The sequence below is a fragment of the Catellatospora methionotrophica genome, from assembly GCF_011297335.1.
Taxonomy (GTDB): domain Bacteria; phylum Actinomycetota; class Actinomycetes; order Mycobacteriales; family Micromonosporaceae; genus Catellatospora; species Catellatospora methionotrophica.
Window position 1 is genome coordinate 1 of sequence record NZ_JAAOTJ010000027.1, and the last position, 57,452, is coordinate 57,452.

At 71.3% G+C, this 57,452-nt stretch carries 52 protein-coding genes (1 of these 52 running past the window's edge); 21 read left to right on the forward strand and 31 right to left on the reverse strand.

All coding sequences use genetic code 11. The features are described from left to right. The coding region (locus tag HAV40_RS34130) for an elongation factor 1-alpha C-terminal domain-related protein (RefSeq protein ID WP_420837241.1) at positions 1 to 431 on the forward strand (431 nt) is incomplete at its 5' end. Between the two features lie 162 nt (positions 432 to 593). On the opposite strand, the gene HAV40_RS34135 is transcribed toward HAV40_RS34130, so the two are convergent. The 7 genes from HAV40_RS34135 to HAV40_RS34165 all read right to left on the reverse strand — a co-directional run bounded on the left by HAV40_RS34135 (position 594) and on the right by HAV40_RS34165 (position 9,487). Then, positions 594 to 1,517 (reverse strand): glycoside hydrolase family 26 protein, encoded by a 924-nt coding sequence (locus tag HAV40_RS34135; RefSeq protein ID WP_166388427.1) that lies wholly within the window; start codon positions 1,515 to 1,517, stop codon positions 594 to 596. Between the two features lie 92 nt (positions 1,518 to 1,609). Further along, positions 1,610 to 3,202: a lipopolysaccharide biosynthesis protein gene (locus HAV40_RS34140; RefSeq protein WP_166388428.1), complete on the reverse strand. Its 1,593-nt coding sequence runs from the start codon at positions 3,200 to 3,202 to the stop codon at positions 1,610 to 1,612. Continuing rightward, positions 3,199 to 4,068: a sulfotransferase family protein gene (locus tag HAV40_RS34145; protein ID WP_203671243.1), complete on the reverse strand. Its 870-nt coding sequence runs from the start codon at positions 4,066 to 4,068 to the stop codon at positions 3,199 to 3,201. Before HAV40_RS34145 ends, HAV40_RS34140 begins: the two co-directional genes overlap by 4 nt. After that, positions 4,068 to 5,288, reverse strand: coding sequence for a protein kinase family protein (locus tag HAV40_RS34150; protein WP_166388430.1), 1,221 nt, complete (start codon positions 5,286 to 5,288; stop codon positions 4,068 to 4,070). Before HAV40_RS34150 ends, HAV40_RS34145 begins: the two co-directional genes overlap by 1 nt. Before the next feature lie 43 nt (positions 5,289 to 5,331). Next, on the reverse strand, positions 5,332 to 6,777 hold the full coding sequence (locus HAV40_RS34155; RefSeq protein WP_166388431.1) for an O-antigen ligase family protein: 1,446 nt from the start codon (positions 6,775 to 6,777) through the stop codon (positions 5,332 to 5,334). Further along, positions 6,774 to 7,772, reverse strand: a complete 999-nt coding sequence (locus tag HAV40_RS34160; RefSeq protein ID WP_166388432.1) for a DUF3048 domain-containing protein — start codon at positions 7,770 to 7,772, stop codon at positions 6,774 to 6,776. Before HAV40_RS34160 ends, HAV40_RS34155 begins: the two co-directional genes overlap by 4 nt. Next, on the reverse strand, positions 7,769 to 9,487 hold the full coding sequence (locus HAV40_RS34165; RefSeq protein ID WP_166388433.1) for a Wzz/FepE/Etk N-terminal domain-containing protein: 1,719 nt from the start codon (positions 9,485 to 9,487) through the stop codon (positions 7,769 to 7,771). Before HAV40_RS34165 ends, HAV40_RS34160 begins: the two co-directional genes overlap by 4 nt. 335 nt (positions 9,488 to 9,822) lie before the next feature. Between HAV40_RS34165 and HAV40_RS34170 the strand changes: the two genes are divergently transcribed. Genes HAV40_RS34170 through HAV40_RS34185 form a run of 3 tightly spaced genes read left to right on the forward strand, consistent with a single transcriptional unit; the run spans position 9,823 to position 12,712 of the window. After that, complete coding sequence (locus HAV40_RS34170; RefSeq protein WP_239086184.1) at positions 9,823 to 10,263, forward strand: glycosyltransferase family protein; 441 nt, start codon at positions 9,823 to 9,825, stop codon at positions 10,261 to 10,263. Continuing rightward, entirely contained in the window at positions 10,260 to 11,804 is a 1,545-nt protein-coding gene (locus HAV40_RS38750; RefSeq protein ID WP_239086174.1) for a glycosyltransferase, read from the forward strand. The genes HAV40_RS34170 and HAV40_RS38750 overlap by 4 nt, the downstream gene beginning before the upstream one ends. Further along, positions 11,801 to 12,712 (forward strand): glycosyltransferase family 2 protein, encoded by a 912-nt coding sequence (locus HAV40_RS34185; protein WP_166388435.1) that lies wholly within the window; start codon positions 11,801 to 11,803, stop codon positions 12,710 to 12,712. The genes HAV40_RS38750 and HAV40_RS34185 overlap by 4 nt, the downstream gene beginning before the upstream one ends. Before the next feature lie 66 nt (positions 12,713 to 12,778). On the opposite strand, the gene HAV40_RS34190 is transcribed toward HAV40_RS34185, so the two are convergent. From HAV40_RS34190 to HAV40_RS34210, 5 genes are all read right to left on the reverse strand, one after another. Next, positions 12,779 to 14,302 (reverse strand): CBM96 family carbohydrate-binding protein, encoded by a 1,524-nt coding sequence (locus tag HAV40_RS34190; protein ID WP_239086182.1) that lies wholly within the window; start codon positions 14,300 to 14,302, stop codon positions 12,779 to 12,781. A gap of 268 nt (positions 14,303 to 14,570) precedes the next feature. Further along, positions 14,571 to 15,851 carry a hypothetical protein gene (locus HAV40_RS34195; protein WP_239086173.1) on the reverse strand — a complete coding sequence of 427 codons (1,281 nt, stop codon included), beginning with the start codon at positions 15,849 to 15,851 and terminating at the stop codon, positions 14,571 to 14,573. Between the two features lie 284 nt (positions 15,852 to 16,135). Next, positions 16,136 to 18,601 carry a malectin domain-containing carbohydrate-binding protein gene (locus tag HAV40_RS34200; RefSeq protein WP_166388437.1) on the reverse strand — a complete coding sequence of 822 codons (2,466 nt, stop codon included), beginning with the start codon at positions 18,599 to 18,601 and terminating at the stop codon, positions 16,136 to 16,138. Between the two features lie 486 nt (positions 18,602 to 19,087). Further along, on the reverse strand, positions 19,088 to 19,789 hold the full coding sequence (ispD, locus tag HAV40_RS34205) for a 2-C-methyl-D-erythritol 4-phosphate cytidylyltransferase (protein WP_275413471.1): 702 nt from the start codon (positions 19,787 to 19,789) through the stop codon (positions 19,088 to 19,090). A 26-nt stretch (positions 19,790 to 19,815) separates the two neighbouring features. Then, positions 19,816 to 20,301 (reverse strand): CarD family transcriptional regulator, encoded by a 486-nt coding sequence (locus HAV40_RS34210; protein ID WP_120317389.1) that lies wholly within the window; start codon positions 20,299 to 20,301, stop codon positions 19,816 to 19,818. Positions 20,302 to 20,599: 298 nt separating this feature from the next. Between HAV40_RS34210 and HAV40_RS34215 the strand changes: the two genes are divergently transcribed. The 5 genes from HAV40_RS34215 to disA are packed head-to-tail and all read left to right on the forward strand — an operon-like array spanning position 20,600 to position 25,246. Beyond that, positions 20,600 to 21,046 carry a hypothetical protein gene (locus HAV40_RS34215; RefSeq protein ID WP_166388439.1) on the forward strand — a complete coding sequence of 149 codons (447 nt, stop codon included), beginning with the start codon at positions 20,600 to 20,602 and terminating at the stop codon, positions 21,044 to 21,046. A gap of 4 nt (positions 21,047 to 21,050) precedes the next feature. Beyond that, on the forward strand, positions 21,051 to 21,851 hold the full coding sequence (locus tag HAV40_RS34220; RefSeq protein ID WP_166388440.1) for a UbiA family prenyltransferase: 801 nt from the start codon (positions 21,051 to 21,053) through the stop codon (positions 21,849 to 21,851). Between the two features lie 52 nt (positions 21,852 to 21,903). Then, complete coding sequence (locus HAV40_RS34225; RefSeq protein ID WP_166388441.1) at positions 21,904 to 22,641, forward strand: copper chaperone PCu(A)C; 738 nt, start codon at positions 21,904 to 21,906, stop codon at positions 22,639 to 22,641. 25 nt (positions 22,642 to 22,666) lie between these two features. After that, positions 22,667 to 24,085: a DNA repair protein RadA gene (radA, locus tag HAV40_RS34230; RefSeq protein WP_166388442.1), complete on the forward strand. Its 1,419-nt coding sequence runs from the start codon at positions 22,667 to 22,669 to the stop codon at positions 24,083 to 24,085. Between the two features lie 54 nt (positions 24,086 to 24,139). Then, positions 24,140 to 25,246, forward strand: a complete 1,107-nt coding sequence (disA, locus tag HAV40_RS34235; RefSeq protein WP_409364965.1) for a DNA integrity scanning diadenylate cyclase DisA — start codon at positions 24,140 to 24,142, stop codon at positions 25,244 to 25,246. A gap of 495 nt (positions 25,247 to 25,741) precedes the next feature. On the opposite strand, the gene HAV40_RS34240 is transcribed toward disA, so the two are convergent. The 3 genes from HAV40_RS34240 to HAV40_RS34250 all read right to left on the reverse strand — a co-directional run bounded on the left by HAV40_RS34240 (position 25,742) and on the right by HAV40_RS34250 (position 27,626). Beyond that, entirely contained in the window at positions 25,742 to 26,452 is a 711-nt protein-coding gene (locus tag HAV40_RS34240) for a hypothetical protein (RefSeq protein WP_166388444.1), read from the reverse strand. A gap of 69 nt (positions 26,453 to 26,521) precedes the next feature. Beyond that, a complete protein-coding gene (gene def, locus HAV40_RS34245; RefSeq protein WP_166388445.1) occupies positions 26,522 to 27,064 on the reverse strand; it encodes a peptide deformylase in 543 nt (180 codons plus the stop codon). A gap of 31 nt (positions 27,065 to 27,095) precedes the next feature. After that, complete coding sequence (locus HAV40_RS34250; RefSeq protein ID WP_166388446.1) at positions 27,096 to 27,626, reverse strand: glycine cleavage system transcriptional repressor; 531 nt, start codon at positions 27,624 to 27,626, stop codon at positions 27,096 to 27,098. 77 nt (positions 27,627 to 27,703) lie between these two features. Here HAV40_RS34250 and HAV40_RS34255 point away from each other — a divergent pair, with 77 nt between their 5' ends. After that, the gene (locus tag HAV40_RS34255) at positions 27,704 to 28,588 is read left to right on the forward strand and encodes an A/G-specific adenine glycosylase (protein ID WP_166388447.1); all 885 of its coding nucleotides are present in this window, start codon (positions 27,704 to 27,706) and stop codon (positions 28,586 to 28,588) included. Between the two features lie 58 nt (positions 28,589 to 28,646). Next, positions 28,647 to 29,495 (forward strand): polysaccharide deacetylase family protein, encoded by an 849-nt coding sequence (locus tag HAV40_RS34260; RefSeq protein ID WP_166388448.1) that lies wholly within the window; start codon positions 28,647 to 28,649, stop codon positions 29,493 to 29,495. 55 nt (positions 29,496 to 29,550) lie between these two features. On the opposite strand, the gene HAV40_RS34265 is transcribed toward HAV40_RS34260, so the two are convergent. After that, positions 29,551 to 32,085 carry an ATP-dependent Clp protease ATP-binding subunit gene (locus tag HAV40_RS34265; RefSeq protein WP_166388449.1) on the reverse strand — a complete coding sequence of 845 codons (2,535 nt, stop codon included), beginning with the start codon at positions 32,083 to 32,085 and terminating at the stop codon, positions 29,551 to 29,553. A 401-nt stretch (positions 32,086 to 32,486) separates the two neighbouring features. Then, a complete protein-coding gene (locus HAV40_RS34270; RefSeq protein WP_166388450.1) occupies positions 32,487 to 32,837 on the reverse strand; it encodes a histone-like nucleoid-structuring protein Lsr2 in 351 nt (116 codons plus the stop codon). Positions 32,838 to 33,433: 596 nt separating this feature from the next. Here HAV40_RS34270 and HAV40_RS34275 point away from each other — a divergent pair. Continuing rightward, positions 33,434 to 34,162, forward strand: a complete 729-nt coding sequence (locus HAV40_RS34275) for a class I SAM-dependent methyltransferase (RefSeq protein ID WP_166388451.1) — start codon at positions 33,434 to 33,436, stop codon at positions 34,160 to 34,162. Here HAV40_RS34275 and HAV40_RS34280 read toward each other — a convergent pair. The 10 genes from HAV40_RS34280 to HAV40_RS39015 form a co-directional block, all read right to left on the reverse strand. Continuing rightward, the gene (locus HAV40_RS34280; RefSeq protein ID WP_166388452.1) at positions 34,152 to 34,916 is read right to left on the reverse strand and encodes a type III pantothenate kinase; all 765 of its coding nucleotides are present in this window, start codon (positions 34,914 to 34,916) and stop codon (positions 34,152 to 34,154) included. The two genes, HAV40_RS34275 and HAV40_RS34280, sit on opposite strands and share 11 nt — an antisense overlap. A 7-nt stretch (positions 34,917 to 34,923) precedes the next feature. Next, complete coding sequence (gene nadC / locus HAV40_RS34285; RefSeq protein WP_166388453.1) at positions 34,924 to 35,805, reverse strand: carboxylating nicotinate-nucleotide diphosphorylase; 882 nt, start codon at positions 35,803 to 35,805, stop codon at positions 34,924 to 34,926. Continuing rightward, on the reverse strand, positions 35,802 to 37,502 hold the full coding sequence (locus HAV40_RS34290; RefSeq protein WP_166388475.1) for an L-aspartate oxidase: 1,701 nt from the start codon (positions 37,500 to 37,502) through the stop codon (positions 35,802 to 35,804). The genes nadC and HAV40_RS34290 overlap by 4 nt, the downstream gene beginning before the upstream one ends. Before the next feature lie 111 nt (positions 37,503 to 37,613). Further along, a complete protein-coding gene (locus HAV40_RS34295; protein WP_166388454.1) occupies positions 37,614 to 38,498 on the reverse strand; it encodes a septum formation family protein in 885 nt (294 codons plus the stop codon). A gap of 83 nt (positions 38,499 to 38,581) precedes the next feature. Further along, positions 38,582 to 39,475: a septum formation family protein gene (locus HAV40_RS34300; protein WP_166388455.1), complete on the reverse strand. Its 894-nt coding sequence runs from the start codon at positions 39,473 to 39,475 to the stop codon at positions 38,582 to 38,584. Between the two features lie 74 nt (positions 39,476 to 39,549). After that, entirely contained in the window at positions 39,550 to 40,431 is an 882-nt protein-coding gene (locus HAV40_RS34305; RefSeq protein ID WP_166388456.1) for a septum formation family protein, read from the reverse strand. Positions 40,432 to 40,586: 155 nt separating this feature from the next. Next, the gene (panD, locus tag HAV40_RS34310) at positions 40,587 to 41,015 is read right to left on the reverse strand and encodes an aspartate 1-decarboxylase (protein ID WP_166388457.1); all 429 of its coding nucleotides are present in this window, start codon (positions 41,013 to 41,015) and stop codon (positions 40,587 to 40,589) included. Then, positions 41,015 to 41,854: a pantoate--beta-alanine ligase gene (gene panC, locus HAV40_RS34315; protein ID WP_166388458.1), complete on the reverse strand. Its 840-nt coding sequence runs from the start codon at positions 41,852 to 41,854 to the stop codon at positions 41,015 to 41,017. Before panC ends, panD begins: the two co-directional genes overlap by 1 nt. Next, the gene (locus HAV40_RS34320) at positions 41,851 to 42,765 is read right to left on the reverse strand and encodes a Rossmann-like and DUF2520 domain-containing protein (protein ID WP_166388459.1); all 915 of its coding nucleotides are present in this window, start codon (positions 42,763 to 42,765) and stop codon (positions 41,851 to 41,853) included. The genes panC and HAV40_RS34320 overlap by 4 nt, the downstream gene beginning before the upstream one ends. Positions 42,766 to 42,942: 177 nt before the next feature. After that, positions 42,943 to 43,065: a hypothetical protein gene (locus HAV40_RS39015; protein ID WP_275413470.1), complete on the reverse strand. Its 123-nt coding sequence runs from the start codon at positions 43,063 to 43,065 to the stop codon at positions 42,943 to 42,945. 76 nt (positions 43,066 to 43,141) lie between these two features. Here HAV40_RS39015 and HAV40_RS34325 point away from each other — a divergent pair, with 76 nt between their 5' ends. Both HAV40_RS34325 and HAV40_RS34330 read left to right on the forward strand, forming a co-directional pair. Then, positions 43,142 to 44,101, forward strand: coding sequence for an SAM-dependent methyltransferase (locus tag HAV40_RS34325; protein WP_239086171.1), 960 nt, complete (start codon positions 43,142 to 43,144; stop codon positions 44,099 to 44,101). Positions 44,102 to 44,150: 49 nt separating this feature from the next. After that, a complete protein-coding gene (locus tag HAV40_RS34330; protein ID WP_166388461.1) occupies positions 44,151 to 45,308 on the forward strand; it encodes an NADH-quinone oxidoreductase subunit D in 1,158 nt (385 codons plus the stop codon). 63 nt (positions 45,309 to 45,371) lie between these two features. Here HAV40_RS34330 and HAV40_RS34335 read toward each other — a convergent pair whose 3' ends face one another. The 4 genes from HAV40_RS34335 to folK form a co-directional block, all read right to left on the reverse strand. Beyond that, positions 45,372 to 46,631: a cation:proton antiporter gene (locus HAV40_RS34335; protein WP_166388462.1), complete on the reverse strand. Its 1,260-nt coding sequence runs from the start codon at positions 46,629 to 46,631 to the stop codon at positions 45,372 to 45,374. Between the two features lie 338 nt (positions 46,632 to 46,969). Further along, positions 46,970 to 48,244, reverse strand: coding sequence for an ABC transporter permease (locus HAV40_RS34340; protein WP_239086169.1), 1,275 nt, complete (start codon positions 48,242 to 48,244; stop codon positions 46,970 to 46,972). A gap of 157 nt (positions 48,245 to 48,401) precedes the next feature. Next, the gene (locus HAV40_RS34345; RefSeq protein ID WP_166388477.1) at positions 48,402 to 48,905 is read right to left on the reverse strand and encodes a DUF3180 domain-containing protein; all 504 of its coding nucleotides are present in this window, start codon (positions 48,903 to 48,905) and stop codon (positions 48,402 to 48,404) included. A gap of 49 nt (positions 48,906 to 48,954) precedes the next feature. Further along, positions 48,955 to 49,482, reverse strand: coding sequence for a 2-amino-4-hydroxy-6-hydroxymethyldihydropteridine diphosphokinase (gene folK, locus HAV40_RS34350; RefSeq protein ID WP_166388463.1), 528 nt, complete (start codon positions 49,480 to 49,482; stop codon positions 48,955 to 48,957). Between the two features lie 33 nt (positions 49,483 to 49,515). Between folK and folP the strand changes: the two genes are divergently transcribed. The 7 genes from folP to HAV40_RS34385 form a co-directional block, all read left to right on the forward strand. After that, on the forward strand, positions 49,516 to 50,337 hold the full coding sequence (folP, locus tag HAV40_RS34355; RefSeq protein WP_239086176.1) for a dihydropteroate synthase: 822 nt from the start codon (positions 49,516 to 49,518) through the stop codon (positions 50,335 to 50,337). 2 nt (positions 50,338 to 50,339) lie between these two features. Then, complete coding sequence (gene folB, locus HAV40_RS34360) at positions 50,340 to 50,696, forward strand: dihydroneopterin aldolase (RefSeq protein ID WP_166388464.1); 357 nt, start codon at positions 50,340 to 50,342, stop codon at positions 50,694 to 50,696. Positions 50,697 to 50,930: 234 nt separating this feature from the next. Then, a complete protein-coding gene (locus HAV40_RS34365; protein ID WP_166388465.1) occupies positions 50,931 to 51,251 on the forward strand; it encodes a molybdopterin-binding domain-containing protein in 321 nt (106 codons plus the stop codon). A 9-nt stretch (positions 51,252 to 51,260) separates the two neighbouring features. Continuing rightward, the gene (locus tag HAV40_RS34370; protein WP_166388466.1) at positions 51,261 to 51,623 is read left to right on the forward strand and encodes a hypothetical protein; all 363 of its coding nucleotides are present in this window, start codon (positions 51,261 to 51,263) and stop codon (positions 51,621 to 51,623) included. Continuing rightward, positions 51,620 to 55,210, forward strand: a complete 3,591-nt coding sequence (locus HAV40_RS34375; RefSeq protein ID WP_239086168.1) for an ATP-binding protein — start codon at positions 51,620 to 51,622, stop codon at positions 55,208 to 55,210. Before HAV40_RS34370 ends, HAV40_RS34375 begins: the two co-directional genes overlap by 4 nt. Positions 55,211 to 55,239: 29 nt before the next feature. Next, on the forward strand, positions 55,240 to 57,072 hold the full coding sequence (locus HAV40_RS34380; RefSeq protein ID WP_239086175.1) for a DMT family transporter: 1,833 nt from the start codon (positions 55,240 to 55,242) through the stop codon (positions 57,070 to 57,072). A gap of 2 nt (positions 57,073 to 57,074) precedes the next feature. After that, positions 57,075 to 57,452, forward strand: partial view of a hypothetical protein gene (locus HAV40_RS34385; protein WP_166388467.1) — the 5' portion only. 150 nt of this gene lie beyond the right edge of the window; the window shows 378 of its 528 coding nt (coding positions 1-378); it begins with the start codon at positions 57,075 to 57,077; its stop codon lies beyond the right edge, outside the window.

Here is a 57,452-nt window from a genome sequence, read left to right on the forward strand (position 1 = left end):
CCGTCACCGAAGCATTCCCACCCATGTCAGTGACCGTCCGACTCGAAGACGAGATCGACATCTCCCGCGGCGACATGATCTGCCGCCCGCACAACACCCCGGCGGCCGCGCAGGACATCGAAGCCCTGGTCTGCTGGATGGACGAGACCCGGCCGTTGACCGTCGGCGCGAAGTACGCCATCAAGCACACCACCCGCACCGCGCGTGCGATCGTCAAGGGCCTGCAGTACCGGCTCGACGTCAACACCCTGCACCGCGACGAGACCGCCACGCAGCTAGGGCTGAACGACATCGGCCGCATCCGCCTGCGCACCACCGTCCCGCTGATGGCCGACGAATACCGCCGCAACCGCACCACCGGCGGCTTCATCATCATCGACGAGGCCACCAACCGCACCGTCGCCGCAGGCATGATCATCGAAGCCGCCTGACCTGCTCCAACGCCGAAGCCGCACCCTCCCCGTCGGGAGGGTGCGGCTTTTGGCTTACCGGAGATCGCTGTTTCGTGTCAGAAACTGCGGCCCCACCTCACGATGTGACACGAAACAGCGATCATCGTGTGGGACAGGGCGGTTGAGGTCGACGGATCCGGGTCAGTGGCCGGGTTGGCGGGTGAGCCAGGGGTCTTTGGCCAGGAGGGTGAGGGCTTTGACGGCGTCGGGTTCCTTGTCGACCGTGGTGGCGTAGCGCGGGCGGGAGTCCTGCTCGCTGCTGAAGTAGAGGATGCCCTTGATCTGCGGCTGCTGGGGTAGGGCCAGGCGCATCTCGTGCAGCCAGGCGGCTCGCTGGCCGGGGTTGCCCTGCACGACGCCGAACTCGCCGATGAGCAGCGGGCGGGGACGGTGCCGGGCCCACTCCAGCACGGGTGCCATCAGCTGGGTGAAGGTGTACATCTCAGGGCCGGAGTACACGTCGGCGCACAGCCAGTCGACCTGGTCGTCGCCCGGATAGTAGGGCTGGGCGCGGCCGTCCATGAAACCGTCGGCGTGCGGGCACCACACCCAGGCGGCGTTGTCCGCGCCGACCTCGGTGAAGATGGCGCGTACGTGCTTCCACGCGGCCACGTAGTCCTCCGGGGAGTGGACCACGTTGAACAGGTTCGGCCGGTCCATCTCCCAGCGGTAGCGCAGCAGGATCGGGGTGCGGAAGTTGCGTACGGCCTCGGCGCGCCGCCGGATCTCCTCGTCGTAGACCCCGGTCACGATCGAGCGGGTGTCGGTGCCCGCCCAGGAGATCATCAGCAGCTTGCCGCGGTGCACCAGTTCGTAGTCGTAGGTCGACGGGAAGTCGTCCTGCCACGGGTGGAACGAGTGGGCCAGCGCGAGCGGCCGGTCGACCATCTCCTCGAAGCTGTCGATCGCGTCGAGCTGGTCGCCGGTACGCCGGTTCTGCGCGTTGACGAAGGCGCCGAACCACGCGCCCGTATCGGGTACCGCGGGCCCGCGCCCGGTGGTCGTGAACGGACCGGACGCGGCCAGGGGGAGCTGCTCCAGGGTGGGGCTGGGACGAACCGCCATAGGCGGCTCCTCCTCCGGGACGACGGTCGTGCAGCCGGCAGCCGCCACTGCCAGAAGCACCATCACCAGCCCCGCAGCCGGTAATGCTCTTCTCATGGGACGAGGGTCTCCACTGGGGGTGAGGTCTGTGCCGGGGTCTTGCCACGACGCCGGAGCGCGCGCAGGCCGGCCAGTTGCAGAACGTGTCTGCAGCGCCACACTACCGCCAGATAGGCGACGGTCGCGACGAGCACCGAGGCGACCCCGACGAGCGGGTGGTCGCCGAAAAGGGCACGGGCCAGCAGGGGCAGGGCGGCGTAGCAGGCCACGGCGGCTGCCATCGCGACGAACCCGCCCCGGCAGAGGGGGGACAGTCCGTGCCGTCGCTGCAGCTGTACCAGCGGCAGCAGGTTCTTGATGAGCAGCGCCGTCGACCAGGCGATCGCGGCGCCGACGATCCCGTAGGACGGGATCAGCACGATGTTGAGGACCACGTTCACGACCAGCGCCAGCATGGTCTGGAAGAACGCGACGCCGGTATGCCCGGCCATCTCCTGGACCGTGGAGACCATGCCGCACGCGGTCGCGACGAGCATGGTCAGCGACAGCACGATCCCGACGACGCCCGCGTCGCCGCCCGCCGTGTAGCCCTGGCCGAACACCGTCATCAGCTGGCCGCCGAAGATGGCCCAGGTCAGGTAGAACGGCCAGATCAGCGCGATCAGCCAGGTGGTGGTCATCTGGTAGAGCCGGTTGGCCTCGTCGTGCTGGTTCTGCGCGAGCAGTCCGGAGAAGCGGTGCTGCACGGTCTGCCCGAGTGCCTGCCCGCCGAGCTGGCCGATGACCAGGAAGCGGGTGGCGGCGGTGTAGAGCGCGGCGTCGACCGGGCCGCGCAGCGCGGCCATCAGCACCACGTCGAGGCGCTGCAGGGCCAGCTGCGCCAGTCCGGTGCCCGCCCGGGGCGAGGCGTACCGCCAGAACCGTCCCCAGTCCTCGCGGGTCGGCGCCTCGACGGGCTGCTTGCCGGAGCGTTCGGCCTTGCGGCGCAGTTTCGCCGACCAGAGCACCGCGACGACCAGGCCCAGCGCGTACGGCAGGGACCAGGCCAGGGCCAGTGCGACGGAGCTGGTCCAGCCCGCGATCAGCACGGCGACGACGCCGAGCAGTTGCAGGCCGGGCCGCAGCACCCGCATGACCATGACGTTGGGCCGGGTGGTGCCCAGTCCACGGCCCACGGCCAGGTGTACGCCGGTGATGGTGGAGGTGGGCAGGAAGACGCCGAACACCCGGATCGCGGCGACGGTGCCCGCCGGGGCGTCCGGCAGCATGATGTCGACCAGCCACGGCGCGGCGAACCACAGCCCGACCGCGAGCACGATGCTGGCGACCACGACCGGGATCGTCGCGATCCGTACCGTGGCGCGGATCTTTCCGGTCTCCTCGCGCACCCGCTGCTGGGCGAGCAGGTAGACCACGCCGGTCTCCGCGCCGAGCAGCGCCGCCGCGGACAGGATCAGGAACACCGAGGTGAGCGTGAACAGCACCCCGGCGACGCTGGCGTCGAAGCCACGGGTGACGACCACGGTCAGCGCCAGGCCGGCGAGCGCGGAGACGCCCGCGCCGACGAGGTTGAACAGGCTGCTGCGCATGACGCGCCCGCGGTCGGCCCCGTAGGCCCCGGCGTGCGCCGGTGCGGTGACGCTCATCGCCGCCAGCTCGGCTGATGGCCGAGCCAGTCGGCCAGGCGCTGGTCGTACGGCGCGAAGTGGTCCTCCAGGCGGGCCCGCAGCTCGTCCGACATCGGCGAGCGGGGCCGGGCGTTGTGCTGGTCGTGCACGATGCCCGGCGCGTCCGGGATGCCCAGGAACTCGCACACGCCGGTGAACACGCGCGCCGGGTCGGCGAAGTAGTCGTGGCTGTCGACGACGTGCAGCCGCTCGCGGCCGACCAGCGACTCCAGGTGCAGCAGCTGGTCGATGTACTCGCCGCGGCCGAGGTGGGCGAGGTGGCGTACGGCGTGGCTGTGGTAGTTCGGGTCGGCGGCCATCTTCTCGCGCTCGCCGGCCATGCGCCCGGCTTCGAGCGCGACGGCCTGCTCGAACTTCTCGGTCTCGAAGCCGCGGGCGTACTCGTGGGCGTGGCCCGAGTAGGCGCGCTCGACCGGGTCGCGCAGCAGCACGATGAGCTTCACACCGGGCAGGTCCCGGGCGATGCGCTCGGGGGCCAGCGGGTGCCACATGTAGTACGGGCTGGCCTCGCCGGTGACCACGGGCGTGCCGAGGGCCTGCGAGGTGCGCTCGGCCTTGCTGCGGCTGACGAAGTGGCCCATGAACCAGGCGTGGCCGCGGTGGTAGTCCATGTCGAAGTAGTGCACGCCCTTGCGGAAGCGCGGCGGCAGGTAGGACGGGTGCTGCGCGAGCGCCTTGTGCAGCGACGTGGTGCCGCCGCGCTGCGTGCCGACGATCAGGAACGACGGCACCATGCGCCGGTCCGCGGTCAGCTGTCCCGCGGTCCGGGCCAGCGCGCCCGCCTTGCGCCAGACGAACTTCCGTACGCGGCTCTTGACTGCCATCAGTTCTCTCCCACCAGAGAAGCCCATCGCCCGCCGAGTCCGGCGAACGCCCCGATGATCCACTCGTCGACGCGGCCCATCGGCCGGCCGAGGTTGTCCAGACCGTCGCCGAGGTACCGGCTGCCGATCTCGACGAAGTACAGGGCGGCGACCTCGTTCGCGACCGCCGCGTCGACCCCGAGCGGGGCGAGCAGTTCCGCGGCCCGCCCGGCCACCGCCCGTGCGGCGGTCACGGGGTCGGTATGCCGTACGGCGACGGCCTCGTGCAGCTCGAAGTGCAGCGGGTCGTAGCCGACCGGCACGTCCGGCGTGAAGCGTTCGAAGTCCCACAGCAGCAGCTCGCCGTCGCGGACGGACATGTTGCCGCCGTTCCAGTCGCCGTGCCAGCAGCCGAAGCCGAGCTCGGCGTCCGCGCACGCGGCGAGCGCGCGCCGCATCAGACCCGCGGTGGGCCGCTCGCCCAGCGCGTCGACCTGCGCGGCCAGCCGGGCGGCGTACGAGCTCCCCGCGTACGTGCTCCGGGTGACGCCCTGCACCTGGGCGATCGAGCGCATCGCGGCGAGGCTCAGCGGGGTCAGCCCGTCCGGCGGGGCGTCCTGGCTGACCGGCAGCGCGCCGACCACGAGCAGGGACGCACCGGCCCAGGTGCCGAAGTGCAGCACCTCGGGGACGCGCGCGGGGGCCAGGTCACGGCCGGACAGCAGGCTCAGCGCCCGGTGCTCGGCGTCGACCAGGGTCGTGGTCAGGTCGTTGACGGCCATCTTCGCGTACGCCACGGTGTGCGCCCGGTCGTCGATGAGCTGGAGCACCGGCTTGCGGTTGGCCCGGGGCGGCCCGAAGCGCACGCTGAGCCGCACCCGCTGCCCGAGCAGGCCGCTGAGGTGCTCGGCCAGCGTCGGCTGCGCCTGCACCGCGAGCCGGTCACGGAAGACCAGGTCGCCGAGGGTGCGGCTGCCGAGCCCGGTGGAGAAGACCCCGGCGAGCACCCGCTGGCGCAGCCGGTCCTTCGCGGACCGGGGGGCGCTGGTGTGCCGGATGGCCGCACCGGCCGCGCGCCGGTCGCCGTGCGGGACGAGCAGCCGTGCCTTGCCGATGGCGGGCACGACGGTGTAGACCTCGCCGGCCGCTCCCGCGCCCCGGCCCAGGAAGACCCCGTCGGTGGCGGCGTCGACGTCATCGCCCAGGAGCCGGCCGAGCTCGGTGAGGAACTCCCCGCTCACTTCGCCGCCTCGCGGCCGGTCGTGGTCAGGGTCCGCGCGCGGCTCATGTGTACACCCGGTTCGTCTCGTTGCGCCAGAGCAGGGCCAGCGGAACCATCATGATCACCAGCGTCATGCCGGTGGAGTTGTAGATCGTGGCGAACCAGATCGCCAGCGGGGCGGTGACCCCGGCGGCGATGCCGAGCCACGAATGGTCGCGACGGAACCGCCAGCCATACCAGGCGAAGAACAGCAGGTAGAGACCCGCGCCGACGAAGCCCTGCGTGATCAGCAGCATCCAGAGCTGGCCGTCGCTGCCGATGTCGCGGTTGCCGCACTGCTCGCAGGACGGGCTCTGGCCGATCGCGATGGACCGCTCGCTGCCGATCGTCTCCGACTGGCCGCCGAACCCGATGATCGGCGACGCCTTCGCGGCCTCCACCGCGGCGGCGTTGAGCGACGCCCGGCCCTCGTTGGAGTGCGGGTTGTCCATGCGCGCCGTGATCGTGCTGCCCAGCGGGGTTGCCAGCACCAGCAGCCCGGCCAGGGCCACGGCGACGAGCACCCCGGCCACCGGCATGATGCTGCCGCGGATCGCCATCCGGACGACCAGGTAGGCCAGGATGATGCCCAGGCCCGCCCAGGTGCCGCGGTTCAGCGAGTACACGATCGGGACCATCGCGGCGGCCAGCACGAGCGCGGGCCAGATCTTGCTCCACAGGGTCTTCGCATCGTGGTACGTGGCCAGGATGAACCAGGGCAGCAGCACCGCGATGCACTGGCCCCAGGCGTTGGTGTACTGGAACGGCGCGGCCGGGCGGGGCGACGGCGACTCGCCGACGATGCTCTGCCACTGCGCGAACTCGATGCGCACCGACGAGCGGACCCAGCCGTTGGCCATCAGCGACTTCGGCATCACCTCGGCCAGCGGCGTCGTCACCGCGATGCGCGGCAGCAGCACACCCGCGATGCCGCCGACGACGAGCACCACGAAGAAGTAGGCCAGGAACTTGACGACACGCTTGGTCGGCAGCTCCTTCTCGGAGAGGTTGCCGACGTAGAGCAGCACCACGATCGCGGCGGCCATGTCCATCAGGCGGCGTACGAACGCCAGGATGCGCCCGAGGCCCATCTCCACCGGCAGCGCGTTCGGCACGGTGGCGTCCAGCATGACGACGCCGACCAGGCCCAGGAAGCACAGCAGCAGCCAGGCGAAGACCGGGGAGGGCATCCGCACCCGGCGACGCCGGAGCAGCTCCAGCGCCATCGGGATCGCCAGCAGCGGCACCCAGGCCAGGGTCAGGCCGAGCAGCCAGCCGACCGGGTACAGCACGATCATCGCGAACAGCGCCCACTCACGGACCGGGATCGGCTCGTGCGCGCCCCGGCGGTGCAGCACCGCCGCCAGCGGCGGCAGCGCCCTGGCGTGCTCGGGGACGGCCACCACCGCGCGGACGCCCGCGCCCGTGGCGGCGGCCTCCCCCGGCGTGCGGCGGGCGGGGGTGGTCACGAGACGGTCACCTTCGCGGTGGAGGGCAGCAGCAGGATCCAGCTCGGGCCCGGCGACAGCCGCACCACGGACTGCTCGGGACCGAGCAGGTTGAGCGCGGAGAAGAAGCCCTCCTTGGCCCACGTCGCCTTGGCGCCCTGGCCCGCTCCGAAGACCTGGGCCGCGCCCTTGCCGACCGGGTCGGCCATCAGCACCTCACGGTCCAGCGCCTTGACGTCCTTCTTGTTGAAGGGCGTGGTCAGCAGGATCAGGTTGGCCGCGGCGACGGGCACCCCGCCGAGCGTGGTCTGCCAGCGCCGGGTGGTCGCGTCGAACTTCCAGGTGACCGCCGTGTGTCCGGCGGCCGCGACGACGATCGTGGTGGCCGGGGTGCTGCCCGTGGCGACGGGCTCGGCGGGCTGGCCGAACTGGAACAGCGAAGCCAGCAGCTTCTGCTGCGCGGGAGCGGTCGCCTGCAGCGTGCCCGTGTTGACGTAGACGCGCCCGGAGACGGTGGTGAACCCGGTCTTCTTGGCCGGGGTGACCGCCGCCAGCTTCGACAGCGTGAGCAGGTCGAGCCAGCCCTTCGGGGTGCCGTTGTGCACCATGTACGGCTGGAGCTGGTTGAGCAGCTTGATCTCGGCGGGGCGTACGGCCGCCACCGGGCCGACCTTGTCCGCGGGGGTGGACTGGTACACCGCAGCCACCCGCAGCAGCTTGCCCTCGGCGAACTCCAGCTCGACGACGTCGGCCTTGTCCAGCCCGACCGGCGCCGCCGCGCCCGTGCCGATCTCGATGGGCACGATGACGGCGCGCTTGGCCTTGGTCGCCTCCTCGGTCTCCAGCCCGGTCAGCGGCGCGCGTGGGCGCACCGCGTCCGGCGACGGCAGCGTGAACGGCGACTGCTCGACGGGAGCCACCGGCGGCGGCTTGGTGGCGGGGCCGACCCCGCAGCCGGAGGTGAACGCGGCGGCGGCCAGCACGGCCGCCGCACCCAGGCGAAGTGACCGGCTCATCGCAGATCGGCGGAGGTGGTCTGGTCGGAGGAGGAGTTGCGCTTGCTGTTGGCCTTCTTGGCCACGGTGTCGGAGCCCGGGGCCCAGAACTCGATCCGGTCGCCGTCCTCGCCGACCCGCGGGATGACCATCGTCTGGTCGAAGTCGCGGCCGGCTCGCGGCAGCTCCGACACCGGCACCGTCGGGGCTTCGGCGACGGGGACCGCGGCGACCTTGCGCTTGAAGTTGCGGGCGACCCGCGGGCTGCGGACGACCAGCAGGCCGGCCAGCGGGCCCTGGACGCGGGCGACCTGCTCGACCGACTCCTCGACGTCGTCGGCACGGGCGACCCGGGTCTCGACGACCAGCAGGACGGACGCGGCGATCTCGCTGAGCGCCTGGGCGTCGACGGCCCGGCTCGGCGGCGCGGTGGCCAGCAGCACCCGGTCGGCCTGCTGCTGCAGCTGCGCCAGCAGGTCGGAGACGGTGGCGACCGGCAGCTCGACCCGCGGGTCGAGGCGGCCCGCGCCCAGCAGCGAGACGCCGCGGATCGCGGGCACCGCGTAGAGCGCGTTGTCGAGGGTGACGTCACCGGCGATGACGTCGCCGAGCCCGCGCGACGGGCTCACGCCCAGCAGGTCGGGCAGGTGCGAGGTGGAGTCGGTGCACACGATAACGACGCGCTCGCCGGAGCGGGCGAACGCCGCGGCGAGGTTGGCGACCACGAACTCCACCGCCGGGCCGGGTGCCGCGCCGCAGATCAGCAGCGCGTCGGTGGCCGAGGGGCGACCGCCCCGGGCCGCCCCGGCAGCGACCCGCAGCACGTTGCGCAAGAGGCTGAACTCGCGGCCCAGCGCACTGGCCGCGTCGGCGACCGCCGCTCCGCGGCCCCGCTGCACCTCCATGAGCACCGGCACGTCGTTGCGGTACGGGATCTGACGGCTGTGGTAGATCCGGGAGTCCATCCGGTCCAGCACCAGCGCGCCCGCCAGGCCCAGCAGCAGGCCGATGGCCACGCCGCTGACCAGGTAGAGCATCATGTCGGGCTTGGCCGGGGAGGTGGGCTTGGTCGCCGCGGACAGGATGTTGCCCGGCTTGACGGTGGTCGCCAGCAGCGGGATCAGGCGCGAGTTCAGGGTGTTGATCTGCGCGGTGAGGATCTGCTGCTTCTGTACGGCCTTCTGCCGGTCCGCCGAATTGGCGGCCAGGCCGACCAGCTGCGCGGCGACCTCGTCGAGCTGCTTGGTGAGCCCGGCGATCTCGTCGCGCATGGCGGCGCCCTGCACGTCGACGTTCTTCTGCGCCTCGGCGGCGCGCTGGTCCAGGTAGGCCTGGGCGAAGGCCTGCGAGCCGCGCTGCGCCTCGGCCACCGTGGGCGCGTCGAAGGTGATCGACAGCACCGACGTGTTCGCGGGCACGGTCACGGTGACCCGGGAGACCAGCTCCTCGACCGGAGTGTCCGTGTTGATGAGGTTCTTGGCCGCGCTGCCGACCGTCGTGGAGCGCACCACCTGCGACTCGGTGTCGAGGTTCACCTTGACCGTGGTGTCCTGGCCGACCTGCATCACGAGAACCTTGGTCTCGGACACGTAGACCTTGGGCTGGGTCGCCGCGACCCCGAGCCCGCCGATCGCACCGATCGCCACCGCGAGCGCCACCAGCCACCAGCGGCGGGCCAGCCAGCCGACGTAATCGCCTACGCTCGCCGTCGGCACCGAGGCCGCATTCGTAGCCATTGATTCCCCTTGTTTACAAACCCATGAACACAGGACCGACGACCGGCGCGGCGCAGGTGAAGACGCCCTGGGTAGACGGTCCTCACCCTAGCCATCGCCGCCTGGCACGCGTTCAGCCAAACGGCCACTTCTGTGTCAGACCGGAGTTATTGGACGCCACGATCGCATCGGCGGGCTCAAGAGTATGACGCCCAGACCTGCCGTTCGGTCAGATCACATGCACTGTCAGGCTACCGACAATCGTCCGCGCGGAAATGTTAAATCGTGTCGCTAGGCTGCGGGTCGTCGACAGGAGAGGAACCGAGGTGGGCGAACCGAATCGTGCACGTCATGTCATGCTGGTCGGCTCGTCGGGCGGACATCTCGCCCAATTGTACGCGCTGCGTCCATGGTGGACAGATCGTTTCCGCACCTGGGTGACGTTCCCCACGCAGGACGCGCACAGCCTGCTCGACGGGGAGAACGTGGTCTACGCGCACTACCCGACCACCCGAAACATCCCGAATCTGCTACGTAACGCACTGCTCGCGGTGAAGATGCTGCGCAGCACGCGGCCCGACGTGGTGATCTCGACCGGGGCCGGTGTCGCGCTGCCGTTCTTCGTGGTCGCCCGGCTGCTGCGGATACCCACTGTTTACGTGGAGGTCTACGACCGGCTGGAGACGCGCACCCTGACGGCGCGGCTGTGCGCGCCGTTCACCTCGCGCATGCTGGTGCAGTTCGAGGAGCAGCTCCGGCTGTACAAGGGCGCGAAGCTGGTAGGGCCGCTGCTGTGACGACCACCTCCCCCGGCGCACCGATCCAGCGCACCGCGCTGTCCGTGCCCTCACCTCGCCGCCCCGAACGCGACGCCGTCCTGGTCGTGGTCGGCACCGACGTGCACTCCTTCGACCGGCTGCTGGACTGGGCCGACCGCTGGTCCACCGCGACCGGCGTGCCCTGCGTCATGCAGTACGGCTCGTCGACGCCGCGCGAACTGCCCGGTTCGGCCGCGTTCTTCGACCACGAGACCCTCAACGAGCGGCTGCGCCAGGCCGCGGTCGTCGTCTGCCACGGCGGCCCGGCCACCATCACCGAGGCCCGCCGGGCCGGGCACAAGCCGATCGTGGTGCCCCGCGATCCGGCGCTGCACGAGCACGTCGACGACCACCAGCAGCGCTTCGCCGCCCGGATGGGCAGCCTGGGAATGGTCGAGCTGTGCCGCACCGAGGCGGAGTTCCGCGCCGCGCTCGACGCCGCGCTGGCCGAGCCCACCCTGCTGCGCATCTCCGGCAGCGAGGCGGGCGCCGCGGCGACCGCCGCCGCACTGCGGGTGGGCGAGATCGCCGACGGCCTGGTCGTGCGCACTCCGCGCCCGACACCGTCCGATGAGGTCACCGTGCTGTTCATCGGTGGCTGGGGCCGCAGCGGCTCCACGCTGACCGACCGCATCCTGGGCCAGGCCGGCGACGTGTGCGCGGTCGGTGAGGTGACTCACATCTGGGAGCGCGCGCTGCGCGACAACGAGCGCTGCGGGTGCGGCAGCGCCTTCGCCGACTGCCCGTTCTGGGCGAAGGTGGGCGATCTGGCGTTCGGCGGATGGGACAAACTGGACCTGAATGCCGCGATGGCGCTCAAGCACCGGGTCGACCGGATGCGGTTCGTGCTGAGGATGGGCCTGCCGTTCTTCCTCAACCGCCGCAAGAGGGACCTGCGGGCGTACGGCGAGCTGCACCGCAGGATCTACCGGGCGGTGGCCGACGTCTCCGGCGCGAGCGTCGTCGTCGACTCCAGCAAGCACGCCTCGCTGGCCTTCGCGCTGCGCCACGCCCGCGGCATCGACCTGCGGGTGCTGCACCTGGTGCGGGACGGCCGCGCGGTGGCGTACTCGTGGAGCCGTGAGGTGCGCCGGCCGGAGATCGTGGGTGCCGAGGTGCTCATGCCGCAGTACTCGGCGGTGAAGTCGGGCGTGCTGTGGTCGGCGCACAACGCGCTGTTCCACCTGCTCGACTGGGTGCGCACGCCGACCCTGCGGCTGCGCTACGAGGACGTGGTGGCCCGGCCCGCCGACGGCCTGCGCCGTATCCGCGCGTTCGCGGGGCTCGGTCCCGGCGGCGGCGAGTGCCTGACGCAGCCCGCGGCCGGGCTGCCAGTGGCCCGGCTGGAGACGACCCACACCGTCGCGGGCAACCCGATGCGCTTCACCAACGGCGAGCTGGAACTGCGGCTCGACGCCGCCTGGCGCGGCAAGCTCGCGCCCCGCAAGCGCCGCATCCTCAGCGTGATGACGTGGTTCGGCCGCGCACGCTACGGCTACCTGGACTGGAGAAGGAAATGACCGCGAGCGTCTCGGTGGTCGTGCCCACCCGCAACCGCCCGGAGCTGCTGCGCAAGGCGATCGACGCGATCCTGGGCCAGGACTATCCGGGCCCGGTCGAGGTCGTCGTCGTGTACGACCAGAGCGAGCCCGACTTCTCCCTGTGCGCCGACGACCCGCGCCGCCGCGTGCGGGTCATCACCAACGAGCGCACCCAGGGCCTCGCGGGCGGCCGCAACACCGGCATCCTGGCCACGGCGGCCGACCTGGTGGCGTTCTGTGACGACGACGACGAGTGGCTGCCCGGCAAGCTGGCGGCCCAGGTCGCCATGCTCGACGCCCACCCGGCGTCCGAGCTGTGCTCCATCGGCGTCGTCATCGACTACGACGGCAAGGACGTGGACCGCACGCTGGACCGTCCCCTGGTGACGCTGCCCGAGCTGCTGCGCTCGCGGCTGACCGAGCTGCACCCGTCGACGTTCCTGTTCCGCCGCCCGGCACTGGTCGACGGGATCGGCCTGGTCGACGAGAACATCCCCGGCAGTTACGCCGAGGACTACGAGCTGCTGCTGCGGGTGGCCCGGCGGGCGCCGATCGCCAACGCGCCCGGCGTGGGCGTACGGGTGCGCTGGCACCGGCAATCGTACTTCACCGCGCGCTGGGGCACCATCGCCGAGGCGCTGGAGTGGCTGCTGGAGCGCTACCCGGAGTTCGAGGGCGCGCCGCGCGGGCACGCCCGGATCACCGGGCAGATCGCGTTCGCGCAGGCCGCGGGCGGGCACCGCAAGGACGCGATGCGCTGGGTGAAGAAGACCATCCGGCACAGCCCGCGCGAGGCGCGCTCGTACCTGGCGCTGGCGGTGGCCACCCGGCTGGTGTCGGCCGACACCGTGCTGCGCCGCCTGCACCAGCGCGGCCGCGGCATCTGACACGCACCGCTCGAACACGCGGAAGGGGCGGGATCCGCGGATCCCGCCCCTTCTCCATGCGCTATCTCACGCGTCGCAGAACGACCGCCACGCCTTCTGGCTGGGCCCGTCCAGCAGCCGCCAGTCGGCCCGGGTGAAGTCGACGTCGAAGTACGTCACCCACAGCGCACCACCCCTGATGGAGGCGTTGGCCGCGTCGGTCAGCCAGGCGGCCCGGCCGTTGCCGGAGCTGTCCCCGGGCAGGATGGCCGTGCCGAGCTCGGCGATGCCCCACGGCTTGCCCTCGGCCTTGGAGATGTTGGCCACCCGGTTCACCATGGTCGCGGCGTCGGGATACTTCGGGTTGGTGAAGTTGAAGTTGTAGACGTCCCAGCCGAGCACGTCGATGACGTCGCTGCCCGCGTAGTAGTCCTTCCACTTGCGCCCGGACTGCGGGAACACGCTCCAGTCCATCAGCACCAGCGTCGCGTGCAGCTTCGGGTTGCCGGCCGCGTCGGCCAGCCCGGCGATCCTGCGCCAGGCCGCCCGGTAGTCGGCCGCGGTGAACACGCCGGACTCGATGTTGTCCTCGGGCTCGTGGTAGTAGACCCAGTAGACGTCCCGGTCGCGGGGCGCCTGGGCGAACCAGTTGCGCAGGTACGCGTCGCGGGACCCGCTGAGGATCTCCTTGGGGTTGTACTTGAAGGAGACCACGACCGTCCGGCCCACCTTGCCGGCGTTGCCCGGCCAGGCCGAGGGAGCGCCCGTGTAGAACGTCCGGAACGCCTCCAGGCCGCCGTACAGCCCGTCGACCCGGCCGATGCCCTGGGTGTACGACTCGCCGCTCTTGGGGATGAAGCCGACGCCGCACAGCGTGCGCCCGGCCGGGATGTTGCCCGGCGGGTTGGGCTGGCCGGGGGTGACCGAAGCCGAGGGGTCCACCGACGGCGAGGCCGACGCACCCGGCGAGACGGTGCCGGACGGGTGTGGCTTGCCACTGCCGTCGCCGCGCTGGTGGCCGTCCAGCGTCTCGGTGTCCTGGATCTCGATGAACGTCACCGCCAGCGCCGGCGCGCCAGCGCCGTGCTCGCCCGCGAACAGCGTCAGCGTCTCGCTGTCGCTGGCGTTGGTCACCGCGAACGAGTAGAGGGCAGGTCCGTTGCCCGTTGTGGGAGTCGCGGCGCTGACGTCGAAGCTGACCAGGTTGGTCGCCGAGACCGTCGGCTCGCCGCCGAGCACCTCGCCGAGGCCGGGCCGGGTGGCGTACGACAGTTCCTTCTCCGACCAGTCGCTGGTGAGCACCGAGCGGACCTGCAGCGACGCCGGGGGTTTGGCGTCGGCCTGCAGTTGCAGCGACATGGACTGGACCCGGAAACCGGACGGTGCCGTGACCTGGAACTTCAGGTACGTCACCGCGTAATAGTCCGGGCGGGCCACGGACACCAGGGTGTCCCGGCCACCGAACACCGTGTCCGGCTCCTCGCGCACGACGTAACCGTCCTCACCCACGGGGATGCGCTGGGAGGTGGTCTCGGGCGGGCCGTCCTTGGCGAACACGATCGCCACACCGATCAGTGCCACACCGAGGCAGGCGGCGACGACCGCGGCCACGATCAAACGGCCACGGGACGGCGGCCAGAAGCCGCGTCGTCGTAATCGAGGGTCCAAACGTTCTGGCGGTGCGAAGCGGGTGCTCCGCGCGGGGTAGGCCACAGTCAGACTCCGAGCAGGTTCACGCGGCCCATGCCGCGATCTCTGTATTGGCTCATGGCAGCCGTATGCGGCGCCGTCGCGAACAAGCATTGTCCGCTACGACGCCGCACATCTCACTGCCGATCCTGATCACATTTCTCGTGATCGGCGATCGGAGGTATCCCGATCACTTTGCCGGCAATGGAAAGAATGCGATCCTTCCATGGAACTCGCCATGAACTGTATCCGTATCGCTGGCAATCCACAGTCCTGCGGTGGTGGGGTAGATGTCCTCGGTGCCGACGCCTCGATCTTTTCCAGGGTTCCAGGTGAAGGCTTTGCCGGTCACCGGATTGATCGCGCCGAGGCCCTCGGCGGGCACGGCGCCGGGACCGGCGCTGTCCGAGCCGTTCGGGTTGTCCAGCCAGCGCTGGTGACCGCCGACGTAGACGGCCGCTCCGGCCACCGCGACCGACAGCAGGGTGTCGCCGCCGGTGTAGTTGGCCCACACCGGCTGCTTGTTGGCGACCTGGCTGACCAGGTCCCAGCGGGCGGCGGTGTCGCACAGCGAGCCGGTGCGCTTGGCGCCGGTGGTGACGGCGACGAACCAGGTCCCGTCGGCGGAGATCTCGACGGCGCGCATGTACGTCGGGAACGAGTTCGAGCACTGCTGCTGGTAGCGGGTCGTCGTCCAAGCCGTCAGCGTGGCCGGGGACGTGGCCAGGCTGACCACCGCGATCTGGTGCCGGGTCTGGCCCGCGACGCTGCTGAAGTTGCCCATGATGACCAGCTTCGAACCGTCGGGGGTGACGTCCATGCCGGTCACCTTCACCGCCGAGGTGGCCCCGGAAGCGGTGGTGCGCGCGCCGTCCAGGTTCAGGTTGACCGAGGCGTCGGCCGCTCCGGTGGCCGCGTTCACCGCGGCCAGGCCGCGCCGGCTCGCCCCGCCGACGGTCTGGAAGCGGCCGCCGAGCAGCAGCCGGTTGCCGGTGAGCTTCAGCTCGTCGACGCCGCCGTTGATCTCCGGCACGGTGAAGCCGGACACCGAGGCGCCGGTCGTGGCGCTGATCCGCTCGACGCCGCGGGAGCGTACGCCGTTGACGTTGGTGAAGTCGCCGCCGATGTAGAGCGACTGGCCGTCGGGTGCCGCGACCAGGGTGCGGACCGTGCCGTCGACCACCGGCTTGAACGTGGTGTCGATGGCGCCGGTGGTGGCGTTGAAGGCGAACAGGCGGCGCTGCGTGGTCACGGTCGACGAGTTCGACGGCCGGATCTGGGTGAACGAGCCGCCGACGTAGATCCGGCTGCCGATGGCCAGGATCTTGAAGGCCGTGCCGTCGAGCGCGTGCGGCGTCCAGTTCACCGGATCCTGCCCGACCAGCCCCGCGTGCTGCACCGATACGGCCGAGGCGGAGGCGCCGATGGCGACGGCGGCAGCGGTGGCCGCCGTGGTCAGCGCAACGAGCACCGAGCGCCGCCTACTGCGACGCGCGATCGAGAACCCATACATACGTCCGGATGCTGCCACGAATCGGCGGGAAAGCCTGTCGGGCAGATGACCACGGGAATGCCGGTTTATCGCTTGCGTGAATACCACTTCACGTACTATTACGGGTCTATTGTCGACAATTAGGCCGAAGTATTCGGCACACTTTAGCCGTTCAGCCCGTATCCGGCAACGCCCTGTCCCGCAAAGCACGACGGACCGGTCACCCGAAGGTGACCGGTCCGCCTTTCCTACTCGGGTCGATCTCAGCCGCGGAGGAACGCGCCCGGGGTCACCCAGCTCACCGAGTCGATCGCCGGACCGCTGACCGCGGTCGCGGCACCGACGAAGTAGGTGCCGTCGAACTGCCGCTTGACCAGCCGGCCGTCCGTGCGGGACCAGTACACGTAGCCACCGGACAGGAACAGCGTGCCGGAGTTCGCGGCCAGCCACTCCAGCGAGGTGCTGGTGCCGGTGCCGTTCTGCTGCCAGCGCTGCGCGCCGATGACGCCGCTGTCCGGGCTGAAGTAGCGCCAGAACAGCGTGTTGTACCCGGTCATCACGTAGTAGAGCCGACCGTTGCTGTAGAACATGCTCCGGATGTTCGGCAGCTCCGTGTAGAACGCGGTCTTCTTGCCGTTGTACGTCATGACCGTGCCCTGGCGCTCATCCACCAGCACACCGTCCCAGCGCGGGTCGGAGTGCGGGTTGTGCAGGATGGCCGGACCGAAGTTGACGCCGTCGAAGGACCGCTTGTACATGTTGCTGTCCGACATGCCGTAGTACAGCGTGTTGTCGACCAGGAACGCGCCGCGCAGGTTGGCCCACACGGTGCCGTCCACGCCGCCGACAGCGGTGAGGGCGCCGGCCGCGGTGCCGTTGAACGAGCGCTTGGCGACACCGGAGCCGGTGCCGGCGCTGGTGCGCACGATCTCGATCGCGTCCACCGCGGGGTTGAGCAGCCCGTGGATGAACTCGATGTTGACCGTCCCGTCACTGGTGACCGGGAACTTCAGGGTGTGCGCGACCTTGTACCCGACCTGGGCGACCGTGTCGTAGTTGTCGGCACGGAGCACACCGTCGATCTTGATGTCGAACACGCGCTGACCCGCCGCGCTGTAGTTCCAGTCCCGCGACACGAAGGAGAGGCGGACCTCCACCTGGGTGCCCGCCGCGACCGGGAAGTTCCACATCATCTCCGGCGCGGCCGACGGGTCGAACCGCCGGTCGTCGAAGACGGCGAGCGGAGTCGTCGCCGGAACCGACGCGTGCGTGGTGAACGTGTTCGACACGATGGTGTTGGGGTTGCTGCCCGAGTTGCGGTACACGCTGGTCGCCGCGGTGTCCGCCGCCCACACGAGGTCGCCGTCGGTCGCCGCCAGCTCCGGGCCGCCCGCGTTGACGCGGTACAGCACGTCGTTGGCCGGCACCGAGACGCTGTTGTTCGGGAAGAACACCTCGGTGGGCAGGTCGCCGACGACCCCGGCCGGCGGCGTGGTGCCGCCCGCGAGCGGGAAGTAGGCGATCTTGCCGCGCATGTGCTCATAGTTGCCGATGTAGTCGGTGTCCGAGCCCACGTAGAGGCCGTCCTCGGTGGCGTACAGCGCCGAGGTGCCGACACCACGCGGGTTGCGGCCCGGGTTCCACGACATCGGGATGCCGTTGCGCGGCTCCAGCGCCGCCAGCCCCGGCCGGGTGACCGCGCCCTGGCCGGCCGCGTCCTTGACGTCGGGGTTGTTCATCCAACGCTGGTGACCGCCGACGTACACGGCCGTACCGGTGACGGCCACCGACAGCAGCGTGTCGCCGCCGGTGGAGGCGACCCAGGTCGGCTGCAGGCTCGTGCCGGTGGCGCTGAACTCCCACCGGGAGGCCGCGTCACACAGCGAGCCGGCGACGAATCCGCCGGTGCTGACGACCACGAAGTAGCTGCCGTCCGGCGCGATGTCCACGTCGCGGACCCACTTGTCGAAGACGCCGTAGGAGCAGGCATCGTCGAACCGGTTGGTGTGCCAGTTGCGGATCGCCGCCGCGGCACCGGTCAGGTCCAGCGTCACGACCTGGTCGTAGTCGCCGCCGTTGGCCTGCTTGAAGTTGCCGAGCACGACGGCCTTCGTGCCGTCCGGCGTGATGTCGAGCTCGGTCGCACCGACCGCCGAGGAGGCGCCGGTGCCGCTGCCGGGGTAGTTGTGGTGCCCGGTCAGCGAGATGTTCACGAACGGGTCGAACGCTCCTGTGGTCGCGTTCACCGTCGCCAGGCCGTTGCGGACGTTGCCGGCGGCCGTGGTGAAGAAGCCGCCGACCAGGACCCGGTCACCGAACTGCTTGATCGAGTTCACCGCGCCGTTGAAGGCCGCCGCCTTGAACGACTGCACCACCGAGCCGTCGGTGGTGTCGAGCAGGACAAGCCTGCTCCAGCCGCCCGCCAGCACCCCGGTGAAGCGGCCGCCGACGAAGATCGTGCCGGGCTGGCTGCCCGGCTGCAGCGACAGCACCTCGTCGTTGATGTTCGGCGCGAACGTCGGGTCGACCAGACCCGTCGTCGCGTCGAACGCGAACAGGAACGGCTTGTTGTGCACCGTTCCCGTGCCTCGGTCGGTGACCCCGGTGAAGGTGCCGCCGACGAAGACCTTGTTGTCGACCTTGACGATCGCGTTGACCGTCCCGTCGTTGATGTTCGGCGTCGCGGTCGACGGGACCGCGGACACCACCCGGTCGTGCGGCGGTTGCACCGCCGACGCCGGACCGACGCCCAAGAGCAGAGCGGCGCAGACAGCCGCCGTCCCTGCCACCGTGGTGCGACCTAGCCTTCGCACAGTTGTTTTCTCCCGCCCAACCAAAGGAAGTCGGGCCCGGTAGACACCGGTGCCCGAACGCGATAAGCCGCAGCTGACGCTAACCCTGAAGCTTCGGCGAGTCTCCTGCTCACGGCAAGAGGAAGCCAGGCAATGTGGCTGATCGGACAATCAATCAACACCCAAGTCGAGTGGATGTTGTATCTTCCGCGTCCGCAGCTCGGCTGGCCGTGACACCGGCGAGGCGGATCAGCCGCTCTTCGTGTCGACAGTGCGACATCGGCGCCCGAGGGTCGTCGATCCGATCACGACCATGATGTCGATGACTCCCGCGAAGTCTAATTCGGACTTGGCATCCCGCCAAGTCGTCACCTTCTGGCTGGTCAGAGCACTGACCGCGGAACACCGGAGGGCCCAGGCCGCTCAGAGTGGATGCGCGGCCAGGAGGGACTCGGCGATGAGGAGGTCGAGTGGTCGAGTGATCTTGAGAGCCAGGTCGCTGCCGGGGACGCAGTGCACCTGGTGCCCCAGCCGCTCGACCATGCCGGCGTCGTCGGTGTGCTCGTCCACGGCGTGCTCGTGGGCGCGCACGAGCGTGACGCGCCGGAAGCCTTGGGGAGTCTGGATCACCCGCAGCGGAGCCCGGTCGACGGTCTCCAGGACGCACTCGCCGGTGTCCACCCGCTTGATCGTGTCGACCACGGGCAGCGCGGGCACGACCGCCTCGCGGCCGGACCGGACTGCCGCGGCGACCGCCTCGACCAGCTCGGCCGGGGCCAGCGCGCGGGCCGCGTCGTGCACCAGCACGACCTCGATCGTCTCGGGCACGGCGGCCAGGGCCGCGGCCACCGACAGCTGCCGGGTGGCTCCGCCCGGCACCACGGTCGCTGCGGGGACCATCGCCCGGACGGCTTCGACCTCGGCGGGCGGCGCGGCGATGACGATCATCGCGACCGACGGGGCCTGGGCGAGGCGGCGGCACGCGTGCACCAGCAGCGGCTCGCCGGCCAGCTCACGCAGCGCCTTCGGGGTTCCGCCGCCGAGCCGCAGGCCCATGCCCGCTGCGGGAACGAGAACCGCGACGTCCTTGCGCCGATGGGGCGCAGGAACGTCGCGGCTATCGATATCAGATGACACTGTCGTTGTGCGGGTCACGCCTCGGCTAGCACCTTGTCCAAGAGAACCTCGGCTCCGTCCTTGGTGCTCTTCTCGGCGAGCGCGACCTCGCCGACGAGGATGTCCCGAGCCTTGGCGAGCATCCGCTTCTCCCCCGCCGACAGACCACGCTCACGCTCACGACGCCAGAGGTCACGCACGACCTCCGCCACCTTGAGCGGGTTACCCGAGGCAAGCTTCTCGAGATTCGCCTTGTATCGCCGCGACCAGTTGGTCGGCTCCTCGGTGTGCGGGGCGCGGAGGACGTCGAAAACCTTGGACAGGCCCTCTTCGCCAACCACCTCACGCACGCCGACGATCTCGGCGTTCTCGGCGGGCACCCGCACCGTCAGGTCGCCTTGAGCGACCCGAAGGACGAGGTAAAGCTTCTCCTCGCCCTTGATGGTGCGGGTCTCGATAGCCTCGATGAGTGCGGCCCCGTGGTGGGGGTAGACAACGGTCTCGCCGACACTGAAATCCATAGGTACGAAACCCCTTTCGCTGTGTCTAGGGTAACACGGGCGTGCCGCGCAGTCCCAGCCCGTCTTGCACAGTTAGCGCAGCTCACCCCCGTTGTGAGGCGTATTTCTTCTGCTTGACACGGCTCAGCAGCGCTTCTTCCGCTACTCTCGGTGACCTTTTCTGCACTCATTGGCATCTGTAGGCCCCGATGTCCGCATCGCGAACCGACCTCAATCTCCTTCGACGCGCCACTAGCGTGAGGCTGTACGACGCGGGACAGTAGAGAGACGCGGTGCTTCAACGCGCGAGGAGCCGGCGATGGGCACGCTGGGCAACGGCCTTCCGGACCTCCCGCCCGAGTGGGGAGAGGTCGTCATTCCCGATGACCCCGCTGAGCTGGCCGAAGAGGCTGAGCGGATCCGGGACGAACTGCGAGCCGAAGCCAGGGCCGCGCGACGGGCGGCCTGGCGGGCCCGCTGGCGACGGCGGCTGCACCTGCCCGAACGCATCGACGATCCTGATCAGCCTTCGCTCGTGCTGCCGCTGGTCGTGCTCGGCATCGCGGTGGTGATCACTCTGCTGAGCCTGCTGCTCATCGCCTGGCCCGGCCTGACCCGGTCGACCCCGGACGCACCACAGCCCGGCCCGCCCGTCCGCCCGGCCGTGTCCACCCCCGCCACCTCCGCCCACGCCCACGCCCTCGCCCCCGCCGTGATCGTCACGCCCGCCTGGCCGTCGCCCGGGGGCGGTGACGCGCGACACTGATCGGATGTCACCGCTGGGCCTGCTGCGCGCCTGCCACCCGTTGCCCGCCCTCGCCGTCACCGTGTTCGGTGGATTGCTCGCCGTCGGCATGGGCCACACCGCAGGCGGCGTCGCCGCGGTCATGGCCACGGTGGCGCTCAGCCAGTTGTCCGTCGGCTGGGCCAACGACGCGATCGACGCCGCGCGCGACGCAGCCGTGGGGCGGGCCGACAAGCCGCTGGCCGGGGACCCGGCGGGTCGGCGTACCGTCGCCGTCGCGGCCGGGGTGGCCGCCGCCGCGACCTTCGCCGCCTGCGTGTGGTGGGGCTGGCCGGCCGGGGCCTGGTTCGCGGTCGCCGTGCTCTCCGCCCACCTGTACAACTGGCCGCTCAAGGCGACCGCCTGGTCGATCGTGCCCTACCTGGTGTCGTTCGCCGCGCTGGTGATCTTCGTGAGCACCGCGCTGCCCGGCGCGCCCGCCCCGCCCGGCTGGCTGATCGCCGCGGCGGCGCTGCTGGCGGGCGCCGCACACCTGCTCAACGCGGTGCCCGACCTGGCCGACGACGCGGCCACCGGCATCCGCGGCCTGCCCCAGCGGCTGGGCGCCCGGCGCAGCCTCGCCGCGGCCTCCGGGCTGCTACTGGCCGCGACGCTCACCCTGCTGGCCGGAGCCCGGCCGCCGCTGTGGGCCGGGGCCGCCGCGCTGCTCACGGCCGCCGTCCTGATAACCATCGGCTGGTACGCGGCACCGCGCACCGCCTTCCGTGCACTGCTCGCCGTAGCCGCCGTGGACCTGGCTCTGCTGGTGCTCAGCGGCGCGCTGTGATCAGCGGCGGGTCGCCTGCGGGGCCTCGATCGCCGGACACTACGCTGGGCCCGTGACTCGCTCGATCACCATGCTCCTGGCCGGCGGTGCCGCCGCCGCTGCCCTGGCCCTGACCGGCTGCAGCGCCGGCATGAACTCGCAGACCGCCGACCAGGTGGCGGCCGTGCCCGGCTACAGTCTGACCGCTCCCGGCCCCAACGGGGGCAGTGTCGCGCTCCGCGACGCGATGCTCGCCTACGCCGGCCCGACCGGATACGCGAAGGGCGCGATCGCTCCCCTGCAGCTGCGCATCTTCAACGACACCGAGCAGCCCATCACGCTCGACAAGTTCGAGTCCAATGACGCGACCGGCGTCAAGCTGGCCTCGGCTGCCGACCTGAAGGCGAGCCCGAGCCCGGCCGCCGCGTCGCCGAGCCCCTCGGTGGCCGCGTCGCCGAAGACCTCCGGCAGCCCGTCCCCGAAGGCCTCCGGCAGCCCGTCGCCCGACGCGGCGACCAGCCCGGAGCCCTCGGCCAGCCCGGCCGCCGCTGCCCCCGCGAAGCTGACCATCCCGGCCGCCGGTTACCTCGACCTGACCCCGGGCAGTGGCCAGTTCCTCGCCCTGACCGGGCTCAAGGACGCGGTCCCCAACGGCGAGGGCGTGCACCTGAAGCTGACCTTCTCCAACGGCGTGGTCCTGGAGACCCTGCCGGGCACCGTGGTGCCGCTCGCACCGCCGCTGAGCCCGCAGCCGCGCCTGCCCGCGACCGCGCCGCCGACCCGCGCCGGCACCGAGGGCGAAGGCCACTGACACACCCACGGGGTAGGTTGCGCACGTGACAGTGCGCAGCACCTCGAAGACGGCGAAGCCCGCACGCCCCGGATACGTCTGTGACGCGTGCGGGCATCAGCCTCCCAAGTGGTTCGGCCGCTGCCCCGAGTGCGGCGAGTGGGGCTCGGTCATCGAGGCCTCGACCGGCCCGGCCCTCGGCGCGATGCGCAACGTGGCTGCCCGCACCCCCGGTGAACCCGCCCGGCCCATCGCCACCATCTCCGCCGTGCCCGCCCGCGCGGTCGCCACCGGCGTCAGCGAACTCGACCGCGTGCTCGGCGGCGGCATCGTGCCCGGCTCGGTCGTCCTGCTGGCCGGCGAGCCCGGCGTCGGCAAGTCCACGCTGCTGCTCGACGTCGCCCAGCAGTGGGCCTCCGGGGCCGGCAGCCCCGCGCTGATCGTCAGCGGCGAGGAGTCCGTCAGCCAGATCCGGCTGCGCGCCGAGCGCATGAACACCCTGCACGAGCAGCTCTACCTGGCCGCCGAGACCGACCTGGCCGCCGTGCTCGGGCACCTCGACGCGGTCAAGCCCGGCCTGCTCGTGCTCGACTCCGTGCAGACCATCGCCGCCCCCGGCAACGACGGCGTGCCCGGCGGCGTCACCCAGGTGCGGGCGGTGACGGCCGCGCTGATCGCCGTCGCCAAGGAGCGCAACATCGCGGCCGTGCTGGTCGGCCATGTGACCAAGGACGGCAACGTGGCCGGTCCCCGGGTGCTCGAACACCTGGTCGACGTGGTGCTGCACTTCGAGGGCGACAAGCACTCCTCGCTGCGCCTGGTCCGCGGGCTGAAGAACCGGTTCGGGGCCGCCGACGAGGTCGGCTGCTTCGAGATGCACGAGAGTGGCATCGCCTCGCTGCCGGACCCGTCGGGACTGTTCCTCACCCGCTATGCCGAGCCGGTCCCCGGCACCTGCGTCACCGTCGCGATGGAAGGCCGCCGGGCCCTGGTCACCGAGGTGCAGGCGCTGATCGGGGCGACGGTGGCCGGCTCGCCCCGGCGCACCGTCTCCGGGCTCGACTCGGCCCGGCTGGCCATGGTGCTGGCCGTGCTCCAGCGGCGTACCGAGCGCATGGCGCTGCACGACAAGGAGGTGTTCGCGGCCACCGTCGGCGGCATCCGGGTCGTCGAGCCCGCCGCGGACCTGGCCGTCGCGCTCGCCGTCGCCTCCGCGGGGCTCAACCTGTCCATGTCGCCCCGGCTCGCGGCCATCGGTGAGGTAGGTCTCACCGGTGAGGTGCGCCGCGTGGGCGCGGTCCCCAGGCGGCTCGCCGAGGCGGCCCGGCTGGGCTTCAAACACGCTCTGGTGCCGCCCGGTTGCGGTCCGTCGTCAACGGGCACCCCGGCCGGCGACATGCGGGTCGAAGAGGTGTCCGATCTGCGTACCGCACTGCACTGGGCTGCCCGATTGTCCGCTGAGTGACGCTCCCACCACGGGCCGACGGGGTCGCTCCAGCGGCCCCCGTAGAATGTGCCCGTGCCGATCGATCGCGACACCACCTGGAACACCGCCGCAGTCGGCGGTGATCCGCTGCGCGCCACCCTGGCACGGGTCGCTCCGGGCACGCCACTGCGCGACAGCCTCGAGCGCATCCTGCGCGGCCGGACCGGCGCCCTCATCGTCCTCGGGTACGACAAACTCATCGAGACCCTGGCCACCGGCGGTTTCCCGCTCGATGTCGAGTTCTCCGCCACGCGCCTGCGCGAGCTGTGCAAGATGGACGGCGCCGTCGTGCTCTCCGCCGACGGCACCCGCATCCTGCGCGCCGCCGTGCACCTGATGCCCGACGCCTCCATCCCCACCGAGGAGTCCGGCACCCGGCACCGCACCGCCGAGCGCGTCTCCAAGCAGAGCGGCTACCCGGTCATCTCCGTCAGCCAGTCGATGCACATCATCGGCGTCTACGTGGCCGGACAGCGACACACCCTGGACGACTCCGGACAGATACTGTCCCGGGCAAATCAGGCACTGGCCACCCTGGAGCGCTACAAACTGCGCCTCGACGAGGTCAGCGGCACCCTCTCCGCGCTGGAGATCGAGGACCTGGTCACCGTCCGTGACGCCCTCGCGGTCGTCCAGCGCCTGGAGATGGTCCGCCGCATCTCCGACGAGATCGCCGGCTACGTCGTGGAACTCGGCACCGACGGCCGCCTGCTCTCCCTCCAGCTCGACGAGATGATGGCCGGCGTCGACGCCGACCGCACCCTGGTCATCCGCGACTACCTGCCCCCCAACCGCAAGACCAGAACGGTCGACGAGGCCCTGGTAGAGCTCGACCTGCTCACCGCCAGCGAGCTCATCGACCTCGTCTCGGTCGCCAAGGCCATGGGCTACCCGGCCACCACCGAGGCCCTCGACGCCGCCGTCAGCCCCCGCGGCTTCCGCCTCCTGGCCCGGGTGCCCCGCCTGCCCGGTGCGATAGTCGACCGCCTCGTCGACCACTTCGGCAGCCTCCAGCGTCTCCTGGGCGCCACCGTCGAGGACCTCCAGGCCGTCGAGGGAGTCGGCGACGCCCGCGCCCGCGGCGTACGCGAGGGCCTCTCCCGCCTGGCCGAGACCTCGATCCTCGAACGCTACGTCTAGCCCCCACCCGCCCAACCCTCCCCACCGCGCCCCACCACGCGCGCCGCACCGCGAGCCGCGTCCCGCGAGCCGCGTCCCGACCGGCCGAAGGAAGGGCACCTTCCCATCGCTATGCGTAGAGGAAGGTGCCCTTCCCAACGGGGATGGACGTCGCCCACGGCGATGATCGCTGTTTGCGGTCAAAAGGTGAGGTCCAACCGCAGGTTCTGACCTCAAACGGCGATCATCGCCACGCACCGCCGCAACACGGGGGCACGGCGTGGGGACGCGGCACACGCGGACACGGCGTGGGGACGCGGCACACGCGGACGCAGAGCGGGGAAGCGGCGCGCGGAGGCAGTGCGGGCACGCAGTGCGGGTGCGCAGTGCACGGAGGCAGTGCGCGGAGGCAGTGCGGGTGCGCAGTGCACGGAGGCAGTGCGCGGAGGCAGTGCGGGTGCGCAGTGCGCGGAGGCAGTGGGGCACAGTGCCGACCCGGTGGAGCGAGCCGAAGGCCTAGGTGAGTTTCAGGGTCACAGAACCCGAGATCGCGGTGCCGACCCGCGCGTACAGCCGGTACTCCCCGGCAGCGGGAACAGGTCCGTCGGGGACTCGCTTGATCGACTTCTCGCAGGCGGAGCTCGCATGGCCGTTCCAGACCACCGTGTACGACCGCTCATGCGCCGGCGGGAACGACCGCACCTCATGCCCTCGCGGCCCGCCGCAGTCGTCGCTCGACCACACCTTCTCGGTGCCCTTCAGGATCCGGAGCTCCTGGAGATCGGCGCCGACGTCACGCGTACACGTCCGGTTCGAGGTGTTCTTGATCAGCAACGTGATGAGCAGGTCAGCGCCCCGCTTGAGCGTGGCCTGAGCCGGCTTCGCGGTCACCTTGATCTCGGAGTCGGTGCACGCGTTCGGGTCGGTCTCACCGTCGCCCTCACCCTCGCCCGCCACGTCCGCGCTCGGCGACGGCGGCAGTTCGGAGACCGGCGTGATGATCCCGTCGCTCGGCGACGCCGCCGCGGTCGGCGCCGGTTGCGCCGACACCGGTGACACGCCCGCGCCTGTGGACATGCCGTTGGCGGAGGGCTGCTGGGCGCCGCCGCTGCCGGTGCCGCGTACCGCAAGAGTGATCATGAGAACGGCAACCAGCAGCGCACCGAGCACCATGGCGCGGCGTCGCCAGTAGACGGCTGCGGGCAGCGGACCGACTATCAGTCTCATGATGTGCTCACGCTATCGCCCACGATCACGACACGCACGACGCGACACGCTCAGCGCGCGAACTCCGCGTCACAGATAGACTTTCCGCTGATAGATCGCGTGCGCTCCGCTCACCTTGTCCAAAAAGAGCAGTCCGTTGCAGTGGTCTATCTCGTGCTGGAGCGCCCGCGCCTCGAAGGCATCGGTGGTGATCGTCACCTTGCGGCCGCTGCCAGGCAGTTCGCCGGTGACGACGATACGCCCGGCACGTTTGACGTCGCCGGTCAGGTCGGGCACGGACATGCAGCCCTCCCGGCCCGGACGCCACCGGCTGGCCTCCACGATCACCGCGTTGGCGAGCACGAACACGCCGTGCACGGTGGCCGCCTTGGGGTGGTCGGTGACGTTCACCACGAACAGCTGTACGCCGACGCCGACCTGCGGGGCGGCGAGCCCGACGCAGCCCGGTGACACGGCCATCGTCGCCACGAGGTCGGCGGCGAGCGCCACCACCTGCGGGTCGGTGGGGTCGACGGGTTCGCCGACGCGGCTCAGCACGGGCTCCGGGGCAGTGACGACGGGCAGCACCCGGCCCGTCCCGAGCGCGGTGACGTCCCAGCCTTCGATGCTCACACCGCCTCCTTGTCCCGCACGCTCGGCCCGTTCACAGGACGTCCGCTCCGGCGGGGCGCAGGTTGACCTCGACGCCCAGCTCCTCGGCGACGTGCGCGAGCCGCTTGGCCAGCTCGCCGGGCACGCCCTCGGGGAGGTCGACCTCGGCGACGAGCAGGTACAGCGGCCCGACCAGGCGGGTGGACAGGTCGGTGACGTTGCCACCGGCCTCAGCCACGACGCGGGTCACCGCCGCGACGATGCCGAGCCGGTCGGCGCCGTGCACGCTGAGCAGGTACGGCAGGCCGCCGTTGTGGGCGGCCTCGTCGCCGCCGACGTCGCGCACCGTGACCAGCAGCTGACCGTCGGCGGACAGCGGCAGCAGGGCGTGCTCGACCTCGGTGGCGCTGGCCGGGGCGGTGCAGATCAGGGTCATCGCGAAGTGGCCGCGCAGCCGGGTCATCGTGGAGTCGGTGAGGTTGGCGCCGAGGGTGGCCAGCGCTTCGGCGACGTCGGCGACGATCCCGGTGCGGTCCGGTCCGATCACCGTGACGGCCAGTTCGGCCCCGTGCACGTCAGTCATGCCTTCTCCTCGCTGGGCTCGTCGGCGGCAGGACTCGCTCGCTCCAACGGGCATTGTGCACCAGTAGGGTGGGGCTCATGTCCGAACTCGCCTCGCTGACCACTGCGTGGTACGACGTCAACGCTCGTGACCTGCCGTGGCGTGACCCGGACATCGGCGCCTGGCCGGTATTGATCAGCGAGTTCATGCTCCAGCAGACCCCCGTCGTACGGGTGCTGCCGGTGTGGCGGGAGTGGGTTGCCCGCTGGCCCGCCCCGGCCGACCTGGCCGCCGAGGACTCCGGCGAAGCCATCCGGGCCTGGGGGCGGCTCGGCTACCCGCGCCGCGCGATGCGGCTGCACGGGTGCGCGACGGCGCTCGTGGAGCGGCACGGCGGGCAGGTGCCCCGGCGGCTGGACCAGATGCTGGCGTTGCCGGGCGTCGGGGACTACACGGCGCGGGCGGTGCTGGCGTTCGCGTACGGGCAGCGCCATCCGGTGGTGGACACGAACGTGCGCCGGGTCGCGGCGCGGGCGGTGCACGGCCTGCCCGACGCCGGTGCGGCCACCACCCCGGCCGACCTGGCGCTGGTCGAGTCGCTGCTGCCGCAGGCCGAGCAGGCGGCGGCGCGGGCCAGCGCGGCGTTCATGGAGCTGGGCGCGGTGCTGTGCACGGCGCGTACGCCCCGGTGCGAGGCCTGCCCGTTGCGGGAGACCTGCGCGTGGCGGCGCTCGGGCGCGGTGCTGCCCGCGGGGCCGTCCCGCAAGCCGCAGGCCTACGCGGGCACCGACCGGCAGGTGCGCGGCCTGCTGCTGGCTGTGTTGCGGCAGGCGACCGGGCCGGTGGAACGGCTGGCCCTCGACGTGGTGTGGCCGGACCCGGTGCAGCGGACGCGGGCCCTCGACAGCCTGCTCGCCGACGGCCTCGTGGTGCCCCGGGGGGAACGTTTCAGCCTGCCCGGGCGTGTTCCCGCCGATTTCTGACTCCGCTCCGATCTTTCCGTGGTATTGCGATTTCACCCAGCCTGGATAGAGTCCGGGCGTGGCATCCACCCCCGTACGCCGCGCCGTTGCCGTGTTCCTACTGACCGCCCTCCTCGCGCCTGCCGCGTGCAAGAGCGCCGGTCCGGAGCCGACGTTCGCCGGTCCTGACATCAGCCCGAGCCCGTCGGCCTCGCCGAGCCCCGGTGCCTCGCCGAGCCCGTCGGTGCAGCCGTCCCCGGCGGCTTTCAAGAGCCTCCAGTGGTATCTGGACAAGGCGCCCAAGTTCGGGCCCGCACCGGCCCCGCAGCGGGTTAAGGTGCCGGAGAGCGCCTCGGCCATGTGGCTGTTCAAGGTGCCGACCACGAACAAGGTCGCTTTCATCACGATCGACGACGGCGCGCTGTCGCGTAAGCCGGAGGTCATCGAGTTCATCCGGCAGGCCAAGATCCCGGTGACGATGTTCCTCAACTCGCCCGCCGCCACGAAGTACACGCCGTACTTCAAGGCGATCCAGGAGGCGGGGGGCATGGTCGAGAACCACACGATCACGCACACCTCGCTGAAGGGCAAGTCGTACGAGTTCCAGAAGAAGGAGATCTGTGGGTCGGCCGACAAGCTGGAGGACCTGTTCGGTCGGCGGCCGACGCTGTTCCGCCCGCCGTTCGGCAACAAGGACGCCAACACGCTGAAGGCGGCGCACGCCTGCGGGGCACAGGCCGCCTTCTTCTGGACGCAGACCGTCGACAAGGGCATCGTGCGTTACCAGACCTCGAAGAAGGTCGTGCTGCCCGGCGACGTGCTGCTGATGCACTTCCGCCCGGCGCTGATGGACGACCTGCTCGGCGCGCTGAACGCGATCTACAAGTCGGGGCTGACGCCTGCCCTGCTGGAGGACTACATCGGCTGAGCACGTGAAAAGAGGGGCACCGCTCGCGCGGTGCCCCTCTTTTCGTACGTGCTCGTTACGCGGCCGCGTCGCTGCCGACCGGCTCGGCGGGGGCCTCGGGGGCCTCCGGCGGAGCCGTTGCCGCCTTCTGCGATGCCGTGAAGGTCAGCTTGGCCGTCTCGACCTGCTCCGGGTCGCCCTCGCAGTCGACCAGCACGTGCTGGCCGGGCTTGAGCTCCTGGAACAGGATGCGCTCGCTGAGCGTGTCCTCCAGCTCGCGCTGGATGGTCCGGCGCAGCGGCCGGGCGCCCAGGACCGGGTCGTAGCCCTTCTTCGCCAGGTACTTCTTGGCGTTGTCGGTCAGCTCCAGACCCATGTCCTTGTTGCGCAGCTGGCCCTCGATCCGCTTGATCATGATGTCCACGATCGAGAGGATCTCCACCTCGCCGAGCTGGTGGAAGACGATGGTGTCGTCGATGCGGTTCAGGAACTCCGGGCGGAAGTGCTGCTTCAGCTCGTCGTTGACCTTCTGCTTCATCCGCTCGTAGTTGGACTCGGCGTCCTCGGACTTCTGGAAGCCCAGCGAGACCGCCTTGGCCACGTCCCTGGTGCCCAGGTTGGTGGTCAGGATGATCACGGTGTTCTTGAAGTCCACGATGCGGCCCTGGCCGTCGGTCAGGCGACCGTCCTCCAGGATCTGCAGCAGCGTGTTGAAGACGTCCGGGTGGGCCTTCTCGATCTCGTCGAAGAGGACCACCGAGAACGGCCGGCGGCGCACCTTCTCGGTCAGCTGGCCGCCCTCGTCGTAGCCGACGTATCCGGGCGGGGCGCCGACCAGGCGGGACACCGTGTACCGGTCGTGGAACTCCGACATGTCGAGCTGGATCAGCGCGTCCTCGCTGCCGAACAGGAACTCGGCGAGCGTCTTGGACAGCTCCGTCTTACCGACACCCGAGGGGCCGGCGAAGATGAACGAGCCGGAGGGCCGCTTCGGGTCCTTGAGGCCCGCCCGGGTGCGGCGGATCGCCTTGGAGACGGCCTTGACTGCGTCGAGCTGGCCGACGACCCGCTTGTGCAGCTCGTCTTCCATGCGCAGCAGCCGGGAGGTCTCCTCCTCGGTCAGCTTGTACACCGGGATGCCGGTCCAGTTGGCCAGGACCTCGGCGATCTGCTCGTCGTCCACCTCGCTGACGACGTCCAGGTCACCGGCCTTCCACTGCTTCTCCCGCTCGCCCTTCTGGCCAAGGAGCTGCTTCTCCTTGTCACGCAGCTGCGCGGCCCGCTCGAAGTCCTGCGCGTCGATCGCGGACTCCTTGTCGCGGCGCACCTGGGCGATCTTCTCGTCGAAGTCGCGCAGGTCCGGCGGCGCGGTCATGCGGCGGATGCGCATCCGGGCGCCGGCCTCGTCGATCAGGTCGATCGCCTTGTCCGGCAGGAAGCGGTCGGAGATGTACCGGTCGGCCAGGTTCGCCGCCGCGACCAGGGCCGCGTCGGTGATGGTGACCCGGTGGTGCGCCTCGTAGCGGTCACGCAGGCCCTTGAGCATCTCGATGGTGTGCGCCACCGAGGGCTCGCCGACCTGGATCGGCTGGAAGCGGCGCTCCAGCGCAGCGTCCTTCTCCAGGTGCTTGCGGTACTCGTCGAGCGTGGTCGCGCCGATGGTCTGCAGCTCGCCGCGGGCCAGCATCGGCTTGAGGATGCTGGCGGCGTCGATCGCGCCCTCGGCGGCGCCCGCGCCGACCAGAGTGTGGATCTCGTCGATGAACAGGATGATGTCGCCGCGCGTGCGGATCTCCTTGAGCACCTTCTTCAGGCGCTCCTCGAAGTCACCGCGGTAGCGCGAACCGGCCACCAGAGCGCCGAGGTCAAGCGTGTAGAGCTGCTTGTCCTTCAGCGTCTCGGGCACCTCGCCCTTGACGATCTTCTGGGCCAGGCCCTCGACGACGGTGGTCTTGCCGACGCCGGGCTCACCGATCAGCACCGGGTTGTTCTTGGTGCGCCGGGACAGCACCTGCATGACCCGCTCGATCTCCTTCTCCCGGCCGATCACGGGGTCGAGCTTGCCCTCCCGCGCCGACTGGGTCAGGTTGCGACCGAACTGGTCCAGCACGAGGCTGGTGGACGGAGCGGCCTCGCCGGTGGCGGCGCCGGCTGCGGCCGGCTCCTTGCCCCCCTGGTAACCCGAGAGGAGCTGGATGACCTGCTGGCGCACCCGGTTGAGGTCGGCGCCGAGCTTCACCAGCACCTGGGCCGCGACGCCTTCGCCCTCGCGGATCAGACCGAGCAGGATGTGCTCGGTGCCGATGTAGTTGTGGCCGAGCTGCAGCGCTTCGCGCAGGGACAGCTCAAGCACCTTCTTGGCCCGCGGCGTGAACGGGATGTGCCCGCTCGGCGCCTGCTGGCCCTGGCCGATGATCTCCTCTACCTGCTGGCGCACGCCCTCCAGCGAGATGCCGAGACTTTCCAGCGCCTTCGCCGCGACGCCCTCACCCTCGTGGATGAGGCCGAGCAGGATGTGCTCCGTGCCGATGTAGTTGTGGTTGAGCATCCTGGCTTCTTCTTGGGCCAGGACGACCACCCGACGCGCCCGGTCGGTGAACCGCTCGAACATTCCCGCTCCTCACCTACGCCTCAGTTCCTCGAGAACTCCTGCCGGAGATCCGCGGCGGCGAAGCTGTTTCACTCACTCTAACGCCAGACCCCGACCATGTCGGCCCGCCGGAAACGCTCGTCCGGTCACCGTTGGGTAACCATCAGGTCGCTTACCGTCGACTAGAAAGCGGAGGAAACAGGGCATCTGCCCCAGCAAACGGCCGACGTGGCTGGCATCAGAGCCAACCTTGCCTCGCCCGCGGCTGTTCCGCATCCAGGACCGCTACGCGCACAGCGAAATATCGGTGTCCACATCATGGTCGACGCGTCCGGCGCGTCGCCGAACACGAAAAACGGTGTGACACGAAGAAATCCTCGCATCACACCGTCAATCCGACGAACGTCGCAAACATGTCAAGACTAACGCAGACCCGCCGCGTAGTAAGCCTCGATCACCTTGGCCGGCACCCGGCCCCGGTCGTTGACCTCTTTACTCTGACCCTTGGCCCACTCACGCACCCGCTGGTTGAAGGCACGCTGCTCAGCCGCGGTCGGCGCCTTCGCCTTGGGGGCCGCGACCGGTCCACGGCGGCCGCTCTCCTTGCGCGCGGCGGCGAGGAACGGCGCCAGCGCCAAAGCCAGCTTGTCATGGTTCGCCGGGCCGAGATCGATCTCGTAATTGGCGCCCTCGAATCCAAATCTCACACTGCGGACGTCGCCCTCGGAACCATCGAGGTCGTCCGCCAGCACCACAATCTCGCGCCTGGCCATGCCGTCATCCTTTCTCGCCGCCCCGGATCCTCCCCGTCAGTCAAGGGCGTGCCATGAATTCATAAAGAAGCGCTCGCCAGGATAGCCACTCATTCACAGCGGATCAATTCCGGCGTGACCCTATTATTCGGCATAGCTTCGCCGGGCGCGGCGCAAAGTGGGACAGCAGCCGGGTCGATTATCCTCTGACAAGGGAAAACGGATTGCAGCGCCATTTGGCGGCTCGTCGAGCGCGCGGTGGATACCGGTTCCTGTGAGCCGGACGCACGGCATACCCGCGCATGGCGCGCTCGCGTTGCGCAGTCGGGTGGGTACCAGCCGTCGCGCGGACCTGACCCATTCGCGCTCTGCGACGAGGCGATGACCCTGTGCGTCGCCCGCCTATCCGAGGGCCGAATACGCGGCCGCCGGACGGCCCGCGAGGACGCGATCGGCGTGCGCGGCCGCAGGCCGATTCGCCGCACCCGGCGCGGGCGTATCGGCCCCGTCGGCAGTGCGCTGTCGAGCGATACGCCGAAACGGGGCGAATTCCCGCGCGGGCCGTCTGCACTAGGGTGGCCACGGCGTTATGGCGCCGACACACGGGAGGCGAACACATGGACCCCATCGACGAACACCGGCTCTCTTTCGGCGCGGCGGCGCGGATTTACCAGCAATCGCGGCCCGGCTATCCGGCACAGGCGCTGACCTGGGCCATCGGCACCGCCCCCGGCCGCGTGGTCGACCTGGGCGCGGGGACCGGCCAGCTCACCCGGGTGGCGCTGGCCGCGGGCTTCGAGGTCGTACCCGTCGAGCCCGACCCTGGCATGCGCGCCGCGCTCGACGAGGCCACCCCGGGCACCGTCGCGCTGGAGGGCTCGGCGGAGTCGATCCCGCTGCCCGACGGCTACGCCGACGCCGTCGTGGTCGGCACCGCGTACCACTGGTTCGACAAGGCGCGCGCCCACCCGGAGATCATCCGGGTGCTGCGGCCCGGCGGGGTGTTCGCGCCGATGCGCAACGACCGCGACGTGAGCGTCGACTGGGTCCGGCAGCTCGACGTGATCATCAGGTCGGCCCTGTTCCACCGCCCCGAGAACGCCGCGTTCGGCGAGCTGTTCGCCCCGTTCGAGCAGTCCGAGTTCCGGCACAGCGTCACGCAGACCCCGCAGGGCCTGGTGGACCTCATCGCCACCCGCTCCTGGTATCTCGTCGCGCCCTCCGACGAGCGGCGGCGGCTGCGCGAGGCGGTCCTCGAGCTGTGCGCGACCCATCCCGACCTGGCCGGGCGGGACAGTTTCGCGCTGCCCTACGTCACCAAGGTGCTGCGTACGGTCAGGCGCTGACGTTGCGCTCGTACACCATGCGCAGGCCGATCAGGGTGATCATCGGCTCGTGATGGGTGATGGTGCGGCACTCGCCCATCACCACCGGCGCGAGCCCGCCCGTGGCGATGACCGCGGTGACCCCGCCCAGCTCCTCGATCATCCGCTCGACGATGCGGTCGACCTGCCCGGCGAAGCCGAAGTACATGCCGGCCTGCAGGCACTCGACCGTGTTCTTGCCGATGACCGACCGGGGCTGGGCGGGTTCGACCTTGCGCAACTGGGCGGCGCGGGCCGCCAGCGCGTCGAAGGAGATCTCGATGCCCGGCGCGAACGCGCCGCCCAGGAACTCGCCCCGCGCGCTGATCACGTCGAAGTTGGTGGTGGTGCCGAAGTCGACCACGATCGCCGGGCCGCCGTAGATGCTGTGCGCCGCCAGCGTGTTGACCACGCGGTCCGCGCCCACCTCCTTGGGGTTGTCGATGGCCAGCTGTACGCCCGTCTTCACCCCGGGCTCCACCACGACCGCGGGCAGCCCGGCGTAGTAGCGGCCCAGCATGGTGCGCAGCGAGCGCAGCGCGGCGGGCACCGTCGAGCAGGCCGCCACGCCGGTGATCTCGACGTTGTCCCCGGCCAGCAGGCCGCGGAACATCAGGCCGAGCTCGTCGGCGGTGTTGCGGGCGTCGGTCTTCACCCGCCACGAGTGCACGATCTTTTCACCGTCGAAGGTGGCGAGCACCGTGTTGGTGTTACCGATGTCGATACAGAGCAGCACCCGACGTCTACTTCCGCGCTCGGAGGTCCAAGGCGATGTCCACGATAGGCGACGAGTGGGTCAGTGCCCCCACCGACAGGTAGTCGACGCCGGTGGCCGCGTACTCGGCGGCGACCTGCAGCGTCAGCCCGCCGGTGGCCTCCAGCTCGGCCCGGTCGCCGACGGCCGCGACGACCTCGCGCAGCAACTGCGGGGACATGTTGTCGCAGAGCAGGAACGTCGCCCCGGCCGCCACCGCCTCCTGCGCCTCGGCCAGCGTGGTCACCTCGACCTGCACTCCCACGTCGGGGAAGTTCGCCCGCACCAGGTCGTACGCCGCGGTTATCGAGCCCGCCGCGAGCTTGTGGTTGTCCTTGATCATGGCGACGTCGTACAGCCCCATGCGCTTGTTGGTGCCGCCCGCCGCGCGGACCGCGTACTTCTCCAGCGGCCGCAGGCCGGGGGTGGTCTTGCGGGTGTCCAGCACCAGCGCCTTGGTGCCCGCGAGCTGCTCCACCCAGCGGCGGGTATGGGTGGCCACCCCGGACATCCGGCACAGCAGGTTGAGCGCGGTGCGCTCGGCCGACAGCAGCGTCCTGGTCGGCCCGGTGACCGTGGCCAGCACGTCGCCGCGGGCCACCGTGTCACCGTCGGCCGCGTGCACGGTGACCTCCGCGCCCGGCCCGGCCAGCTCGAACACCAGCTCGGCCACGGCCAGCCCGGCGACCACGCCGGACTCGCGGGCGATCAGGTCCGCGGTGTCGACCTGGGTCTCCGGGATGGTCGCCACGCTGGTCACGTCGAGCCGGTCCGGGCCCAGGTCCTCGCGCAGCGCGTTGGCCACGATCCGCTGCACCTCGTCCGTGTCCAGCCCCGCCTTGAGCAGCTGCGCCTGCGTCGTGTCCTTCACGCCATCGCCTCCCACGCCTCGTTCGTCGTACCGTCGGCGGCCAGGCCGGGGAACAGGTGCCCCCGCCAGCCGTCGTCGGCCTCTGCATGATCCTCGCGCCAGTGGCAGCCGCGCGTCTCGGCGCGCAGGGACGCCGAGGCGACCAGCGCACTCGCCACCGTGAGCAGGTTCGCGAACTCCCAGCCCGCGGTGCGCCCCGGCAGCGGCGGCACGCCGACCTCGCGCAGCACCCGCGCCGTCTCGGCCAGCGACTCGGCGCTGCGCAGCACGCCCGCCCCGCGCGTCATCGCGCGCTGCAGCCGCTGCCGTCGCTCGGCCAGGTCCACCGGCGGCTCCCCCGCCGCGACCAGGCCCTGCGGCGTCCAGGCCAGCCCGCCCTGGGGCAGGCCCGCCGGGTCGGGCTCGTCGAGCACCGGGTCGGTCTGCGCGGGCAGGTCGCGGATGATGTCGGCGGCGATGCGGCGGGCGAAGACCAGTCCCTCCAGCAGCGAGTTCGAAGCCAGCCGGTTCGCGCCGTGCACGCCGGTGCAGGCGACCTCACCGCAGGCGTACAGGCCGGGGATGCTGGTGCGGCCGTCCAGGTCGGTGCGGACCCCGCCGGAGGCGTAGTGCGCGGCCGGGGCCACCGGGATCAGGTCCACCGTCGGGTCCACCCCGGCGGCCAGGCAGTACGCCGTGATCGTCGGGAAGCGGTGGGCCAGGTCGGGCACGTGCCGGGCGTCCAGGTAGACGTGATCGGTGCCCGTGGCCAGCATCTGCCGGTGGATGCCCTTGGCGACCACGTCGCGGGGCGCCAGCTCGGCCAGCTCGTGCTGCCCGACCATGAACCGCTTGCCGTCCCCGTCGACCAGGTACGCGCCCTCGCCCCGCAGCGCCTCGCTGACCAGCGGCTGCTGCGCGGTGCGGTTGTTCGGCAGGTAGAGCGACGTCGGGTGGAACTGCACGAACTCCAGGTCGGTGACGTCGGCTCCGGCCCGCAGCGCCAGCGCGACGCCGTCGCCGGTGGACACGACGGGATTGGTGGTGGCCGCGAAGATCTGGCCGAGGCCGCCGGTGGCCAGCACCACGGCGCGGGCCAGCACCGCCCCGACGCCGTCCTCGGTGCCCTCGCCCAGCACGTGCAGGGTCACCCCGCAGGCCCGTCCCTGGGCGTCGCGCAGCAGGTCCAGCACCAGCGCGTGCTCCACGAGGCGGATCCACGGGTCGCGGTTGACCGCGGCGTGCAGCGCGCGCTGCACCTCGGCCCCGGTCGCGTCGCCGCCCGCGTGCACGATGCGGTTCGCGTGGTGCCCGCCCTCGCGGGTCAGCATCAGCGAGCCGTCGGCGTGGCGGTCGAACTCCGCGCCCATCTTGATCAGTTCGCGTACCCGGGTGGGGCCTTCGGTGACCAGCACGTCCACCGCGGCCGGGTCGCACAGGCCGACGCCGGCGACGAGCGTGTCGCGGGCGTGGGCGGCGGGGGTGTCCAGCGGGTCGAGCACGGCCGCGATGCCGCCCTGGGCCCAGCGGGTGGAGCCGTCGTCGATGTTGACCTTGGTGACGACGGTGACGTGCAGACCTGCCTCACGCAGGTGCAGCGCCGCGGTCAGGCCGGCGATGCCGGACCCGATCACGACGACGTCGGTCGGTTCGAACCAGCTCGCTGGCCGCGCGGGCAACGCCCGGGGCAACACCGGGAGATCACCCGGGACTGTCAACGCCTTGCGCACCAGCACAGTCAACCCCGCCGAGGCTCGGCGTTCACCCCCGGGCCCACGTGACACCCCTCACCGTCCCCCGGCACGCGGCCGGGGGACGGCTCCGGAGCGTCACGCGTAGTTGATCGGCAGGCCCTTGGTCCCGGCCCCACGCAGCGACTTGGTGACCTTCTTCTTGCTCAGCCACAGGTGGCAGCGCACGCCGTGGTCGCCGGCATCCCAGTCGGCCTGCGACGGCCAGTTCCACACCACACCGGTGCGGTAGTTGATGTTGCCGTCGTTCGGCACCTTCACGTACGACGCGATGACGCCCCGGCACGCCTTGGCGATCTTGGTGTTCATGCCCTTGAGGCTGGCGAAGGAGGTGCTGCCCGCGTTCCACACGCCCACGAACTCCGCGTTGTGGCCCTTGGCGCAGGAGATCGCGACCAGCTGCGAGCCGTACTGGTAGCAGCCGAACTTCAGGCTCGCGAGCGCGCCCTTGAGCGGGGTGGTACGGGCCACCGGGTCGCCGTACTGGCCGTCCAGCGCGGTCAGCTCGCAGCGGTACCAGCGGGCGCCGCCGTCCCAGCCGGCCGGCGACGGCACTGCGACGCCGAACCAGAGCGCGCCGTTCCGCCAGTCGCCCCCGACGTACGTGCTGACCTTCGTGCTGCAGTCCGTCCAGGCGGCGCGCAGCTCGGGCGAGCCCTCCGAGGGCGGCGTGGTGCGGGAGGCCGCGTCGCCGGTGAAGTCCGCGACGGCGACCGTCTCATAGGTGTGGTTCTGGTCACAGGCGACCGGCTTGTACGCCGAGCGGTAGCTCACGTCGCGGAAGTCGTCGGCGCACTTGGCCTCGTCCGGCCGCCAGCTCTGGGGTTCGGCCACCGCCGCCCACTGGTTGGTGAGGTCGCCGTCCGCCCCCGGCGGCAGCTGTCCCCCGCAGGCCGACGTGGCCAGCAGGGACGCCGCGACCAGCACGACCCCTGCGACCCTTCGGCCGATCACCTCACGCATCAGTGCCTCCCCAGCTTGCCGAACATGAATGCGGAGCATATTTCATGCTCGCCACCGCGTGGCGACACCCGTGGGGTCACGGATCAGCTCGGAATGCCCTTGCCCGCGGTGCCCTTGGCGGAGCCGGTCATCTTCTTCGTCTCCAGCCACAGGTAGCAGCGCACGCCACGATCGCCCCCGGCCCAGGTGGCCTTGCTGTACGGCCACGAGATCACGCCGTACTTGCTGGTGGCGCTCACGCTGACGCCGATGAACGTGGCCATCGCCTTGCGGCAGTTGTCGTGGAAGTAGTCCCAGTCCGCCTCGCTGACCGGATACTTGCGCGCGGCCGCGGCGGTGAACGTGCCGACGTACTCGGCGTTGTGCGACTTGGCGCAGTCGGACTCCGGCATGGTGTCCACCGAGCCGTTCTTGCCGCTCTCGGCGAAGCAGGTGAGCAGCAGCCCCGGCGGCAGCGAGCCGCGCAGGCTGCCGCTGCGGCGCACCCAGTCGGCCTTGTCGGTGACCGTGGTGAGCTCGTTGAGCTCGCAGCGGTACCACCGCGCGCCGCCCTGCCAGGCCGCGGCCGAGGGCAGCGTCAGGTCGAGGGTCAACCGGCCGTCGCGCCACTGCCGGCCGACGAACGCGGTGGAGCGCTCGTCGCACTCCGCGAAAGCCCCCGCGAGCAGCGCGTCGTCGGCCTCCGGCGGGGTGGCGCGCTCGGCCACGGCTCCGGTCAGCGTGCCGACGTAGACCGTCTCGCCGTAGTGCTCGGTCTCGCAGTCGACCGGCCGGTACGCGGTGGCCCGGCCGGTCTGCTCGTACGCCTTGTCATGGCAGACCTCGGCACCGGGGATGAACACCTGCGCCGCGGGCAGGCGCGCCCAGTCGTCGGCGAGGTCTCCGTCCACACCGGCCGCCGGTGACGTGCAGCCGGCCACCGGCGCCGCCAGCGCGCAGACGGCCGCACCGGCGGCGATCCTCCGCCTCCATGCCATGTGTCGCCCCTCCCAGGTCCGCCCGGGGAGCCTAACCGACAGAACGCGACCGCGACAGCGGTGCTGTCGGCCTTCTACCAGCCCGGAACGCCCTTGCCCTTGCTGCCCTTGGCCGACTTCTTCATGGTCTTGCCGTCGCCGAACCAGATCGAACAGCGCACCGTCCGGTCGCCGTCCGCCCAGGACTTCTCGTTGTTCGGGCTGGAGATGACGCCGATCCGGTCCGCGCTGCCCGCGCCGACGCCGAGGAACTTCGCCGCCAGGTCCTGGCACCTGTCGTGCACGACGTTCCACTGCCGCTCGGACTTCGGGTAGGCGGTCGTCATGCTCGCGCGGTAGAAGCCGACGAACTCGCTGTCGTGCGCCTTGGTGCAGGCCACCTCGGGCATCGTGACGATCGCCGCGCCCTTCTCCTCGGCGTTCGTGCAGCCGACCAGCAGCGCTGGCGGCACCGCGCCCTTCAGGCTGCCGGTGCGCTGCGTCCAGTCCATCTCGTCGAAGACCGACTCCACCTCGGTGACGTCGCACCGGAACCAGCGTGCGCCGCCGTCCCAGGCGGACGGGGTCGGCACGGCGAGCACCAGCTCCAGCCGCGCCTGGCCCCACGGGCGGCCCAGGTAGGCGGCGGACTTCTGGTCGCACTCGACCAGCGCCGCGGCCTTGTCCTTCGGGCCGGGCGCGGCCGTCAGGCCCGGGAACTCGCCGACGTGTACGACCTCGGCGTAGTGCGACTTCGCGCAGTCCACGACCGGGTCGGTGTATCGGCCGGTGTCCCGGGGGACCCCGCCCAGGCATACGCCCGCCTCGGGCGCCCAGGCCTTGACGTCGGCGACCTTCACCCAGTCGTCGGTCAGCGCGCTGTCCACCTCGGTGGGCAGCGTCGAGCCGCAACCGGCCAGGGCCAGATTCGTCAGTAGTGCAGCCAGCATGGTGCCGACCGTGAGGCGTCCCCGCATCGCCCAACCTCCCAGGTCATAGAGCCTGGGCGAGCCTAAGCGACGGTGCCGTGACCCATATCGTCCTAACGGCCGAGAGCGAGATCACAATCTGCGGCGTATCCGCAGCCAGCGGCGTTGCCGCCGCCCGTTTCGCGGTTTTCGTGGCCGGATGCCTAGCGGCTCAGCGTCAGGTCGCCGCGGACGACGTCGCCGACCATGCCCGGCACGGCCTCGGCCGGGTCCGCGCCCAGCGAGATGATCCGGTTGTCGGCGTCCACGTGCACCACCCGCGGGGTGTACGAGCGCGCGGTGACCTCGTCGGCCTGCGCGTACGAGATCAGGATGACCAGGTCGCCGGGCTTGACCAGGTGCGCGGCCGCGCCGTTGATGCCGATCACACCGGTGCCGCGCTCACCGGGGATGACGTAGGTCTCCAGCCGCGCCCCGTTGGTGATGTCCACGATCGCGACCTGCTCACCGGCCAGCAGGTCGGCGGCGTCCATCAGGTCCTCGTCGATGGTGACCGAGCCGACGTAGTGCAGGTCGGCCTGCGTCACCGTGGCCCGATGGATCTTGGACTTGAACATGGTGCGCAGGAACATCAGGCCGTTTCCTTCTCGGTCGTCCCGTCGAGGTGGACGGGCAGGTTGTCGATGAGCCGCGTGGTGCCGAGCCGCGCCGCCACCAGCAGCCGGGCCTCACCGCCCGCCGGGTCCTCGCTGAGGTCTGCCCCGCGCAGGGCCAGGTAGTCCACATCCAGGCCGGTCAGCTCCGCCCGGGCGGCAGCCAGCACCGCGCCGGGGTCCCGCTCGGCGGCCCCGGCCCGCAGCGCCCGCGACAGCGCCAGCGCCGCCCGCCGCTCGGCCTCGCTCAGGTAGCGGTTGCGGCTGGACAGCGCCAGGCCGTCGGCCTCCCGGACGGTCGGCACGCCGACGATCTCCACCCCGAGTTCGAGGTCGTGCACCATCGCCTTGATCAGCGTGAGCTGCTGGTAGTCCTTCTCCCCGAAGAACGCCAGGTCCGGGCGGGTCAGCAGGAGCAGCTTGCCGACCACGGTCAGCACCCCGGCGAAGTGACCGGGCCGGACCGCCCCCTCCAGCACCTCACCCAGTGGGCCCGGGTGCACGGTGACCTGCGGCTGGCCGTACGGGTACATCACCTCGGGGGTCGGCGCGAAGATCACGTCGACGCCCTCGGCCGCGCACACCGCCACGTCCGCGTCGAAGGTGCGCGGGTAGCGGGCCAGGTCCTCGTTCGGGCCGAACTGCAGCGGGTTCACGAAGATCGTGGCCAGTACGACGTCGGCGTGCTTACGCGCCTCCCGCAGCAGCGTGGCGTGCCCCTCGTGCAGCGCGCCCATGGTCATCACGACCGCGACGGAGCCCTGCGCCGCCGCGCGGGCCTGCGCCAGCTCCTCGCGGGTGCGTACGACGGCGGTCACTTCGCGGCCTCACCGAGCTGCCCGGCGTCGGCGGCGGCCGGTTCGGCCAGCACGCCCAGCAGCGGCTCGGCGTCGACCGCGCGCAGCCGCCCGACGGCGATCGCCCGGTCGGCGGTGCGCCGGGCCAGCGCGACGTACGCCGGGAGCGAGTCGGGGGCGGTGCGGGCCAGTTCCTGCACGTGCCGGGCGACCGTGCCCGCGTCGCCGCGCGACACCGGCCCGGTGATCGCCGCGTCGCCCATCCGCAGCGCGTTCTCCAGCGCGGCGGTCAGCAGCGGGCCGAGCACCTTCTCCGGGCTCAGCACGCCCGCGTCGCGCAGCCGGTCGGCGGCCTCGTTCACGAGGGTGACCAGGTGGTTCGCGCCGTGGGCGAGGCTCGCGTGATACAGCGCGCGGCGGTCCTCGCTGATCCACTCCGGGTGGCCGCCCAGGTCGGTGACCAGCGCGGCGGCCAGGGTGCGCACGGTGGCGTCGGCGGCGGTGATCCCGTACGAGATGCCGGGCAGCCGGTCCAGGTCGGCGGCCGTGCCGGTGAAGGTCATCGCGGGGTGCAGCGCCAGCGCGCGAGCGCCGACCGCGGCGGCGGGGGCCAGCACGGCCAGCCCGTGCGCGCCGGACGTGTGCGCCACCACCTGGCCGGGCCGCAGCGCGCCGGTGGCGGCCAGCCCGGTCACGACCCCGGCGAGGGCGTCGTCGGGCACCGCGATGATCAGCAGATCGGCCGCGGCGCGGGCCACCTCGTCGGCGGGAAGATTGCGCGCACCGGGAAGCAGGGTGCGGATGCGGTGCTTGGCCGCGGCGGACACGCCGGAAGCGGCAACGACCCGGTGTCCCGCGCCCCGCAGGGCGGCGGCCAGAACCGCGCCGACCCGGCCGGCGCCGATCACACCGATGGTGAGCTCAGCACTCATGATCTGATCCAGTCCTCTTCTTCGGGGTACCGGTCGGGGCAAGTATGACCCCGTGTCCTGATCACTGGACAGAGACTGTGCGAAACCGCACTGCCCCAGATCGTTCACATACCCACAACAGAAAGCGCCCCCGGAACCACGTCCCGGGAGCGCCTTTCGTGACCGCCGTCTCGCGGGTCACGCCGTGACGCTGCGCAGCGCGGGTCCCTGGGTTGCCTGCTCGGGTGCCGCCGTGGCCATGCCGGGCAGCGCGGTCGCCGCCAGGGCTCCGGCCGGGAGGCAGGTGAGAATACGTCGCATGGGCCGGACCGTAGATTCGGCAGGGCAACCGGCGACGGACGGAGAGTGAACAGCACCGATGCGCTGGCGGGACGCGATGCGAACTGCGCTGTACGGGCCGGACGGCTTCTTCGTCCGCGAGCGGCCCGCCGACCACTTCCGGACCAGCGCCCAGTCACCCCACTTCGCCCGCGCGATCGCGGCGCTCGTGGCCGATGTCGACCGGGCACTCGGCTCCCCCGCCGTGTTCGACCTGGTGGACGTGGGTGCGGGCCGGGGCGAACTACTGCACGGCGTGCTCGCCGCGCTGCCTGATCCGCTGCGCTCCCGCGTCCGCCCGGTGGCCGTGGAGGTCAGCACCCGCACACACGACCACGGCGTCAGCTGGCGCACCGAGCTGCCGCGCGGGTTGACCGGGCTGCTGCTGGCCACGGAGTGGCTCGACAACGTGCCGCTGGACCTCGCCCGTGACAGGTCTTACCTCGACACGGACCTGCACCCGTGCGGCCCGCTCGACCCGGCCGACGCCGCCTGGATCGAGCGGTGGTGGCCCGCCGGGCCGGACGACATCGTGGAGATCGGGCGCAGCCGCGACGAGGCCTGGGCCGATGCGGTGGGCGCGCTGGACGCGGGCCTGGCACTGGCCGTCGACTACGGGCACCTGTTCGCCGAGCGGCCCGCCCTGCCCACGGCCACCGGGTTCCGTGACGGCCGGGAGGTGCCGCCCGCCTTCGACGGCAGCACCGACATCACCTGCCACGTGGCCATGGACGCGATCGCGGCGGCCGGTCGCACCGGTTCGGCGATCGATGCCGGTCAGGTCATGGCCGCCGAGGTGCTGCTGCTCAACCAGCGGGCCGCGCTGCACCGCCTCGGCCTCAGCGCACGGCGGCCGCCGCTGACCCTGGCGTCCACCGATCCCGGGGCTTACGTCCGGGCGCTGGCCGAGGCCAGTGAGATCGCCGAACTGACCGCGGCCGGCGGGCTGGGTGCGCACTGGTGGCTCGCGCAGGGCGTCGGCCTCGACCCCCGGCGGGTGTCCTTCCGCCACGAATAGCGCCGGCAAGGCGCCCTTCCTCTCCCGGGGCTGGCTTACGATGGCGCGCATGGCGGAAACGGGCGGTACCCGGCAGCTGACGGTCGGCGCGGGCGCGGGAGCCCAGCAGCTGGGCACCGACATGGTGCTGAACATCGGGCCCCAGCACCCGTCGACGCACGGCGTGCTGCGGCTCAAACTCGTCCTCGACGGCGAGAAGGTGCTCTCCGCCGAGCCGATCATCGGGTACATGCACCGGGGCGCGGAGAAGCTGTTCGAGGTCCGTGACTACCGGCAGATCCTGGTGCTGGCCAACCGGCACGACTGGCTGAGCGCGTTCAGCAACGAGCTCGGCGCGGCGATGGCCGTCGAGCGGCTGATGGGGCTGGAGGTCCCGGAGCGGGCGGTCTGGCTGCGCATGGCGATGGCCGAGCTGAACCGGGTGCTCAACCACCTGATGTTCCTCGGGTCGTACCCGCTGGAGATCGGCGCGATCACCCCCGTGTTCTACGCGTTCCGCGAGCGCGAGGTGCTGCAGGCCGTCATGGAGGAGGCCACCGGCGGCCGCATGCACTACATGTTCAACCGCATCGGCGGGCTGAAGGAGGAGGTCCCGGCGGGCTGGACCCGGCGCGCCCGGGAGGCCGTCGACCTGGTCGCCTCGCGCATGCCGATGCTGGACGACCTGATCCGGCGCAACGACATCTTCCTGGCCCGCACCGTCGGGGTGGGCGTGCTCAGCGCCGCCCAGGCCGCCGCGTACGGCGCGTCGGGGCCGGTCGGGCGGGCCAGCGGCCTGGACTTCGACCTGCGCCGCGACGAGCCGTACCTGGCGTACGGCGAGCTGGACGTCCCGGTGGTCACCCGTACCGCGGGCGACTGCCACGCCCGCTTCGAGGTGCTGCTCGACCAGGTGTACGTGTCGCTGGACCTGGTCCGGCAGTGCCTGGACCGGGTCGACCGGATCGGCGGGCCGGTCAACGTACGCCTGCCCAAGGTGGTCAAGGCCCCCGAGGGGCACACCTACACGTGGACCGAGAACCCGCTCGGCGTCAACGGCTACTACCTGGTGTCGAAGGGCGACAAGACACCGTGGCGGATGAAGCTGCGCACCGCGTCGTACGCCAACGTGCAGGCGCTGTCCACGCTGCTGCCGGGCACCCTGGTGCCGGACCTGATCGCCATCCTGGGCTCGATGTTCTTCGTCGTCGGCGACATCGACAAGTAACCCGCCGCCGCCACGAGAACGCGCCCTCCCGGTAGTCCGGGAGGGCGCGTCTTCTTCGTACGGTCAGCGGTACCGGCGGTCGTAGTCCCGATCGCGGTCCCGATCCCGGTCGCGATCCCGGTCTCGCTCACGCGCGTCGTCGTAGTCCGACCAGCGGTCCTCGCGGTCCGCGCCGGTCAGCGCGCGCGGTTCACGGCGCTCCTGGTCCCGGTAGGGGAAGCCGCCGCGCTCGTCGTCGGCCCGGTCGTCGTCGACCCCCCGGTCCTCGCGCCGCACCGCGGCCCACCGGTCCTCGATCCGCAGCTCGGTGCCGGAGCTGTCACTGTGCAGGGCGGCGCGGCGCTCGCCCATGCGCACCTCGCGCCCGCGGTCGTCGCTGCGCACCGTCGTCCAGCGGTCCCCGGCGGCGCGTACGGCGGGCCGCTCCTCGTCCTCGCGGTCGGACCAGCGGCCCTCGATCGCGTCGGCGGGGCGGTCGGACCAGCGGTCGTCGCCGCGCTCGCGGCGCGGCGTCCAGCTGTCGCCACCGGAGACCGGCTCGTTCGCGTCGCGGCGGCGCTCCAGCTGCTCGCGCAGCCGCTGCTCGGTCCACGACTCCTCGTGCCGGTCCCGCTCGCGGGCGCGCTCGGCCCGCGGGCGCTGCACCTCGACGCGAGGGGTCTCGGCCCGGTGGCCGTATTCGGCCGGCTCGCGGCCCCGTTCACGGTCACGGTCACGGTCGAAACCGGCCGCCGCGCCGCTGACCGGACTGCCGTAGACCGCCGGGCCGCGCGGGGCGTCCTCGCCGTGCGGGTCGACGATGGTGTGGCGTGTGGTGACCTGCACGGTCTCGGTGTGGCGGACCACCCCCGGCATGCCCGCGCGGCCGGAGCCGGGGCCGGGCTGGTGCGGAGCGGGCGCGGGGGCATTGGTGCGGGCGGCGGGGGCCGGTGCGGCCTGGGCGGCGGCTGCCCGCACGGCCTCGGCGCGTACGTGCTCCAACTGCGCGCGGGTCGCGTCCAGCTCGTGCCGGGTGGCCTCCAGCTGGTCGACCAGGTACTGGAACTTCTCCCCGAAGGCGCGGTGCGTGGCGTGGGCGGCGGTCGAGATGTCGTCGCGGACGTCGGCCCGGACGGTGTCGATCTCATCGAGGATCATGTCTTCGAGTTCGAGTCGAACGGTCTCGGTGTCGCGACGGAGAGTGATCGACAGCCCTATCAGGATGACCGACAGGATGACCACGCCCACGGCGGCCCGCAGCGCGGTGCCGCCATCGGCCACGAACAGGAAAATCGCAGCCAGCGGTGCCAGCCCGACGCCGCCCCAGAACAGGATCGGGAGCAAGCGTGCGTGCCGCTGTTCATCGCGAGTGTCCGAGTTCGGCATGTTGCTAGAGGCTACCGACAGTTGCTTGCGAGGGGAATGCTCCACGGCCTTGAAATGCGAGAACATTCCGCGCGTGGATCGCCGCCGACCCGTCCTGAACAGCTGTGTCACCCAGCGCGGCTTGCCGGGAACCGTTCGCGGCGCGCGACGCGCCGGTAATCGCCGAACCTTCGTCACGAACGGTTCAACGAGCGCCCGCCCGTTTCGCCCGACTCGAAAGCAGGATGGCACACCACGACCGGAGCCCCGGCTGGGCCGCGAGGGCGGCGTGGCCGGGGCTCCAGGTCGTTCTCAGCTCAGCGCAGGGAGGACCAGCGGTCCTCGTCGCCCCACTGGTCGGCGCGGGCCGGTGCGGGCTGCGCGGGCAGGTTGGCCCAGGTGTCACCGCTGCCGGTGGACCACGAGGTGCCGGGCACGCCCACGTCGGACCAGTCGTCCGGGCTCTCCTCGTCCAGGGGCAGCGGCCGCCCGAACGTCTCGACCAGGCGGGTGACCACCAGGCCGACCGCGATCGCACCGGCGGCCAGCGCGTACAGCGAGATGTGCCACCGGGCCGCGTCGGCGTACCAGACCACGAGGCCGAGCAGCGTGACGCCGAGCAGCGTGCCGAACACGCCGCCGCGGCGGCCGTACGCGCTCACGCCGCCGATCAGGGCCGCGCCCAGCGCCAGCCCGGTCAGCTCGAAGCCCTCGGTGGGCGCGACGACCTGCTCGGTCGCCCCGTTGAGCGCGGCCATCACCACGCCCGCCACCGCGGCCATCGCCATGGAGCCGATCAGCGCCAGCGCGGCGACGACGCCGCCGAGGCCGCCCCGCCGCCGGGCCGGGTCGGTCACCGGCCGGAACCGGCCGACGCCGCGCCGGATCGACCGGATCGAGCCGAGCAGCCCGGCCACGATGGTCAGCGCCGCGAAGCCGCCGAACAGGTACAGCGCCTGCCCGGTGGGGTCGTACTCGCCGCTGACGGTCAGCGGGGCCGGGTGCTTCTGGATCCAGACGATCGCCACCAGCGCCGCCGCGAGGCTGCCCGCCCAGCCGGGCACGTGGAAGCCCACTACGAGGACGGCGACGACCAGGCCCAGCCCGGCCGCGAAGGCGACGGCGATGCCGGCGGTGGGCACCACGCCCGCCGAACCGTGCTCGGCGTAGTACAGCGCGGCCGCGGCGGCGACCGGGCCCAGGGCCAGGTTCACCGCGCCGGCGCGCAGTGTCATCGAGGCGCCGAGGCCGAGCAGGCCCAGCACCGAGCCGAAGACGAGCAGTTCCTTCAGGTTCGCGCCGGTGATCGTGTCACGGTGGCCGCTGTGCAGCAGGAAGGCGATCGCGACCACGCCGAGCAGCAGCACGCCCTCCCACGCGAAGTGCACACCGAGCCGGTCGCGCCCGACCTCGCCGTGCGACGGGTCGTCGAAGACGTCGTCCAGGTTGGCCGAGGGCGTCGCCCGCGGCCGGTACTGCATGCCGACGACGCTGTGCGCGCCGCCTTCGGATCTGAGATCGGACTCCTCGCGGAAGCCCTCGCGGTACCGTCGCTGCCCTGTCGCGTCGGTCGCTTCGCTGTCGTAGGCCATGACTCGCGCCTCCCGAGTCGGCTGCCGGTCGCGGGGTACGACACGGCATACCCGAGGCACCGTACCGGCTGAAACGTGAATGCAACAGGGTCTACCGGCGATGACATCCCGCAGCCGACGGGTACCCGATAGTGGCCGACGCCGATCCGTTCGGGTGTTACTTGATGTCCGGCTTGTCGTCCTCGGGGTTGTTCGGCACCCGGCATGCCCGTTCCAGCCACAGTGCCGCCCCGAGCAGGGCCAGCGAGCAGGCCAGCGAGGTGAGCGCGGCCGGCAGGTCGCGGCTCACCGCCGCCAGCTGCCGCTGCTGCCCGTCGATGAACAGCCACAGGCTCAGCCCGGCGGCGAACCCGGCGAAGATCGCACCTGCCAGCGACGACGCCTTGGCCAGCACCGCGTACCTGGCGACGGCCAGCGGCTCGACCCGTTCGCGGCCCGGCTTGGCCTCCAGCCGCGCCCGGGTCTGCTGCGCGAGCGCGAACTCCACGATGGCGAGCGCGAGCAGCGTGAACGCGGGCAGCCAGCCGTTACGGCCGAGGAACGGCAGCGTCGCCAGGTCGAAATACCAGGTGCTGATGATGAGCCAGGCGACGGCGGCCGAGCCGAGGCCCGCGACGATCAGGGTGGCCGGGTTGGTGGGTTGCAGCCGTGGCTCCGGCATCGGCGGCTGGCTCAATTCGGTCCACACCCCTCACTCGTCTGAATGAAGGTCACTCTACTTCGAGCCGGACGGCGGGCAGCGCGGTCATCGCGGCGACCTCGGTCGCCATCGGCTCGGCCAGCACGAGGTCGTTGACCCAGCCGTGGCCGGGCAGCTGCGCGTACGGCTGCACCTCCAGCCACGGGCGCAGCACGAACGCGCGCTGGTGGGCGTGCGGGTGCGGCAGGGTCAGCTCGGGGGTGTCGCGCAGGATCGGCTCGCCGTCGGCGGCGAACGCGGCGACCAGGTCCACGTCCAGGGTGCGCGGGCCGTACCGGCGGGCCTGATGGCGCACCCGCCCGGCCTCGTGCTCGATCGCCTGCGCGGTGAGCAGCCACTGCTCCACGGCCGGTGCGCCGCGTACGAGCACGGCGGCGTTGTAGTACGCCGGCTGCTCCGTGTCGCCCCACGGCGGCGTCTCGTGGACGCCGCTCACCGCCAGCAGCTCGCCTTCCTCGGCGAGGCGGCGCACCGCGAAGCGCAGATGGTCGGCGCGGTCGCCGAGGTTGCTGCCTATCGAGAAGACCACCGAAGTCACGACCGATATTCTCGCAGCGTGGCAGCCGACCTGATGCACGCGACGCCGCCGGTGGTGATGGGGGTTCTCAACGTGACCCCGGATTCCTTCTCCGACGGCGGCCTCTACGACGACCTCGACGCCGCCGTACGGCACGGGGTGCAGCTGCGGGAGCAGGGCGCGCACCTGGTGGACGTGGGAGGCGAGTCGACCCGGCCGGGGGCGCTGCGCGTCGACGCGGACACCGAGATCAAGCGGGTGGTGCCGGTCATCGCCGCGCTGACCGCCGCCGGAGTGCCGACCAGTGTGGACACCACCCGCGCCGCGGTCGCCGAGGCCGCGGTCAGGGCCGGGGCGGCGGTCGTCAACGACGTCTCCGGCGGGCTCGCCGACCCCGACATGCGCCGCGTCGTCGCCGCCGCCGGGTGCCCGTATGTCGTCATGCACTGGCGCGGGCACTCCGCCGACATGCAGGCGCTGGCCACCTACCGCGACGTGGTGGCCGAGGTGCGTGACGAGCTGTCGCGCCGCGTCGACGAGGCGCTGCGCGCGGGCGTCGCGGCCGACCGGCTGATCGTCGACCCTGGGCTGGGCTTCGCCAAGTCCCCCGAGCACAACTGGGCGCTGACCCGGCACCTGGACCGGATCATCGACCTGGGCCTTCCCGTGCTGTTCGGAGCCAGCCGCAAGTCCTATCTCGGCCTGCTGCTCGACGGCCGCCCCGCCCCGGACCGCGACGCCGCCACCACCGCGACCAGCGTGCTGGCCGCCGCGGCAGGAGCCTGGGGCGTACGCGTACACGACGTGCGCTCGACCGCCGACGCCCTCGCGGTGTGGCGGGCCACCGGCAGCCCCCGGCTGCGCTACGAAGGCTGACCATGGACCTCATCACGCTCACCGGCCTGCGGGTGCGGGGCAATCACGGCGTCTTCGACTTCGAGCGGCGCGACGGGCAGGACTTCGTGATCGACGTGGAGCTCGGGCTGGACCTGCGCCCCGCCGCCCACAGCGACGACGTCGCCGACACCGTGCACTACGGCGAACTGGCCACACGGCTGGCCGAGATCGTGGCGGGGCCGCCGGTCGACCTCATCGAGACCCTCGCCCAGCGGCTCGTCGATGCCTGCCTGGCCGATTCCCGCGTGGCACGGGCCAGGGTGACCGTCCACAAGCCACAGGCCCCGATCCCGCTGACCTTCACCGACGTCAGCGTGACGATGACCGGGACAAGGTGACGGCCGGACATCCGACACCCGCCACCACCTGCATAGCTTGTCGGGTCGGTGGGGGCACCGTACGCTCTGCTATGGATCGAACACCGGTCCTAGACAACCGCAGAACCCCGGCGCTCCACTACGAACTGTGATCGACACGAAGCAGGGTGTCATCGGCTGCATCCCACCGCTGAGGACCCCCATCAGTAAGGCTTAAGCAATTGCAGCGCCGGTCGCGCACCGGGGAGGTACCGAATGATCGCCATGGAACTGGTCCAGGCGGCGTGGAACCATGCCACGCCGACCCTCGGCATGATCGCCGATGCGATCCAGGCGGCCCCCGATGAGCCCAAGGGCGGCATCGCGACCAACGACATCCTCACCTTCTTCGCCACGAAGATCTCTCCGATCCTGCTGGCGATCCTCGGCGTCATCTTCATCGGCCGGGCCAGCAAGGGTGAGGTCTCGAAGGTGCTCACCAGCTCAGCGATCGCCATCATCGGCGTCGCCTTCATCGTCGGCGCGGGCGCGCTGCTGCTCGTCGGCGAGAACCTCATCGACATCATGTTCGAGTAGGCGGTAGCGATGCGGCTGCGTACGGACGACGACATCTACCGGGCACGGCTGGTCTACCTCGGCCCACCCGGCTACACGCTCCCCGTGCAGTTGCCGTACGCCCAGTACGGCCTGTTCGTGCTGCTCGTGCCGCTCTACATGGGCGCGCACTGGCTGTTCACCCAGGAGTTCGAGATCTTCCCGACCTGGGAGATCGCGCTCGCCATCGTGACCACGTCGTACATCTTCCGCCACGTCGACCCCGACCGGCCCGCGCGGATGGTCATCCGCACCGCGCTCACCGACTGGAAGCGCACCCGCGAGCCGGTCATCGAGCGCCGCGACCCGCGCCTGGTCGCCCGCCGCGTCGTCGTGCGGCAGGCGATCACATGACCAGCAACGATACCGAGTACGACCTGGACGACGCGGTATCCGACGTCGTCCCGTCCGTCGAGGGAACCGCCGCGACGGGCCCCGTCGCCGTGTTCCAGCCGCCCCGCCGCCGCGAGCCCGCCGAGCCGGAGGGCCCCGCCGAGGAGGAGGGCGGCCGCCCCGAGGCGCGCACCGCCGACATCCGCAACGCGGACCTGCGCAGCGACCTGCAGAGCGCGGCCGGTCGCGCCGCCGCCGAGATGCGCGCCGCCGCCGAAGCCGCCACCCAGGCGCAGCGCGAACGGGCCGCGTCCTCGCGCCGCGACCACGAGCCGCCGCCCGCCCCGTCCGGCCCCGACATAGAGTCGCCGTTCCTGGAACTGTTCGACTCCGAGGCCGCCGACCCCGGATCGGTCGGCCTGTCCACCACGCCGTTGCGCCCCACCCCGCCCGGACGCGGCCCCACCGCGACCGACCAGCCCACGGGACGCCCCGACGGGACGTCGCCGTCCGCGCGCACCGGACCGACCCGAACCGACAGCCGCCCGAGCAGTGCCCAGCAGCGGCCCGGGCGCGCGGACACGCCGCCGGTCGCCCCGCCACCGGTGGCGCCGCCGCCGACCGCACCGCCCGCCGGTTCGCCCGGCCGACCGGCCACCGACCGCGGCGGCTACCACGGCACTGCCTCGGACGCGCCCCGCGCGGCCCAGGCCGGCTATCCCGGCACCGCAGACCCGCGCGCCCAGCAGGGCGGCTACGTCGGCGCACCGGAGTCGCACGGCACATCCCCGGGCGGCCGCACCGGTGGCCAGCCCGGTCGCCCGCGCAACGCCCCGGTCAGCGGCGTACCGGTCAGCGGGGTGCCCATGCGCCCCCAGCCCGACCTGCGCAACCGCCCCGTCAGCGCGATGCCGGTCAGCTCCGTGCCGGTCAGCACCGTGCCGCTGAGCAGCCGCCCGCTGCCTCCGCGCGGCACCCCCCAGGCCGCGCCCCGCAGTGCCCCGCCCGCAGCGGCCCAGCGGCAACAACCGGCCAAGGGCCGCGGCAAGCAGGTCAAGCCGCCCGCGCAGCCGAAGGCGTCCCGCGACCGCGACGCCGCCCAGGAACTGGCGATCACCGAGATCGCCGGTCACCTCACGTTCACCCCGCACGCGGTCACCGCGTGGTACATGCTGCCCGAGGTGCGCTGGGCGTTCCGGCCCGACGCCGACCGCGAGTCGCTGCTGTCGGCCATCAGCGAGCAGTACGCCGGCCTCGCCGGGTTCCGCCTGCACCTGCGCCGCACCACCCGGCCGTTCCCGGCCGACCAGTGGGCCGCGCAGCTCGACCAGCTCACCCACCGCCCGCTGCCGCCCGTGCCCGGCGCGCCCGGCTGGGGCGACCACCTCGTCGCCGCCCAGCGGCACCTGCGCGAGATCAACCACAGCGAGGGCCAGACCTACCTCGGCGTCACCTTCGCCCGGCGCGCCCTCGGCGACTCGTTCAGCGAGAAGCTGCTGCGCGCCTTCGGCAAGGGCACCCCCGACTCCGAACGCCGCAAGCTCGGCAAGCAGGTCGAACAGTTCGACGAGGTGCTCGCCGCCTTCGGCATGCGCGGCCAGCGCGCCGCCGCCGGAGAGCTGGAATGGCTGCTCTACCGCTCCGTCGCGCTCGGCATGAGCCCGCCGAACATGCTCGGCTCCGTCGGCCACGGTCGCTGGGACTCCGGCGACCTGCTCGCCCTCACCGAACACATCGAGCGCTACCGCACGCCGTACGGCAGCACGGTCAAGCTCGTCAACCGGATGACCGGCGAGGAACGGCACACCGCCGTGCTCACCGTCGGCCGCATGGAACCCCTCGACATCCCCGAGCGGCACGAGCCCTGGCTGCACTTCCACGAGCGCCTGCCCTGGCCCATGGAACTGTCGTCGCGGGTCGACATCCTCGGACCCGGCGACAGCTTCCGCAACCTCGAACACCGGCTGCGCATGATCCGCTCGCAGCAGCTGGACTACCTCGAGCACGGCATGGACGCCCCACCGGAACTCGAACGCCTCGCCAGCCGCGCGCTGGTCATGGGCGACGAGATGACCACCGGCCTGCCCGTCGACTCGGCTCGCGCCCACGGCTGGCACCGCATCGCCGTCAGCGGCGCCGACCGCGAGGAATGCCTCGAACGGGCCCGCTCCGTCGTCGCGACATACAGCCGCGAACTGCGCGTCTCCCTGCAGCACCCCAAGCAGCAGGACCAGCTCGCCCGCGAGTTCATCCCCGGCGAACCCGTCGCCAACACCGGCTACCTGCGCCGCATGCCGGTCCGGCTGCTCGCCGCCGCACTGCCCCAGGCCGCGTCCGTCGTCGGCGACCGCCGCGGCGACCTGCTCGGCCGCACCGCGGGCACCTGCCGCCGCCCCGTCTTCCTCGACCCGCACTTCCCCATGGAGGTCCGCGAGCGCTCCGGCCTGTCGGTCATGGTCGCCGAACCCGGCGGTGGCAAGTCAACCCTGCTCGGCGCCATGGGCTACCTCAACGCCCGCCGCGGCGTCCAGGTCACCCTGCTCGACCCGAGCGGCCCGCTCGCCCGCCTCGCCTCCATGCCCGAGCTCAAGCCGTACTCCCGCGTGCTCAACCTGACCGGCGGCGAGCAGGGCACCCTCGCCCCGTACTCGCTGATCCCGACCCCGCAGCGCACCGAGTTCGGCCCCGGCGCCGACGGCGACCGCGAATACGAGATCTCCGTCAGCAACGCCCGCGCCGAACGCCGCATGCTGGTCCAGGACATCTGCTCCATGCTGATGCCGCCACAGGTCGCCCGCGAGGCCTCCACGGCCACGCTGCTGCGCCACGCGGTGCGCACCGTGCCCGCCGAGGAGACAGCCACCCTGGACGACGTCGTACGCTGCCTCGCCGGCATCGACGACACCGGCCGCGAACTGGCCAACCTGCTCCTCGACACCGCCGAGATGCCGCTCGCGCTGCTGTTCTTCGGCAGCCCGCCCGGCGACCTGCTCAGCACCGACTCCGCGCTAACCGTCATCACCATGTCCGGGCTGCGCCTACCCGACCTGAAGATCGAACGCGAGTACTGGTCCGCTGAGGAAGCACTCGCGCTCCCGATGCTGCACACCGCCCACCGGCTCGCCGTCCGGCGCTGCTACTCCGGCGACATGCACCAGCGCAAACTCGTCGGACTCGACGAGGCCCACTTCATGGAAGGCTGGCGGTCCGGCCGCTCCTTCCTGGTCCGGCTCGCGCGAGACAGCCGCAAGTGGAACCTCGCGGCACTCGTCGCCTCCCAGAACCCGAAGGACATCCTCGGACTCGACGTGCAGAACCTCGTGTCGACCGTGTTCGTCGGACGTATCGCCCAGGACCCGGAGATCGCCTCCGAGGCGCTGCGGCTGCTCCGGGTGCCGACCGACGTCGGATACGAAGCGGTGCTCGCCTCGCTGTCCGCGCCCGACGCCAACAGTTCCGGCCGGCTCGGATACCGCGAGTTCGTGCTGCGCGACGTCGACAGCCGAGTGCAGCGGGTACGGGTCGACGTGTCATACGTCCAGGGGCTGCTCGAAACCCTCGACACCACCCCGACCGGGCAGGCGGCAGGCCAGGGAGGCAAGCGGTGAAGCGGCTCGTGCCCGCGATCCTCGCCACCATGGTGCTGGCGCTCGGCACGCTGTTCGGCGCACCCGTCCAGGCAGCGGCGGCCAGCGCGACAGCGGTCGCGCCCGGGGACAAGCTGTGCTCGCTGGAGGAATGGACAGCCCGCGGGCTCGACGAGTGCATCAAGCGGCTACAGGAGGTCAGCGCCGCCCGCGTGCAGTGCCTGAGCGCCCCGAACCCGGCCGCCCCGGACTCCGGGCTGGGCGGCTGGTTCGTCAGCAAGCCCACCTGGACGACTGGTGCCGACGGCAGCAGCTATCTGCTCTACAGCGAATACGGCTACGCCGGGTACGACTACACCACGTACGACATCAACTGCGTGCAGACCGTCATGCACCCGGACTACAAGCTGGAGAACACCATCGCCAACGGCGAGTTCATGCTCGCCGCAGGCATCGTCGGTGTCTCGAACGCCCTGCGTGAGCGGGCTTGGGCTCCAGATGAGATGTGGGGCTGGGCCGACCCGCTGGTGGAGAAGGCGACGACCGCGCTGTACAAGCAGGTCTTCAGCGTCTTCGGTGTGATCACGCTGGCCGTCATCGGGGTGTACCTGCTCTGGCGTTCCCGCCAAGCCCAGATGTCGATGGCGCTGACCACGGTCGGTTGGGCCCTTCTGGTCATGGTGGGCGTGACCGCCATCGCGAGCTGGCCCGTCCAGTCCGCGAAGGCCGCCGACAGCACGCTGGTGAGCGTCCTCAGCGTCGTGCACGACGCGGTAGGGCCACGGGCTCAGGCGCCCACGGTCTGTGATGACACGACGCCCGGTGCCTGCGAGGACAAGCGCCCACCGGCTGTGCGAGCAGGCGACACAGCGGTGCAGGCGCTTCTGTACCGCAACTGGCTTCGTGGTGTCCTGGGATCCGCCGATAGCGAGACGGCCAAGAAGTACGGGCCAGCGCTATACCGTGCAAAGTCTCTGAGCTGGGATGACGTTGCGGCGATCCAGGACGATTCGAGTCGACGTGACGGCATCATCCGAGCTAAGCAGAGCGACTGGATGAAGGTCGCTGAGCAGATCAAGACAGAGGACCCGGAGGCCTACGAGTACCTGCGGGGAACCAAGGGAATGGAACGGATTGGTGCGGGTTTCGTCGCGATCCTTTCCGCCTTCTGCTATGCCGCGTTCGACATCGTGGCTTCGTTGCTCGTACTGCTGGGATTCCTCATCATCCGCTGGGCAGTTATCGCCGCACCCGCTCTCGGCACGGTGGGCTTGCTGCGTCCTGCCAGCGCAGGGCTACGTCGGCTGGTGAACTCGGTGCTCGCGGCGCTGTTCAACGTGCTGATCTTCGGGACTGGCGCGGCCGTCTACCTCTTCGCCGTCGACCTCATCATGAGTACTTCGTCCTTGGCGGGATGGCTTCAGGTCACGCTGGTACTGCTATGCGGCGTGGTGGGCTGGATCCTGCTGCGCCCTTACCGTCGGATCACACAGCTCGGCGGAGGCAGCAGCGGCACCTCGTTGCTAACCGCTAGGCCCTCAGCACCTGCGGTCTCCTCGCCGAACGAGCGGACGCCGACCACAGTTGTGGCCCCCGGTAGCACCTCCAGCACTACTGTGCCGGAGGCACGTCCGGAACTTGCGGTCAGCGCGGAGGACCCCGCTGCCGTAGTTCGCGCCGAAGCGCGCGGCGGAGCCGAACCCGTCCGCACGGAAACGTGGCGCTCTCCTGACGTACCCGAGTCGTCTCCCGCCTACGCGGTATACCGACCTGCCACGGTGCCCCATCAGGCGGCTACTCGTGCGGAAGCACGGACAGAACCGACTACGGAGCCGGCACAGCGGGCTGAGCGCCGCTCCGAGACGTGGGCGGAACGGAGCTAGTCATGCTGTCCCGAATTCCCCTACGGCCCCGCACCGTGGTGGCGCTCGGGCTGGCCGCCGTGGTCGCGATGATCGTCGCCCTCGGAAAGCTCCTAGGCGATGCGCCACCACCCGTGACCTCCCCGGCTCAGCCACCCGTTGCATCGCCCAGCGCGGTCGACCCCCATGAGGGCGACGACGGGCTTGTGCAGCTCGATCCGACTCCCAGCCCCATGAAGGCCAACAACGGCCCGCAGGCGATCTCCGTCGCGACCAAATTTGCGCAGCAGTGGATTAAGCACGATCGAAGTGCGGCCGCATGGCTCGACTCCCTGCGACCGCACAGCACTAAGGCGCTTGTCACCGAACTCGACGGCGTAGATCCAGCTGGGGTACCCGCC

Coding starts and splice junctions, on each gene's coding strand:
- HAV40_RS34305 (WP_166388456.1), bottom strand. CDS start 40,431: ATGCGGGGACGCCTCACGGTCGGCACCATGCTGGCTGCACTACTGACG.
- HAV40_RS34325 (WP_239086171.1), top strand. CDS start 43,142: ATGCGAACTGCGCTGTACGGGCCGGACGGCTTCTTCGTCCGCGAGCGG.
- HAV40_RS34330 (WP_166388461.1), top strand. CDS start 44,151: ATGGCGGAAACGGGCGGTACCCGGCAGCTGACGGTCGGCGCGGGCGCG.
- HAV40_RS34165 (WP_166388433.1), bottom strand. CDS start 9,487: ATGGCTACGAATGCGGCCTCGGTGCCGACGGCGAGCGTAGGCGATTAC.
- HAV40_RS34270 (WP_166388450.1), bottom strand. CDS start 32,837: ATGGCCAGGCGCGAGATTGTGGTGCTGGCGGACGACCTCGATGGTTCC.
- HAV40_RS34240 (WP_166388444.1), bottom strand. CDS start 26,452: ATGAGACTGATAGTCGGTCCGCTGCCCGCAGCCGTCTACTGGCGACGC.
- HAV40_RS34255 (WP_166388447.1), top strand. CDS start 27,704: ATGTCCGAACTCGCCTCGCTGACCACTGCGTGGTACGACGTCAACGCT.
- HAV40_RS34250 (WP_166388446.1), bottom strand. CDS start 27,626: ATGACTGACGTGCACGGGGCCGAACTGGCCGTCACGGTGATCGGACCG.
- HAV40_RS34345 (WP_166388477.1), bottom strand. CDS start 48,905: ATGCCGGAGCCACGGCTGCAACCCACCAACCCGGCCACCCTGATCGTC.
- HAV40_RS34340 (WP_239086169.1), bottom strand. CDS start 48,244: ATGGCCTACGACAGCGAAGCGACCGACGCGACAGGGCAGCGACGGTAC.
- folP (WP_239086176.1), top strand. CDS start 49,516: ATGCACGCGACGCCGCCGGTGGTGATGGGGGTTCTCAACGTGACCCCG.
- HAV40_RS34170 (WP_239086184.1), top strand. CDS start 9,823: ATGCTGGTCGGCTCGTCGGGCGGACATCTCGCCCAATTGTACGCGCTG.
- HAV40_RS34365 (WP_166388465.1), top strand. CDS start 50,931: ATGATCGCCATGGAACTGGTCCAGGCGGCGTGGAACCATGCCACGCCG.
- HAV40_RS34265 (WP_166388449.1), bottom strand. CDS start 32,085: ATGTTCGAGCGGTTCACCGACCGGGCGCGTCGGGTGGTCGTCCTGGCC.
- HAV40_RS34135 (WP_166388427.1), bottom strand. CDS start 1,517: ATGGCGGTTCGTCCCAGCCCCACCCTGGAGCAGCTCCCCCTGGCCGCG.
- HAV40_RS34320 (WP_166388459.1), bottom strand. CDS start 42,765: ATGAGTGCTGAGCTCACCATCGGTGTGATCGGCGCCGGCCGGGTCGGC.
- HAV40_RS34375 (WP_239086168.1), top strand. CDS start 51,620: ATGACCAGCAACGATACCGAGTACGACCTGGACGACGCGGTATCCGAC.
- HAV40_RS34380 (WP_239086175.1), top strand. CDS start 55,240: ATGGTGCTGGCGCTCGGCACGCTGTTCGGCGCACCCGTCCAGGCAGCG.
- HAV40_RS34300 (WP_166388455.1), bottom strand. CDS start 39,475: ATGGCATGGAGGCGGAGGATCGCCGCCGGTGCGGCCGTCTGCGCGCTG.
- HAV40_RS34295 (WP_166388454.1), bottom strand. CDS start 38,498: ATGCGTGAGGTGATCGGCCGAAGGGTCGCAGGGGTCGTGCTGGTCGCG.
- HAV40_RS34370 (WP_166388466.1), top strand. CDS start 51,261: ATGCGGCTGCGTACGGACGACGACATCTACCGGGCACGGCTGGTCTAC.
- HAV40_RS34145 (WP_203671243.1), bottom strand. CDS start 4,068: ATGGCAGTCAAGAGCCGCGTACGGAAGTTCGTCTGGCGCAAGGCGGGC.
- HAV40_RS34160 (WP_166388432.1), bottom strand. CDS start 7,772: ATGAGCCGGTCACTTCGCCTGGGTGCGGCGGCCGTGCTGGCCGCCGCC.
- HAV40_RS34185 (WP_166388435.1), top strand. CDS start 11,801: ATGACCGCGAGCGTCTCGGTGGTCGTGCCCACCCGCAACCGCCCGGAG.
- HAV40_RS34140 (WP_166388428.1), bottom strand. CDS start 3,202: ATGAGCGTCACCGCACCGGCGCACGCCGGGGCCTACGGGGCCGACCGC.
- HAV40_RS34275 (WP_166388451.1), top strand. CDS start 33,434: ATGGACCCCATCGACGAACACCGGCTCTCTTTCGGCGCGGCGGCGCGG.
- HAV40_RS34210 (WP_120317389.1), bottom strand. CDS start 20,301: ATGGATTTCAGTGTCGGCGAGACCGTTGTCTACCCCCACCACGGGGCC.
- HAV40_RS39015 (WP_275413470.1), bottom strand. CDS start 43,065: ATGCGACGTATTCTCACCTGCCTCCCGGCCGGAGCCCTGGCGGCGACC.
- folB (WP_166388464.1), top strand. CDS start 50,340: ATGGACCTCATCACGCTCACCGGCCTGCGGGTGCGGGGCAATCACGGC.
- HAV40_RS34220 (WP_166388440.1), top strand. CDS start 21,051: ATGTCACCGCTGGGCCTGCTGCGCGCCTGCCACCCGTTGCCCGCCCTC.
- panD (WP_166388457.1), bottom strand. CDS start 41,015: ATGTTCCTGCGCACCATGTTCAAGTCCAAGATCCATCGGGCCACGGTG.
- HAV40_RS34215 (WP_166388439.1), top strand. CDS start 20,600: ATGGGCACGCTGGGCAACGGCCTTCCGGACCTCCCGCCCGAGTGGGGA.